At 59.7% G+C, this 57,671-nt stretch carries 37 protein-coding genes, 2 tRNA genes and 3 rRNA genes (2 of these 42 only partly in view); 24 read left to right on the forward strand and 18 right to left on the reverse strand.

Going from position 1 to position 57,671, the window contains the following annotated elements; genetic code table 11:
• On the forward strand, window positions 1-1,212 hold the 3' portion of the coding sequence (locus tag TERRO_RS03995; protein ID WP_014784719.1) for an NAD(P)/FAD-dependent oxidoreductase. The gene continues 141 nt to the left of window position 1, outside the view; the window shows 1,212 of its 1,353 coding nt (coding positions 142-1,353); the start codon falls outside the window, past its left edge; the stop codon is at window positions 1,210-1,212.
• A gap of 102 nt (window positions 1,213-1,314) precedes the next feature.
• Entirely contained in the window at window positions 1,315-2,436 is a 1,122-nt protein-coding gene (locus tag TERRO_RS04000) for a Gfo/Idh/MocA family protein (RefSeq protein ID WP_014784720.1), read from the forward strand.
• A gap of 74 nt (window positions 2,437-2,510) precedes the next feature.
• Here TERRO_RS04000 and TERRO_RS04005 read toward each other — a convergent pair whose 3' ends face one another.
• Window positions 2,511-4,073 (reverse strand): flavin monoamine oxidase family protein, encoded by a 1,563-nt coding sequence (locus tag TERRO_RS04005; RefSeq protein ID WP_014784721.1) that lies wholly within the window; start codon window positions 4,071-4,073, stop codon window positions 2,511-2,513.
• 221 nt (window positions 4,074-4,294) lie between these two features.
• Complete coding sequence (locus TERRO_RS04010; RefSeq protein ID WP_014784722.1) at window positions 4,295-5,242, reverse strand: branched-chain amino acid transaminase; 948 nt, start codon at window positions 5,240-5,242, stop codon at window positions 4,295-4,297.
• 1,105 nt (window positions 5,243-6,347) lie between these two features.
• Here TERRO_RS04010 and TERRO_RS04015 point away from each other — a divergent pair.
• The 5 genes from TERRO_RS04015 to rrf all read left to right on the forward strand — a co-directional run bounded on the left by TERRO_RS04015 (window position 6,348) and on the right by rrf (window position 11,933).
• Window positions 6,348-7,849, forward strand: a 16S ribosomal RNA gene (locus TERRO_RS04015).
• Window positions 7,850-8,143: 294 nt separating this feature from the next.
• Window positions 8,144-8,220, forward strand: a tRNA-Ile gene (locus TERRO_RS04020).
• A gap of 54 nt (window positions 8,221-8,274) precedes the next feature.
• Window positions 8,275-8,350 (forward strand) — tRNA-Ala (locus TERRO_RS04025).
• Window positions 8,351-8,687: 337 nt separating this feature from the next.
• Window positions 8,688-11,637, forward strand: a 23S ribosomal RNA gene (locus TERRO_RS04030).
• A 179-nt stretch (window positions 11,638-11,816) separates the two neighbouring features.
• Window positions 11,817-11,933 (forward strand): 5S ribosomal RNA (gene rrf, locus TERRO_RS04035).
• Together the 16S, 23S and 5S rRNA genes with 2 tRNA genes alongside form the textbook arrangement of a ribosomal RNA operon.
• An 82-nt stretch (window positions 11,934-12,015) precedes the next feature.
• On the opposite strand, the gene TERRO_RS04040 is transcribed toward rrf, so the two are convergent.
• A complete protein-coding gene (locus TERRO_RS04040; RefSeq protein ID WP_014784723.1) occupies window positions 12,016-14,265 on the reverse strand; it encodes an Ig-like domain-containing domain in 2,250 nt (749 codons plus the stop codon).
• 163 nt (window positions 14,266-14,428) lie between these two features.
• Between TERRO_RS04040 and TERRO_RS04045 the strand changes: the two genes are divergently transcribed.
• A complete protein-coding gene (locus TERRO_RS04045; RefSeq protein ID WP_014784724.1) occupies window positions 14,429-14,896 on the forward strand; it encodes a hypothetical protein in 468 nt (155 codons plus the stop codon).
• A gap of 28 nt (window positions 14,897-14,924) precedes the next feature.
• Here TERRO_RS04045 and TERRO_RS04050 read toward each other — a convergent pair whose 3' ends face one another.
• Window positions 14,925-16,256: an SGNH/GDSL hydrolase family protein gene (locus tag TERRO_RS04050; RefSeq protein WP_014784725.1), complete on the reverse strand. Its 1,332-nt coding sequence runs from the start codon at window positions 16,254-16,256 to the stop codon at window positions 14,925-14,927.
• 141 nt (window positions 16,257-16,397) lie between these two features.
• On the opposite strand from TERRO_RS04050, the gene TERRO_RS04055 reads away from it, so the two are divergent.
• The 4 genes from TERRO_RS04055 to TERRO_RS04070 are packed head-to-tail and all read left to right on the forward strand — an operon-like array spanning window position 16,398 to window position 21,450.
• Window positions 16,398-17,300, forward strand: coding sequence for an RNA polymerase sigma factor (locus TERRO_RS04055; RefSeq protein WP_014784726.1), 903 nt, complete (start codon window positions 16,398-16,400; stop codon window positions 17,298-17,300).
• A 42-nt stretch (window positions 17,301-17,342) separates the two neighbouring features.
• The gene (locus tag TERRO_RS04060) at window positions 17,343-18,194 is read left to right on the forward strand and encodes an anti-sigma factor family protein (protein ID WP_014784727.1); all 852 of its coding nucleotides are present in this window, start codon (window positions 17,343-17,345) and stop codon (window positions 18,192-18,194) included.
• Window positions 18,191-19,546, forward strand: a complete 1,356-nt coding sequence (locus TERRO_RS04065) for a hypothetical protein (protein ID WP_014784728.1) — start codon at window positions 18,191-18,193, stop codon at window positions 19,544-19,546. The genes TERRO_RS04060 and TERRO_RS04065 overlap by 4 nt, the downstream gene beginning before the upstream one ends.
• Window positions 19,547-19,548: 2 nt before the next feature.
• Window positions 19,549-21,450, forward strand: coding sequence for a DUF4097 family beta strand repeat-containing protein (locus TERRO_RS04070; RefSeq protein WP_014784729.1), 1,902 nt, complete (start codon window positions 19,549-19,551; stop codon window positions 21,448-21,450).
• An 81-nt stretch (window positions 21,451-21,531) separates the two neighbouring features.
• On the opposite strand, the gene ndk is transcribed toward TERRO_RS04070, so the two are convergent.
• The 3 genes from ndk to TERRO_RS04085 all read right to left on the reverse strand — a co-directional run bounded on the left by ndk (window position 21,532) and on the right by TERRO_RS04085 (window position 25,176).
• Complete coding sequence (gene ndk, locus TERRO_RS04075; RefSeq protein WP_014784730.1) at window positions 21,532-21,948, reverse strand: nucleoside-diphosphate kinase; 417 nt, start codon at window positions 21,946-21,948, stop codon at window positions 21,532-21,534.
• An 88-nt stretch (window positions 21,949-22,036) separates the two neighbouring features.
• Entirely contained in the window at window positions 22,037-23,374 is a 1,338-nt protein-coding gene (locus TERRO_RS21830; protein ID WP_169315277.1) for a two-component system sensor histidine kinase NtrB, read from the reverse strand.
• Between the two features lie 215 nt (window positions 23,375-23,589).
• On the reverse strand, window positions 23,590-25,176 hold the full coding sequence (locus TERRO_RS04085; RefSeq protein WP_014784732.1) for an amino acid permease: 1,587 nt from the start codon (window positions 25,174-25,176) through the stop codon (window positions 23,590-23,592).
• A 181-nt stretch (window positions 25,177-25,357) separates the two neighbouring features.
• Between TERRO_RS04085 and TERRO_RS04090 the strand changes: the two genes are divergently transcribed.
• A complete protein-coding gene (locus TERRO_RS04090) occupies window positions 25,358-26,371 on the forward strand; it encodes a glycoside hydrolase family 130 protein (protein WP_245536210.1) in 1,014 nt (337 codons plus the stop codon).
• 79 nt (window positions 26,372-26,450) lie between these two features.
• Window positions 26,451-27,101, forward strand: a complete 651-nt coding sequence (locus TERRO_RS04095) for a hypothetical protein (RefSeq protein ID WP_014784734.1) — start codon at window positions 26,451-26,453, stop codon at window positions 27,099-27,101.
• Window positions 27,102-27,177: 76 nt separating this feature from the next.
• Here TERRO_RS04095 and TERRO_RS04100 read toward each other — a convergent pair whose 3' ends face one another.
• The 4 genes from TERRO_RS04100 to TERRO_RS04110 all read right to left on the reverse strand — a co-directional run bounded on the left by TERRO_RS04100 (window position 27,178) and on the right by TERRO_RS04110 (window position 33,793).
• Entirely contained in the window at window positions 27,178-29,757 is a 2,580-nt protein-coding gene (locus TERRO_RS04100) for a TonB-dependent receptor (protein WP_245536211.1), read from the reverse strand.
• A gap of 173 nt (window positions 29,758-29,930) precedes the next feature.
• Window positions 29,931-30,083: a hypothetical protein gene (locus TERRO_RS23380; protein ID WP_014784736.1), complete on the reverse strand. Its 153-nt coding sequence runs from the start codon at window positions 30,081-30,083 to the stop codon at window positions 29,931-29,933.
• Between the two features lie 96 nt (window positions 30,084-30,179).
• A complete protein-coding gene (locus TERRO_RS04105; RefSeq protein ID WP_014784737.1) occupies window positions 30,180-33,038 on the reverse strand; it encodes an ATP-dependent helicase in 2,859 nt (952 codons plus the stop codon).
• 65 nt (window positions 33,039-33,103) lie between these two features.
• The gene (locus TERRO_RS04110) at window positions 33,104-33,793 is read right to left on the reverse strand and encodes a ribonuclease T2 family protein (protein ID WP_014784738.1); all 690 of its coding nucleotides are present in this window, start codon (window positions 33,791-33,793) and stop codon (window positions 33,104-33,106) included.
• Between the two features lie 233 nt (window positions 33,794-34,026).
• On the opposite strand from TERRO_RS04110, the gene TERRO_RS04115 reads away from it, so the two are divergent.
• The 5 genes from TERRO_RS04115 (at window position 34,027) to TERRO_RS04135 (ending at window position 37,593) form a co-directional block, all read left to right on the forward strand.
• Complete coding sequence (locus TERRO_RS04115; RefSeq protein WP_014784739.1) at window positions 34,027-34,335, forward strand: hypothetical protein; 309 nt, start codon at window positions 34,027-34,029, stop codon at window positions 34,333-34,335.
• Between the two features lie 529 nt (window positions 34,336-34,864).
• Window positions 34,865-35,170, forward strand: a complete 306-nt coding sequence (locus tag TERRO_RS04120) for a hypothetical protein (RefSeq protein ID WP_014784740.1) — start codon at window positions 34,865-34,867, stop codon at window positions 35,168-35,170.
• Window positions 35,171-35,354: 184 nt separating this feature from the next.
• Entirely contained in the window at window positions 35,355-35,918 is a 564-nt protein-coding gene (locus TERRO_RS04125; RefSeq protein ID WP_014784741.1) for an LOG family protein, read from the forward strand.
• A 70-nt stretch (window positions 35,919-35,988) separates the two neighbouring features.
• A complete protein-coding gene (locus TERRO_RS04130; RefSeq protein ID WP_014784742.1) occupies window positions 35,989-37,047 on the forward strand; it encodes an alkene reductase in 1,059 nt (352 codons plus the stop codon).
• Between the two features lie 48 nt (window positions 37,048-37,095).
• Window positions 37,096-37,593, forward strand: a complete 498-nt coding sequence (locus TERRO_RS04135; protein WP_014784743.1) for an HNH endonuclease — start codon at window positions 37,096-37,098, stop codon at window positions 37,591-37,593.
• Here the strand turns inward: TERRO_RS04135 and TERRO_RS04140 are convergent.
• The 7 genes from TERRO_RS04140 to TERRO_RS04170 form a co-directional block, all read right to left on the reverse strand.
• Entirely contained in the window at window positions 37,590-38,453 is an 864-nt protein-coding gene (locus TERRO_RS04140) for an FAD binding domain-containing protein (protein ID WP_014784744.1), read from the reverse strand. The genes TERRO_RS04135 and TERRO_RS04140 overlap by 4 nt on opposite strands.
• Window positions 38,450-38,932: a (2Fe-2S)-binding protein gene (locus TERRO_RS04145; protein ID WP_014784745.1), complete on the reverse strand. Its 483-nt coding sequence runs from the start codon at window positions 38,930-38,932 to the stop codon at window positions 38,450-38,452. Before TERRO_RS04145 ends, TERRO_RS04140 begins: the two co-directional genes overlap by 4 nt.
• Window positions 38,929-41,247, reverse strand: coding sequence for a xanthine dehydrogenase family protein molybdopterin-binding subunit (locus TERRO_RS04150; RefSeq protein WP_014784746.1), 2,319 nt, complete (start codon window positions 41,245-41,247; stop codon window positions 38,929-38,931). Before TERRO_RS04150 ends, TERRO_RS04145 begins: the two co-directional genes overlap by 4 nt.
• A gap of 87 nt (window positions 41,248-41,334) precedes the next feature.
• Window positions 41,335-42,063: a hypothetical protein gene (locus TERRO_RS04155; RefSeq protein WP_014784747.1), complete on the reverse strand. Its 729-nt coding sequence runs from the start codon at window positions 42,061-42,063 to the stop codon at window positions 41,335-41,337.
• A gap of 48 nt (window positions 42,064-42,111) precedes the next feature.
• On the reverse strand, window positions 42,112-43,365 hold the full coding sequence (locus TERRO_RS04160) for a hypothetical protein (RefSeq protein ID WP_014784748.1): 1,254 nt from the start codon (window positions 43,363-43,365) through the stop codon (window positions 42,112-42,114).
• Window positions 43,362-46,601 (reverse strand): maltose alpha-D-glucosyltransferase, encoded by a 3,240-nt coding sequence (gene treS / locus TERRO_RS04165; RefSeq protein WP_014784749.1) that lies wholly within the window; start codon window positions 46,599-46,601, stop codon window positions 43,362-43,364. The genes TERRO_RS04160 and treS overlap by 4 nt, the downstream gene beginning before the upstream one ends.
• The gene (locus TERRO_RS04170) at window positions 46,598-48,745 is read right to left on the reverse strand and encodes an alpha-1,4-glucan--maltose-1-phosphate maltosyltransferase (protein WP_014784750.1); all 2,148 of its coding nucleotides are present in this window, start codon (window positions 48,743-48,745) and stop codon (window positions 46,598-46,600) included. Before TERRO_RS04170 ends, treS begins: the two co-directional genes overlap by 4 nt.
• A 192-nt stretch (window positions 48,746-48,937) precedes the next feature.
• On the opposite strand from TERRO_RS04170, the gene TERRO_RS04175 reads away from it, so the two are divergent.
• The 5 genes from TERRO_RS04175 to TERRO_RS04195 form a co-directional block, all read left to right on the forward strand.
• Window positions 48,938-50,827, forward strand: coding sequence for a glycoside hydrolase family 15 protein (locus TERRO_RS04175; protein WP_014784751.1), 1,890 nt, complete (start codon window positions 48,938-48,940; stop codon window positions 50,825-50,827).
• A gap of 171 nt (window positions 50,828-50,998) precedes the next feature.
• Window positions 50,999-53,713: a malto-oligosyltrehalose synthase gene (gene treY, locus TERRO_RS04180; RefSeq protein WP_014784752.1), complete on the forward strand. Its 2,715-nt coding sequence runs from the start codon at window positions 50,999-51,001 to the stop codon at window positions 53,711-53,713.
• An 84-nt stretch (window positions 53,714-53,797) separates the two neighbouring features.
• Entirely contained in the window at window positions 53,798-55,561 is a 1,764-nt protein-coding gene (treZ, locus tag TERRO_RS04185; RefSeq protein ID WP_014784753.1) for a malto-oligosyltrehalose trehalohydrolase, read from the forward strand.
• A gap of 190 nt (window positions 55,562-55,751) precedes the next feature.
• The gene (locus TERRO_RS04190) at window positions 55,752-57,089 is read left to right on the forward strand and encodes a DUF5666 domain-containing protein (RefSeq protein ID WP_014784754.1); all 1,338 of its coding nucleotides are present in this window, start codon (window positions 55,752-55,754) and stop codon (window positions 57,087-57,089) included.
• Window positions 57,090-57,160: 71 nt separating this feature from the next.
• A protein-coding gene (locus tag TERRO_RS04195; protein WP_014784755.1) for a TonB-dependent receptor crosses the window boundary here: on the forward strand, window positions 57,161-57,671 show its 5' portion. The gene runs 2,387 nt beyond the window's last position; only the first 511 of its 2,898 coding nucleotides appear in the window; the start codon lies at window positions 57,161-57,163; its stop codon lies beyond the right edge, outside the window.

Genomic DNA, 57,671 nt, shown 5'->3' on the forward strand with positions numbered 1-57,671 from the left:
CAGCCATTGCTGTATCAGGTAGCACTGGCGGTGCTTTCGCCCGCGGACATTGCGCAGCCCATCCGGGCTATGTTGCGGTCGCCGAATACGCAGGTGCTGATGGACGAGGTCACGGGCTTCGATACTGCGGCGCGACGTGCCACGTTGAAGAGCGGCACCGTGCTGGAGTATGACTACCTGATTCTGGCGACCGGATCGACGCACTCGTATTTTGGCAAAGATGAGTGGGAGCACCTGGCACCTGGGCTGAAGACGATTGAGGATGCGGTTGAGATCCGCCGACGGGTGTTGCTAGCGTTCGAGCTGGCCGAAGGGCAGATGCAGGAGACGGGACGGCATCCTGCGCTGAACTTTGTCGTGATTGGTGGCGGGCCCACGGGTGTTGAGCTTGCGGGAGCTATCTCTGACATTGCGAAACTTTATATTCGCCGTGACTTTAAACACATCGATCCTGCAACAGCGAGAGTGTTGATCGTGGAGGGTTCGCCGACGATTCTGGGCGCATATCCCGAAGACTTGCAGCAGAGCGCTCTGAAGCAGTTAGCGGAGCTGGATGTACAGGTCCGGACAAATACGCGAGTCACCGACGTGCAGCCTGGCTATGTCGTTGTGGATGGCCATGAGCGCATTGACTCCGTGGTGACGCTTTGGGCTGCGGGTGTACAGGCTTCTCCACTGGGCAAGCTGCTGGGTGTCGAGGTGGATAAGCGTGGCGCTGTCCTTGTGGATGAGCAGTTACATCCTGTGGGGCATCCGGAGATCTTTGTGTGCGGGGATCTGGCGCATGCGATGAGTGAGGGCAAGCCTGTCCCGGGTGTGGCACAGCCAGCCATGCAGATGGGAGACTATGCCGGGAAGACGATCGCCCTGGAGGTGAAGGGCGAGAAGATGAAGAAGCCTTTCCACTATCACGACAAGGGTGACATGGCGACGATTGGTCGCAGTGCCGCAGTCGCCAATGTGAAATGGCCTTTCAAAGGACACCTGAGCGGGTTTCCTGCGTGGATCTCCTGGTTGGTGGTGCACATCTTCTTCCTGATCGGCTTCCGCAACCGGTTGAGCGTGTTTCGTAACTGGGCATGGACTTACCTGTTTTTCACGGATGGTTCACGGTTGATCACGGGCGACATGCAGCTGCCGGGCTGGGATGTGGAAGATAACCCCCAAGGGGCGCTGACGACCAAACCCATTGAGGCTGTTTCGCAGCCTTAGAGGTTCGTCGTCGCACTCCAATGATGCCCACGCTGCTTCACGCCGCGTGGGCATCTTCGTCTGTGTCCGTCGCCGTCCGATGAGTTTCAGAGGATAGAAGAGATGACGACAGCGAAGAAGGTTGACGGCGGTAAGGTGCGGTACGCAGTGGTTGGCGCGGGTTGGATCTCGCAGACCGCACTGCTGCCTGGCGTGGAACACACGGGTAACTCTGTGGTGACGACGATTGTTACCGGTCACGAATACAAGACGGAGAAGCTGGCCGAGAAGTATCCGACGATTGAGCATGGCTATAGCTATGAGGAGTACGACGACTTCTTGAAGGCCGATGTGGCGGATGCTGTGTACCTGGCGACGCCTAACTTCGACCATGTTGAGCTTGCCGTGAAGACGCTGGAAGCGGGGCTGCATCTGCTGCTGGAAAAGCCCATGGCTGTGAGCGTGGATGAGTGTCAACGCATCATTGCCGCGTCGCAGAAGACAGGTGCGAAGTTGATGGTTGCGTACCGGCTGCATTTTGAGCCGGGGACGCTGAAGGCGCTGGAGCGTGTGCGGTCGGGCGAGCTTGGGACGATTCGGTACTTTAATTCGAGCTTCTCGCAGCTGGTGAGCGGGCAGAACCATCGCGCGAAGAATGGTTACTGGGCGGGACCGCTGCCGGATATGGGCCCGTATCCGATTAACATGGTGCGGACTCTCTTCGGTGCGGAACCGATCGAGGTATTTGCGACCGGCGTGAACACCGATGAGAAATACAACTTCGATGACACGGTTGCCGTGACGATGAAGTTCGATGCAAACCGCATTGCGGCGTTCGTAGTGAGTTATAGCGGACAGGATCTAGATGACTTCCGTATCGTGGGCGAGCTTGGCAGCCTGTACAGCGATCCCGCTTACGGTATGCCGGGCGGTGTGGCGCATGTGGTCAAGATCGATATGAAGGAAAGCAAAGAGAGCTTTAACAAGACAGACCAGTTTGGCGGGGAGTTGAAGTACTTCTCAGAGTGCGTGATCAACGGTACGGATCCGGAGCCGGATGGCGAGGAAGGCATGCTGGATGTGCGCATCCTGGTGGCAGCGGAGCAGTCGTTGAAGACTGGCATGCCGGTGAAGTTGCAGCCATATAAGCGGACCCGTCGTGCGGTAAGTGAGCAAGTGCAGAAGCTTAGCCCGGTGAAATTGCCGGAGTTGATCGGTGCGCATAAACCCAGCGACGGGCAATAAGACCTGATTCTCTAGATGCATAAAAAGAACCGGCCACCCTTAGATGGTGGCCGGTCTTTTATGTGTGGTGATGTCTAACTTTTCGTCATAGAAACGATGTGAGCCACGGCCTTGTGTGCAGAGAGTGCCGCCCCCTCTTGCCAGCCGACGATGCGGCTGACATAGTCGCCTGCCAGCATTAGCGCACCTTCCGGTTGAATCAACTGGCTATAAGCAGCCTGCGATTCGTCCAAGTGATTGTTCGCATAACAGCCAATGCTGTACGGGACCTTCGTCCACTCGATGTAGATGGGTTTCGTAAGATGTTGGCCGCAGCCCGGGTGCAGAAGGTTGACGCTGTTCCGGGATGATTCGAGGCGACCCTGCATCGTGGGGATCTTGCCGAGCGCGGTGAGATGACCTTTCTCATCGCCGATGGCGTTGAAGCCTGAGAGGATGACGCCGGTCTTCGAGAACATCTTGTCGCTGGGGTACCAGACGAGATCGACGGGCTGATCGAGGAAGGAGATGCCGCCGTAGATGTTGTGCTCCTTCTCCCAGAAGCGCGGTGCTTCCCATGCCATTTTGTAGAGCGCCGCCATGGGCATGCCGTGAAAGGCCTTTTGCATCGCCGGGCTAAAGTCGTTCGGAATGCCCTGCAATACGCTGATGGGTAGCGTACAGATGCAGAAGTCAGCTTTCACTTCCCTGGACTCGTTGCCGGATTTGTAGGCGATGCGCACGCCGCTGGCAGTCTTGCGAATCTCGCTGACGGGGCAGTCGTACTGGATGAGGCCTTTGAGCGATTCTGCAAAGGCGTACGGGATGCGGTCCATGCCGCCGACGGGCTGGAACATGGTGGCCTGCCAGTCGATCTGGTCTTCGTAGAACTCGGCCTTGGAGAAGTTTGCGACGAGCAGGTCATGGAGCGGTATCGTGTCGTGCAGCTTGCTCTGATCAGCACCGGCACCGCGCGGTGTAACGAAGCCTGCGCGTGTGGTGCCGTGATACTTTGCCTTCTTATCGAGATCTCCATAGCCAGCAAGGAAGTCCAGCAAGAGCTTCGAGTCCTCGCCGCTGAGTTCTTCATCGAGCGCGCGTTTGTTGATGGATTTGGTGAGTAGTTCTGCGATGTAGCCACGGGTGTCGTAGACGGCCTGGCGCTGTTCGACGGGTTTGCCGCTGTTCAGTTTGTCGGACTGAAGCAGCGCAGAGCGCGAGACGTTGACTTCCACTTCCAGCGGGACGCCGAGCTCTGAGCAGTAACCGAGGATTGTCTTGTGGATGGACGGGAGCCGCGCGGGACCGGCGTTGAGGTAGTGTCCGTCTTCCCAGGTGCAGCTTTGCTTCGTACCGTCCGTGAAGACGACGTCGGTTCCTTTGCCTACGCTCCAGTTGCGGCCGCCGGGACGGTTGCGGGCTTCGAGGATGGAGACGGTGTAGCCGGCCTTTCGCAACTCGTACGCCGAGACGAGTCCAGCGATTCCCGCGCCGAGGACGACGACCGACTTGCCTTGCCCAAGTGTGGATGAGAGTGGCGGCAGTGCTGAGGCTTCGGCATTGCCGAGCAGGCCGAGTGCATTCATGGTGGAGAATGCGGCGGAGTAGCCACCGAGATGCGCAACGCGATTGAGGAAGCTGCGACGAGTCAGGCTCATGAGCGATATCCCTTCGTGGGGTGCGGCTGCGCCTGCGCGCGGGTATGCCGCGGCACTGCGTTGAATTGGTTAGGGGAACTAACTACGAAGGTATCGGAGGGGAGCGGTCGACGCAAGGTGATTGCGCGCGTGGCTTTTCTGGAGCTGGATCGGGGGAACGCGGGGCAAACAAAACGGGCCTGCTTTGGCGGCAGGCCCGTTGGCGATGCGACTGTGAGGGTTTAGGCGGTGACTGCTTCTGCTTCTTCGACCTTCACGTTGACCGGCGTGAGCCAGCCGAAGCGGTCTGCCGTGGTGCCGTTGACCAGGGCGAAGAACTCATCATGCAGTTGCTTCGTGACAGGACCCATGGTGCCGTCGCCGATGACGATGCGATCGACCGAGCGCAGGTGCGAGACCTCTGCAGCGGTACCGGTGAAGAAGGCCTCGTCGCAGAGGTACAGCATCTCGCGGGGCATGGCCTGCTCGATCACTTCGATACCAAGTTCGCGCGCGATCTGGATGACGGAGGCGCGGGTGATGCCGTTGAGGACGGAGTTCGCGAGGGGCGACGTGAGCAGCTTGCCTTCGCGGACAAGGAAGAGGTTCTCGCCGGAGCCTTCACTAAGGTAGCCGTTGCGATCGAGTGCGATGCCTTCCGCGTAGCCATTGATCTCCGCTTCCATACGGATCAACTGCGAGTTCATGTAGTTGGCGCCGGCCTTTGCGAGTGAAGGCATGGTATTGGGTGCGAGGCGGTTCCAGCTGGAGACACAGACGTCTGCGCCCTGGTGGCCTGGCATGTACTTGCCCCATGGGAAGTTCGCGATGTAGATCTCAACCGGCGACTTGAGCGGGTTGACGCCGATTTCGCCATAGCCGCGGAAGGCGACGGGGCGGATATAGCAGGGGGCGACGCCGTTGGTCTCGACGACGCTGACGACTGCCTCCATCAGTTGATCCAACGTATAGGGGAGGGGCATGCGGTAGATGCGCGCGGAGTCGATGAAGCGCTGCATGTGTTCACGCAGACGGAATACGCCGGCCTTCTCTCCCTGTGTATAGGCGCGAATGCCCTCAAAAACCGACGAGCCGTAGTGGACCACGTGCGACATCACGTGGATGTTTGCGTCGGCCCAGGGGATCAGTGAACCGTTGTGCCAGATCTTGTCGGTGGTTTGGATGGGCATAGTGGAGCCTCAATAGTCGCAGTCGCGAGAAAATAAGGGTATCAAAAGGGCATTGTCGAGTGCCTCATTGTTAGGGCGCCTCCTCGCGAGCAAAATCTTTAAGACGTGTTCACCCAATGTTTACGGGGTGATTATCGCGATGTAGCGGAGGTTTTCCTCAGTTGCCTGGAGAGACGGGGTTGCAGAGCACGGCTGGCTCCGGTAATGTCAATCAAGTCGAGCGCAGTTGTGAGGCGCGAAACAAAGCGGAGAACATTACCGCTTGACGCAAGCAGAAGTCGCTTGTATAAAAGAAAAGTCGATCAGGCGGGCGGTATGTCGCGGATCGAGTGGGTAGCCGGAAGGCAGCCTGCGGCGTAAGACTCGCGAGAGCGGCACAGCAGTCCAAGCGTTTGTCACGCATGATTGGTATCGGGGGCCTTCGGGTCCTGGTCAATCCAAAGACAAGCCCAAGACACTGCAGTAAAGATTAGGGGCCTACGCTCCGGGACAGACGTTCGCGTTTGCTCCTTTGGATGGTTTGAGATTTCTGGTGCTGTAAAGCTGTGCGCCAAGCGTGAAGCCTTTGTGGTTTGAGGGTGGAGCGGCTGGAGCGCGAATTCGCGAGAGTCATCGCTGCTTTTAGCTATTTCCAATTCGTGGCCGCGGGCCTACGTCGACCATGAGGATCGAGAAGCGAACGAAATAGTATAGAAGCGAGCGAGTTGACAGGCAAGCGAAATCGCGATACTCTAGAAAAGTTGGTGAACGGCAGTCGAGAGCGAAAGCGACGCGGTCCTGGTAGGAGCTACGAAGTAGCAACCGGGAAGCAGCGAGCGAGTAGAAAGTGACTTACTTGTTAAGTCCCAAATCAAGACCATTGCAGCCCATACAAGTTCGAGGACACAACCGTTGAGTCTATGACTTACGGCGTCCTTGATCCAAAGCAGACGGCTTAGGCCTGATCTGACAAGGATCTTTGACAACATAGTTGAACGTGCCAGTCGTGAGATGCATTGGACCTTACGGTTTAGTCATTCTCACTTGTTTTAAACCGGCTAGCTTTCGAGGCTAGACCGGGCACCTATGCTAACCACCTCCGTGAGTTAGTAAGTGCAACCAGCATTCAAACGAGAGTTTGATCCTGGCTCAGAATCAACGCTGGCGGCGTGCCTAACACATGCAAGTCGCACGAGAAAGGGACTTCGGTCCTGAGTAAAGTGGCGCACGGGTGAGTAACACGTGACTAATCTACCTCCGAGTGGGGAATAACTGAGGGAAACCTTAGCTAATACCGCATAACACTTACGAGTCAAAGCAGCAATGCGCTTGGAGAGGAGGTCGCGGCAGATTAGCTAGTTGGCGGGGTAATGGCCCACCAAGGCAATGATCTGTATCCGGCCTGAGAGGGCGCACGGACACACTGGAACTGAAACACGGTCCAGACTCCTACGGGAGGCAGCAGTGGGGAATTTTGCGCAATGGGGGAAACCCTGACGCAGCAACGCCGCGTGGAGGATGAAGTCTCTTGGGACGTAAACTCCTTTCGATAGGGAAGATAATGACGGTACCTATAGAAGAAGCCCCGGCTAACTTCGTGCCAGCAGCCGCGGTAATACGAGGGGGGCAAGCGTTGTTCGGAATTATTGGGCGTAAAGGGCGCGTAGGCGGTTTGGCAAGTTTCGTGTGAAATCTTCGGGCTCAACTCGAAGTCTGCACGGAAAACTGCCGGGCTTGAGTATGGGAGAGGTGAGTGGAATTTCCGGTGTAGCGGTGAAATGCGTAGATATCGGAAGGAACACCTGTGGCGAAAGCGGCTCACTGGACCATTACTGACGCTGAGGCGCGAAAGCTAGGGGAGCAAACAGGATTAGATACCCTGGTAGTCCTAGCCCTAAACGATGATTGTTTGATGTGGCAGGTACCCAATCCTGCCGTGTCGAAGCTAACGCGATAAACAATCCGCCTGGGGAGTACGGTCGCAAGGCTGAAACTCAAAGGAATTGACGGGGGCCCGCACAAGCGGTGGAGCATGTGGTTTAATTCGACGCAACGCGAAGAACCTTACCTGGGCTCGAAATGTACCGGAATCCGGCAGAAACGTCGGCGTCTAGCAATAGACCGGTATATAGGTGCTGCATGGCTGTCGTCAGCTCGTGTCGTGAGATGTTGGGTTAAGTCCCGCAACGAGCGCAACCCTTATCTCTAGTTGCTACCATTTAGTTGAGCACTCTAGCGAAACCGCCTCGGATAACGGGGAGGAAGGTGGGGATGACGTCAAGTCCTCATGGCCTTTATGTCCAGGGCTACACACGTGCTACAATGGCCGGTACAAACCGCTGCGAACCCGCGAGGGGGAGCCAATCGGAAAAAGCCGGCCTCAGTTCGGATTGGAGTCTGCAACTCGACTCCATGAAGCTGGAATCGCTAGTAATCGCAGATCAGAACGCTGCGGTGAATACGTTCCCGGGCCTTGTACACACCGCCCGTCACATCACGAAAGTGGGTCGTACTAGAAGTCGGTGCGCTAACTCGCAAGAGGAGCAGCCGCCCAAGGTATAATTCATGATTGGGGTGAAGTCGTAACAAGGTAGCCGTAGGAGAACCTGCGGCTGGATCACCTCCTTTCTAAAGAGAACCAGTCTGACAAAGTCAAAACGCTCTGCGTATCGCAGACGGCCATTGTGCCGAGTTCGACTGAGGTCAGACAACCTCCAGGATTTATCCTGGAGAGCTTGAACTAAGCCTCTCTTTGGTCTAATACCCATCTATGCGATGGTCATCACTGGCGTAGCCGGTGAGCACGTTCAACTGTGTCCTCGAAAATCTTTCGAGAGCCAACTGCGTTTGCAGTGAGCTCAAGGTAAATCAGAGGGTTGCCGGCAGGTGTCCGCAAGGGCTCTGCCGGTATCGCCCTGATCTGGGCCTGTAGCTCAGTTGGTTAGAGCGCACCCCTGATAAGGGTGAGGTCGGTAGTTCGAATCTACCCAGGCCCACCACAACCTCTTGATTGGAAGCCGCGCGAGCGGTACTCTGATTAAGTTGTTCTGAATGGGGCTGTAGCTCAGTTGGGAGAGCGCCTGCTTTGCAAGCAGGATGTCATCGGTTCGATCCCGGTCAGCTCCACCATTTACTCGAAAGATAGAGTCTGTATGAGGTTGAGGAAGCTACTTTGGTAGTGATCCTGAGCCTTGGACAGAACGCGTGTGGCGTCTGGGAAACCGGAGCAGCACGAGGAAAAGTCCCACACCCCAGGGTGTGCTGGTGAGCGGTATCGCTTGCTTGTGATGTTTGACAACTGAATAGATTGGGTAAATATAACTACAAGGCTGAGCCTTCAGTTTCCCGGGTTTTCTCTGGGAGTAAAGCTGAAGATTTAGTGTTGAGTGTCTTTAGGATAATAAAACGGCGAAGTAAAGGACTAAAGCATTAGCAGAGTATGTTTCTGCGTGCGAGTAAATTCTATGAACAAGCTACTAAGGGCGCACGGTGGATGCCTTGGCAGAATCAGGCGATGAAGGACGTGGCAAGCTGCGATAAGCTTCGGGGAGCCGCACACAGGCGTTGATCCGGAGATTTCCGAATGGGGAAACCCACCTAGGCAAAACCTAGGTATGACCCGCTGAATACATAGGCGGGATCAAGCGAACGGGGGGAAGTGAACCATCTCAGTACCCCCAGGAGAAGAAAGAAACCTCGATTCCGAGAGTAGTGGCGAGCGAAATCGGATGAGCCCAAACCCGTTCCATTTCGGTGGCACGGGGGTTGTAGGGCCTGCAACAAGTAGAGTTACCAATCCAGTAGATAGTCAAAGCCCTTGGAAAGGGGCCCCATAGAGCGTGACAGGCGCGTAGACGAAATTTATCTGGACTCGAAGCAGGTACCTGAGTAAGGCGGGGCACGAGAAACCCTGCTTGAATCCACGGGGACCATCCCGTAAGGCTAAATACTCGATTCTGACCGATAGTGAACCAGTACCGTGAGGGAAAGGCGAAAAGCACCCCATTGAGGGGAGTGAAAAGTACCTGAAACCGTGTGCCTACAAGCAGTGGGAGGACTATGCCCGTAAGGGAATGTCTGACCGCGTGCCTATTGCATAATGAGCCGGCTAGTTATTCTTGTCAGCAAGGTTAAGCGTGAGCGAGCCGCAGCGAAAGCGAGTCTGAATAGGGCGATAAGTTGGCAGGAATAGACGCGAAGCGGGATGATCTACCCTTGGCCAGGTTGAAGACGGGGTAACACCCATTGGAGGACCGAACCGGTGTTTGTTGAAAAAAGCTCGGATGAGCTGAGGGTAGGGGTGAAAGGCTAATCAAATTCCGTGATAGCTCGTTCTCTCCGAAATAGCTTTAGGGCTAGCCTCGGGTGATTTGGATTGGTGGTAGAGACATGATTGGACTAGGGGGCTTTCCGGCTTACTGAATCCAGCCAAACTTCGAATGCCAATCACAACCAGCCCGGGAGTCAGACTGTGGGGGCTAAGCTTCACAGTCGAGAGGAAAACAGTCCAGACCGCCTGCTAAGGTCCCCAAATTATCGTTAAGTGGGAAAGGAAGTCGGAACGCTCAGACAGCCAGGAGGTTGGCTTAGAAGCAGCCATCCTTTAAAGAAAGCGTAATAGCTCACTGGTCAAGCGGTCCGGTGCCGACAATACAACGGGGCTAAAACGATATACCGAAGCAGCGGATGCACACCTTAGGGTGTGCGTGGTAGGAGAGCATTCTCGCGACAATGAAGGTAGACTGAGAAGACTACTGGAGTTTCGAGAAGAGACCCTGCCGGCATAAGTAGCGATAATCAGTGTGAGAACCACTGACGCCGAAAGTCTAAGGTTTCCTGAGGAAGGTTAATCCGCTCAGGGTTAGGCGGTCCCTAAGCTGAGGCCGAAAGGCGTAAGCGATGGATATCCGGTTAATATTCCGGACCTCCCAATACCTCGTTATTACGATGGGGTGACACAGAAGGATAATCAGGCCCTCCTATGGCTATGGGGGTTGATACACGTAAGCTGGATCTGATAGGCAAATCCGTCGGGTCTTAACAGTGAGGTGTAAAACAGTAAGGCGTATGCCTGAAAGCTGATGAGTTCACGCTGTCAAGAAAAACCTCTAAGGAGAGGAATTGGGAACCGTACCACAAACCGACACAGGTAGACGAGGAGAATATCCAAAGGCGCTCGAGTGAAGGCTTGTTAAGGAACTCGGCAAATTAGACCCGTAACTTCGGGAGAAGGGTCGCCACGGTAGGGTTCATAGCCCGAAGTGGCCGCAGTGAAACGCGTACGGCGACTGTTTAACAAAAACACAGGTCTCTGCAAAGTCTAAAACGACGTATAGGGGCTGACTCCTGCCCGGTGCTGGAAGGTTAAAAGGAGGGGTTAGCGCAAGCGAAGCTCTGAATTGAAGCCCCAGTGAACGGCGGCCGTAACTATAACGGTCCTAAGGTAGCGAAATTCCTTGTCGGGTAAGTTCCGACCTGCACGAATGGAGTAACGATCGTACGACTGTCTTAACGAGTTGCTCGGCGAACTTGTAGTACCGGTGAAGATGCCGGTTACCCGCAGCTAGACGAAAAGACCCCGTGCACCTTTACTATACTTTTACTATGGGTTACGGCAATTGCTGCGCAGGATAGGTGGGAGGCTTTGATACCGGGATCTCGGTTTCGGTGGAGCCAACGGTGAGATACCACCCTGCGATTGTTGTGACTCTAACCTCCTTCCCTTATCGGGAAGAGGGACATAGTAAGACGGGTAGTTTGACTGGGGCGGTCGCCTCCTAAATTGTAACGGAGGCGCGCGAAGCTACACTCAGGCTGTTTGGAAATCAGCCGTCGAGTGCAAAGGCATAAGTGTGGTTAACTGCGAGACCTACAAGTCGAGCAGATGCGAAAGCAGGCCTTAGTGATCCGGTGGTTCTGTATGGAAGGGCCATCGCTCAACGGATAAAAGGTACGCCGGGGATAACAGGCTGATCATTGCCAAGAGTTCATATCGACGCAATGGTTTGGCACCTCGATGTCGGCTCATCGCATCCTGGAGCTGTAGAAGGTTCCAAGGGTTAGGCTGTTCGCCTATTAAAGCGGTACGTGAGCTGGGTTCAGAACGTCGCGAGACAGTTCGGTCTCTATCTGCTGTGGGCGTAGGAGATTTGAAGGGGGCTGTCCTTAGTACGAGAGGACCGGGATGGACGAACCTCTTGTGTTCCAGTTGTCTTGCCAAAGGCACGGCTGGGTAGCGAAGTTCGGTTATGATAACCGCTGAATGCATATAAGCGGGAAGCATGCCCTAAGATGAGATCTCCCAACCCAAAAGGGAAATGAAGGGCCCTAGAAGACCACTAGGTTGATAGGCTGGATGTGGAAGCGCAGTAATGCGTGTAGCTTACCAGTACTAATCGCCCGTTCGGCTTGATCATAGAATTTACTCTGCGCAGAAACATTCGTTTTTTGTCCTGAGACATTCGACACAAGCTAAGTAGTTATGTTCGGAGCGCAAGCTCTGCGACGAAACTAAGTACGAAAATTACGAAGTATATGTCTACTCAATCTATTCAGTCGTGAAACTTCGCAGCGTGAGCGCGAGTTTTGACAATTTGCCGGTGAGAATATCACGAGGGCTACACCCGTTCCCATCCCGAACACGGAAGTTAAGTCTCGTTGAGCCGATGGTACTGCACGGGCGACTGTGTGGGAGATTAGGTTATCGCCGGCATAAACATAAAGGCCCACTCTTCGGAGTGGGCCTTTTGATTTTGCTGGTAACAGGAATGCCTGGTGTGATGCGGGTTCAGGCTCTAACGGGTACCGTAAGTCGCGCAGTATCGGCCGTGGGCGGCTGGAAATACGACGTAATGCACGCCCGCAAAACTCATCCCGCGAATGGTGACGGGCTGACCGTTGCGGCGGAGGGAGGCCACCTCCTCCGCTGCCACAGTCGACGGGAGCAGCACCTCAAGGCCGTGCGCTCCGATGCCTGACTCGATCATGAAACAGACTTGCTGGCCGGACCATTGAATATCGCGGAACTTCGATGCGTTACGTCCGTCAAGCCATTTCAATAGCTGTGCAGCCGTGATGATCGGTACCTGCCGCTTCTTCGCGGAGGCGATGATCTCCTCGGCGCTTGCGGATTTGGCCTCGTCGTTGTGCATGTTTGCGGTGAAGACACCGAGATACTCGGATTCGCCTAGCGCGTTGTCCAACAGAGTGTTGACAGTGAAGGGATAGGACTGGCCGGATTCGTCCGTCATCTGCGTTGGTGCCTGGTAGACGTCGATGAGTTCTCCCTGGCGCGTAGCGAAGCGCATTGGCAGCGCGGATCCGGTAAAGAGGCCAGGCTTGTCCTGCACCCATATCGCCGGCCAGTAATAGTAGTTGGTGTCCAGGCGTATGTTGTGAGCCAGTTCAACCTGCGGCTGCGTGTCGTAGTCGCCCCAGGTGATGCAGTCCGTGCGATTGCTGACTGGAGGGGGGAGCCCGGGGTACTTGGCCTCGAAGCCCTTGAGTTGCTGCGTGTAAAGACTGTCTACAAAGCCACGGTCCATTTGTCGGAGCTCGACGCCTGCGTTGTTCTTTTCAAGCTTGGTCGGCCAGTCAGTGCAGGCTGTGTAGACGTGGAGATCGACCTCAAAGCCTTTGCTGACGAAGTAGTACGCCTGTTCCGCTGTGATGGAGCCTTCGAAGATATTGGAGGTGGAGCGTATGCACTCCCAGTGATCGACGGAGCAGTTCGGTGCGCTGTCGCGCTCATACCTAGCGAACCTGCGCGTGGTGCCGCCATGTCCATGGTCGTCGCCTGTGAGGACGATGACTGCCTTCAGGCCTCTCGGCAGATACCAGAAGCGGGGCAGCGGCTTGTTCGCTGCACTGGCGAGCAGGATGAGATTGGCAAGGAGCCTCTGCTGTATGTCAGCCTGCGGGACGGCGATGAGGCTGGGGTCGACCCAGTCTAGCTGGGGATCGCTCGCGCTTGCACCGTAGAAGAGGTCGTCGGACCTGATGGGTCGCATTCCATCACGCTCGATGCCGGACCAATCGGGATTCCCCTGGCGTGTGTAGACGACAGACCTGGCCAGGTCGTAGCTGAAGACGGTGGCGCTGCCTTTGCCAATCTGCAGTGTGCTTACGGCGGGGTACTGCGTTGCCGTCTTGTCGTCGCGGTAGAGGGAGGCGATGGTCGTGGCGTTGCTGTCGTATCGATACGCGTCCCCGTGCCACTGCATCGGGCGCTGAAGAAGCCCGGCTGCGGCAGGCACCTTTGGGTTCAATTTAAGGTATCCGTTGTGCTGAATGGGGCCACCGGATGCGGTCACCGCAAGGTACCAGCCAAGACTCGCGGCGAGCGGCGGCGAAGGGCGCATTGCGATGAGATTGCCGCCCGCCTTGACCCAATCAGTGAAGAGACGAATGTGACTGGCGTCCACCGGTATCTCGCCGATCAACGCTATGTTGTATTTTGAAAGCTCTGAGGCCGAGACGTTTTCGATGTCTGCAACAGTGAAGAAATTCAGGCCTTCGCTTCGGAGAACTTCTGCGTAGTACTGGCTGAAACCGATTGTTTTACTCGTAACGAGCAGGAGCGGTCCACCAGGGCCTTCCTGCACGGATGCGGGTGGGCTAATCCCGACGGTGAAGTTCCATGTCTTAGGAGCGGACAGGCCGTGGTTGTACCGGTCTCGAAGGCCTTGCCTGCCTGCTGCCAGTGTCACCGTGTAAGTCACTCCTTCGCGAAGTTTTGCCGCGGATTGCATGGTGGCGGCTTGAGACGCAACGTCGTAGATGACTTTTGTTGAGATCACTCGTCCTTGTTCGTCGCGAAGCACCATGTTTCCGGAGACAGATTCGGGCGAGAGGGCTTTGCTGAAATGAATGGTGACGGCTGTGTTCGGCTCGACGCCCACTTCGTCCGCGTAGGGGTAGACACGCTCTGCGTCGGGCGGGATGGTGTAGTCGCGCGCAAACAAGACGAGGCCGATCATTGCCAGGACTGCCAAGGAGGCCGCAACGAGGAATCGGACGTGCCAAAGCGCTAGAGCAGGACTCACAGGGGAGGGGCCTCCGTGGCAGCCATCCTACGCCCAATGTCCTCGTATTTTTCTATGCAAACCTCGGCGCACTTATCGCAAATTTTTCTATTTCTTTGGGATGTGCTGGTTGGCGTCCGAAGGATCAGCGCGTCTTAGATACACTGGTTGGGGAGAGGCTGTTATGCGCGCAATCTGGATTTGTGGAATCGGCGGATTGATCCTGGCGGCTGGCGCGGCGACAAGCCGGGCTTCGAAGCCTTCTGCGTTTAGCAACCAGTCCAAGCCCATGACGGCAACTGTCACGGTGTTGGCCTTGAGCAGCTCGTCGCGCCAGAGCTTCGCCGGCAACCAGGAAGTCTATCTGGCGACGGTTGATGTGAAGGGCACGCGTGAGTTCGCGCGGGTGATCGACCAGTACCCGGGTTTCGGCCTGCCGATCCGTCCGTCTTTACTGCGGGAGCGCACGCCCCTAAAGATGAAGGTGACCCGCGAGCCTGAGTGTGATCTGCCGGGTTCGCAGATCTTCCTGACGCAAGGGGACGCTGCAATTTTTGATGGCAGCGTGAGAGACAGTCTCCGGACGCACGCGTCGGATGCAATCCCCTGCTACAAGACACTGCACCAGACAATCGAGATCGCAAAAAAGTAGTGGAGGCCTGAGCTGGTGCTGTGGAGGCTTACTTCTTATGCTTCCTGGTGAATAGCTTCAGATCCACGGCTGCTGCCATGGCTGCGTAACCTGCGTCGTTGGGATGCAAGTGGTCGCCGCACTCGTACTTCGGCAGCAGGCGATCGGGATGCTGCGGATCCTGCATGGTCTTTTCAAAATCGATTACGCCGTCGAAGAGCGGGCTGGTGCGCAGGAAAGTGTTCACGTGCTGGCGGATGAGTTCTCCGTCAGCACTATCGTACTTAGCGCCGCCGTATGGCAGGATCGTCGCGACGAAGAACTGTAGACCCTTTGCATGAGCGCGGTTCGCCATGGTGGTGAACGCGTCGGTGAGCTCCTGCTCGGTTATGGCGTCCGCGGGCGCACGGTGCATGTTTCCGATGTCGTTGATGCCTTCCAGCACGATGACGTAGCGGGCGCCGGGCTGTTGCAGGACGTCACGATCAAAACGGTCGAGAGCGCTGGGGCCTGCGTTCCCGTGCAAAACGCGATTGCCGCTGATGCCTGCGTTGAGGACGGACAGCGCCTTGGTCTTCTTGTTCGACGCGATCAGCGGCGCCAGCATGTCCGGATAGCGCCGGTTCGTCTCGGTGGTGGACTGGGCACCGTCGGTGATGGAGTCCCCGAGGAGGACGACTGCGGCTGACTTCTTTGTTGCGTCGACCTCTACGTTTTTCAGGAAATACCAGGATGTCGTGCGGGCGAGCAGAGCCGGCGAGTCCCCCGCTGCAGTTGCGGGGCGGCCTTCGCTCTGGACGATCGGCTTTGCGCCCGTGGGGGGCTGGATGGGGGCGGTCAGGTCCGGCGGGCCGACGCCTGGCGGCACCGCCGCAGCAGGGTCGAATTGCAAAGCCGTCGTCTGATCGCCGGCTGCGATGAACGTGGTCTGCAGTGCGAGCGCATGGCCGGTGAGCACCGGAAGATCCTGCTGCGGAATTGCCGTGGAGATGACCAGGTCCGAAAAGATGGGAACGGTCTCCACGACGGCATCACTGGCGGCGAACTGGCCGGGTGCGATGGTGATGTCAGGCTTGCCGGCAAAGGTGAGCGTACGGTCCGTCTGGGGCAGGATTTTCGATCCGGCGGAGAGGAAGGCGACGTGTGCCGCGGCGATGTGAAGCGGTGTGGTGCCGAACTCATTGGTGAAGGTAACGCGCATGCGCTTGCCGCCCTGGCTGATGTGGACGAGCTGCCGGAGCGTGACGTCCTGCTTGCCGATCGGCATCTTCTGCGAGGCGGAGGGCGATACCGGCATGGCAGCGGATGTCCATGTGCCGAGCCACTTGTCTTGAGCCATGGCAGGGAGCGAGAGAGCGAGCAGAAGGGCAGCGAGACGCATGGGCGAATTGTAGCTTTTTCAGCGCACCGGCGGCTGGGCGAGTGGACGTTATAGCGGGGGGACACGTCGCGATCTTCGAATGTTTTCTTGGGGAACCGATTCCTGTTCGGTTGCGTACAGAGGGTTATGGGAACGGTGACCATGCCGATATCAATCACGATGGGCCTGCCGGGCAGCGGCTGGGGTACTCGCCCGCGGGATGCGAAGCTTTTGCAGCGAACCCGCAAGAACTCTCTGCCGGAGATTCTGCTGAGTTCTAATGCTGCCGATGAGTTGTTGCCGGTGAGCCTGCGCGGTAAGGAGCTACCGGTCGTCCGCGATAATCGCGGTACACTGCTGCCACTGCACGAGGATGTAATTTTGCTGCGAACCGCCGAAGAATCCGCAGATCGCGAGCCTTGGCGTGCCGAATCCACGCTGGCACCTGCGATCGATGCTGCGAAGGCTGCTGAGATCGACGCGCTGCATCGGCTGGTCTACGCGTGCATGCGCGGCGACGGCGCCGCATGGCAGCAACTGGTGGTCTCGCAGCACCGGCGCGTGTATGGCATCTGCTATCGCTTTACCGGATCGCCCACGGACGCTGAGGACCTGACGCAGGATGTGTTCCTGAAGGTCTATCGGAATCTGACTGGCTTCGATCCTGCCAAGGGCGCCTTCACGACCTGGCTGACGACCCTGACTCGCAATTTGCTGGTGGATCACTTTCGGCGGACGCGGCAGGATCGTGCGACCGATTCACTGGACGAGAGTTCACGCGAAGGCGAGGATGGGCCGACGATGGCCGATCGCCTGGCGGATACCCGTCCCAACCAGATGCAGCAGGTGGCCCAGGCTGAACTACGCGTGCGGATCCAGCATGCGTTGAAGCAGTTGTCGCCGGAGCTGCGCGAAGCAGTGATCCTGCGCGATCTGCAGGATATGGACTACAAGGAAATCGCTGCGGTGCTGAAGGTGCCGGAGGGCACTGTGAAGAGCCGTATCAGCCGGGGCCGCGCAGAGATGGCGCGCATGCTGGGACGCACAGAAGGGAAGGTGATGTAGGTGGCCGATGAGAGTTCCAATTCGAAGGAAGGGAAGAAGCGCATGAGCCGGCTAACCTGCACCCAATGCGAAAGCATGATGCTGGACGCGGCCGACGGCTTGCTGTTGCCGGACGACGACGCGCACTTCCAGCTTCACCTTGCCGACTGCGCCTCATGCACGACGGCGTACGCCGATATCAAGCGTGGCGGGGCGTGGATGGAGATGTTGAAGGACGATCCACCAGAGCCGCCAGCCGGGCTGGTGGACCGCATCCTGGCGCAGACCAGCGGCAATCCCCAAGTGATGCTGGCCCTCATGGCAGAAACAGCGCATGCCGGGTCGATCTTCGGTCACAGCCAGGGAGCGAAGGTGCTGCCGTTCCGCGTGCCAGAGCCGCGCACGCCGTGGGCACGCATGGTGCATACGGCCATCCAGCCGCGCTTTGCGATGACGGCGGCCATGGCGTTCTTCTCCATCGCGTTGACGATGAATCTCGCCGGTGTGCGGCTCAGTGCGTTACGTGCCAGCGATCTCAAGCCCGCTAACGTCCGCAAGAGCTTCTGGGCGGTCAACAGTCAGGTCGTGCGCTACTACGACAACCTGCGCGTCGTCTACGAGCTGGAATCACGCGTCCGGGAGATGCAGCGGGACAGCGACAACGATGCTGCGCCGCGCAGCGGCATTATGTCTACGCCCTCCAACACAACGCAGCCTGGCGAAGAGACGCAGCCGCAAGGTCAGCCGAAGCAGCAGCCGAATGGGCAGCCGCGCAGCAGCTCACCGCGCCTGCATCGAGAAGGTCCTCTGAACCTTTCGATCCCGGACGGGAACCGCACACGACTGGAACACGTACATAGCAATCAGAACAAGATGATCGCGGCACAGATCCGCGGAGAAGGAGCCCAGGCATGAGCACACAGAATCCGAACACGGATCCATACGAGCAGCAGCCCTATACTGCGCCGGGTGCCTCGGCGGCTTATGACCCGTCAACAGGTGCACCCTACGACCCTGCGGATGTACCACCTCCGCCGCCCTACCCGCCATACGGCCCGGGAACGCCACACGTGCCCAACCCGCTGCTCGCCGGTCTGCTGGGTTTCATCCCTGGCGTCGGCGCGATGTACAACGGTCAGCTGGCAAAGGGCATTGCGCACATCGTGATCTTCGCCGTCCTGTCGTCCCTTGCAGACCACGTCAACGGTATCTTCGGTCTGTTAGTGGCGGGATGGATCTTCTACATGGCCTTCGAGGCGTATCAGACCGCGCTTGCACGGCGTGATGGTCGCCCACTGCCTGATCCTTTCAGCCTGAACAACATTGGCGACCGCTTTGGCTTCAACGGCAATCAGCACCCTGATCTGAATCAAGCATGGTGGAGCACCATGGGCAAGATGCCCGGTGCTGCTCCGCTGACGGGCGATCCGCGCGTGGACCCGGCTGGTGCTCCCTATTCCGGACGCACCGACGCAAGCGGTAGCCAGGCCACTTACCAGGTGGATCCGGATGGCGGCGTGTATGCCTCGACAGGATCGGTGCCGCCTGCTTCCGGTTATGTGCCCCCTGCGGGTTATGCTCCGCCATCTGGATACGGTTATGGCGCAGCGTATGGAGTGCCCCCGGTGCCTCCTCCTCCGCCCAGCTATGGAATGCCTCCGGTACCACCGCCCCCGGGCTTTGGTAGCGTGCCACCGGTCGCTCCGGTCCGTGGTGGTCTGCCGACGGGTGCCATCTGGCTCATCGGCCTTGGATTCTTCGCGCTGCTCGGATCGCTGCATCCCTTTGCGTTCCTGGAAGGTGAGGCTACGGGAGGTCTGTTCCTTATCGCTCTCGCTGGCTTCATCTTCTGGCGGCAGAGTATGCGGAACCAGCTTTACCCGGCTGGATCGCCTGCCGCGCAGTGGAACCTGATGCGCGCCGCCAAGGGAGCGGGTGTGGTCTTCATCGTGGGACTGCTGACGCTGCTGCAGGGACTGCACGTGGTGGCCTGGCACGAGTCCTGGCCGTTCCTGCTGATCTTCCTCGGCGTCGTCATGGTGCTGGAGCGGATGTCGTTGAACCGGATGAACGCTGCCGGAGAGTTCTCCGCCCCTGCAGCTTACCCAGGCTACCCGGGGGCTCCTGTGGGAACACCGGTTCCGCCCGAGAGCAAAGCAGAGCCGTCGACCCAGTCGGACTCCACCTCCATCCTGCCGCGTTACAACCGGCCCAGCAACGATCTGTCGATCAATCCGAACGCGGATGACCGCGGGGAAGGACGCTAGCCATGAGCACGACACCCCCGAACCAGCCGCCCTTCGATCCGTCGAATGTGAACGATCCTCGTTATGACCCGAGCCGCGATCCGCGTCTGGACCCGCGCTGGCAGAAGGCGCAACAGCGTTTCTACCGGGACCAGCAGCGCGCTGCCTCCAACCAGGAACGTGCCGCTGCTCGGGCACAAGCCTCAGCGTGGAAGGCACAGAGCAAGGCGAATCGGGATCAGTGGAAGATGTACTGGCGCGGACAGCGACGGTCATCCATCGTAGGACCGCTGCTGCTGATCGCGCTGGGTGTCATCTTTTTCCTGGTCCACAGTGGCCGGATCTCCATGGTGAATTTCTTCAGCTGGTACGCGCGCTGGTGGCCGCTGCTGCTGATCCTGATCGGCGTCCTGCGGCTGGTGGAGTGGGCGATCGACCGGGCGCGTGCACCGCAGGACGCTCCGCCGATGCGTTACTCCGTGGGTGGTGGTGTGGTCTTCGCGGTCATCGTACTTGCCTTCATCGGTATCGCGACACACAGCATGCAGTGGCGTGCTGACCACAACGGCTTCGGCTTCGTGGGGCCGTTTGGTGGAAACGACATGGGGCATTTCTTCGGGCAGAAGCACGAGGAAGATTCTCCTGCGGTAGAGCATGCCCTGACGTCCGGTGCGTCATTGACGATCGACAATCCACGCGGCGATGTCTCTGTCTCGGGAACCAGTGACGATGGCAAGGTCCACCTGTCGGTGCACAAAGAGGTCTACACCAGCTCCGATAACATCGCGACGGATCGACTGCGTGCGATGTCCCCGGTCTTTGAGGGGGCTGACGATAACCTGCGGGTGCGCGTGCCTGCAACAGAGGGTTCCAGCGCTGACCTGACGCTGCTGGTGCCCGCAGGTACACGCGTGCAGTTGAACAGTGACCGCGGCGACGTGCATGTGACCAATCTGAAGTCGCCACTGGTGGTTACGGCGAATAACGGTGACGTGGAGATTGCCGCGATTACGGGCAGCGTACAGGTGCACGTGAACAACCGGCGTCGCAGTACAAATGTGCGCAGCGTCACCGGAGACGTCAACGTGAACGGCAATGGTGACAGTGTTTCGCTGTCCGACGTTAATGGCACCGCAACCGTAAAGGGTGACTTCCTGAGTGGCGGCCAGTTGGAACGAGTCACCGGTGCTGTCAGTTATCACAGCAGCCGCACGGACCTGACACTGGCTCGCCTGGACGGGCAGATGTCTCTCGATAAAGAAGATCTGAACCTGTCGCAGGTAGTCGGTCCTGTTCGAGTTGAGACGCGTAGTCGCAACATCACGCTGGACAAGGTGACCGGCGAGGTCAAGGTCGTCAACAGCAATGGCACCGTGGATGTGCACGCGGCACCACCGACGGGCGCTATCACCATCGATAACCAGAAGGGTGATGTGAACGTAACACTGCCCAACGCGAGTAAGTTCAATCTGAACGCGGAGACCAGTGACGGCGATACGCACAGCGACTTTGCGGGTGTGAACTCGGACGGCCGCGGAACTCTGTCGGGCGCGGTGAATGGTGGCGGGATCGCTGTCCGCATCAACACATCGCACGGGGATGTGAATGTGACCCGCAACTCGGCGGCTCCGTTGCCGCCGCATCCTCCGACGCCGACGATCACTGGCTTCGGGTCGGTTCCGCAGCCGCCGACGCCGCCGAGCATGCCCTCTACCTCTGGCATGCCGCCAGAGGCAGCAGCAGCGGTCGAAGATGCAAAGCGGCAGGCTGCCGAGGCCAGGTCGCAGGCTGCGCAGTCCGTCGCCGATGCCCGCCAGCAAGCGAAAGAAGCAATGGACCAGGCGAAGCAGGCAATGAAAGATGCGCAGGAAAAGCAGAAGGAAGCGATGCGGATGGCACGAGAGGCTGCGAAGCAGAAAGACTAAGTTGCACAATTTCCAGACATGCATAGAGAAAGGCCGCTCAGATGAGCGGCCTTTCTTTGTAACTGGAGCGATTCGACTTACTTACTTGAGCTCGTAGCCCGCGAAGAAGTAACCAATCTCGAAGGCCGCCGTGTCTTCTGCGTCCGAACCGTGGATGGCGTTCTCTTCGATGGACGAAGCGAACTGCTTACGGATGGTGCCTTCTTCGGCGTTCGCCGGGTTGGTTGCGCCCATCAGCTTGCGAAGATCGAGGATTGCATTGTCCTTCTCGAGAACCATGGGAAAGATGGGGCCGGACGACATGAAGCGGGTCAGGTCCTTGAAGAAGGGACGAGCGCTATGCACGTGGTAGAAACCCTGTGCCTGCTCGTCCGTAAGCGACATCTTCTTGATGGCGACAATCTTGAATCCGGCCTTCTCGATTTCTGCGAGAATGGCTCCGGTGTAACCCTTGCGGACGGCGTCCGGCTTAACGATAGAAAAGGTACGCTGCGACATGATGCTCCCCGACTGAAGTTTCTTCGTAACCAATCTATTGTACCGTTTTGCAAATTTCGATGACCGTCAACGCCACTTGGCGTTTCGACTACGAATTCTGTTGCGACGAACCAGCTATAGCGTCCTGCATGGCCTCCGGCACGAAGAGCGAGAACGTCGTGCCCCCCCGTGGACCGCCGCCTGTCCTGGAACGCACGTTTAGCCGGCCGCCGTGGCGCCGAGCCAGCGTGCTCGAGATCCACAAGCCAAGGCCGGAGCCGCCGTCACCCTTGGTCGTGTAGAACGGCTCGAAGATCTGCGACGCAGTTGTCTGAGTCATGCCGTGGCCGGAGTCGGAGACGCTGATGCGCAAACCTGAGGCACGCGTGTGCGGATCTCGCGATGCGCGTGTGCGGATGGTCATGGTGCCACCCTTCTCCGCCATCGCGTCAATGGCGTTCCCGACGAGATTGTTCAGGATCTGGCGTATATCGCCTTCCGGGCAGAGGAAGGGCCGCGAGTTTTTATGGCGGCGATCAATCTGAATGCGACGGTGATGAAGTCGTCCCTGATGCAGTGCAAGCACGGATTCGATCAGCGACTCTGGCGAGCACATGGTCGCAGAGGCGCCGCCGCGCTGGAAGCGAAGTGTCTGCGCCACGATCTCGGAGACGCGAGCAAGTTCCTTCTCCGCCATCTCGAGGTAGGAGCCGGATTCGTCGGAGAGCGAAGGATCGTTGCGCACGAGATACAGGAGGTTTGTTACGGCTTCGAGCGGATTGTTGATCTCGTGCGAGATGGAAGCGGCGAGTCTGCCGACTGCCGCGAGCTTTTCGCTCTGCACCAAGCGGTCTTCCGCCATCTGCTGCTGGCGTCGTAGTTGGTCGGCGGCGGCTCGCTCGACGGATACAGAGGTTGCGCGATGGCGCGTAGCCTGCTCCTGTGCAAGCTCCTGCTCGGCGCGGGCTGCGGCGTCGCGCTGGCGCAGGACTTCACGCTGCTCAGCTTCAGCACGCTCCAGGCGCTGCTTCATCTGGTGACGGGTGCTTACATCGGTAAGAGTTACCACGGTGCCTTGGACCTGGTCGCCGAACTCAACTGGAGCGGAGGAGCAAGTTACGTAAACGGGCTCGCCGGACTTGGTCCAGAGGACTTCATCTACGTTCCTTGCGGGCTGGCCGGTGGCGCGCGCTTGCAACAAAGGGCAGTCGGCTGGCAGGTATGGAGAGCCGTTGGGATGTTTGAAGTGGACGAGTTCGTGCATGTCCTGGCCGAGGCACTCTGCCTCGGTGAATCCGAGTAACTCCAGTGCGGCTTCGTTGATCTGCGCGCACTTTCCGTGGGGATCGACCGTGTAGATTCCTACTGGGACGTGCTGTAGAACCGCGAGGACAGATGGCACCACAGGACCTGCGGGACCACTCTTTCCCGGTTCCTGGCTGTGCATCTCCATCACGTCTCCCCTGCGTGCGGTCAAAACGCCACGCATACAGATGGATGCACAAAGCCTTTGTTACATAGCCTACTTAGGGCAGTCAGCTTGCGCCGCAGCTCAGAAATATGTTCGGTGGATGAAGAAAATGGCGAAGGCTTGAAAAGTCTGAATCGTCTCAGTGCGCAGTTGGGTCTTAGCCGACCTGTCTGGCTATGAGCCTGCAGACTTTAACGGCTGAGGTTCGCGAACTCACTGCGCTTCCGGCTGTAGAAGAAGTAGACGCAGAGCCCGATGACGAGCCATACGAAGAACCTCATCCAGGTGATGGCGGGCAGGCCGGCCATGAGGAGGATGCAGAAGAGCGTGCTGAGGATGGGGATGACTGGTCCGCCGGGTACGCGGAAGCCGCGGTGGCGGGTCGGGTCTTTGTAGCGCAGGACGATGACGCCGATGGATACGAGGACGAAGGCGAAGAGGGTGCCGATGTTTGACATCTCGGCGAAGGTGCCTACGTCGAAGAGGCCGGAGGGGATTGCGACGAGGATGCCTGCGACCCAGGTGGCGAACGCCGGTGTGCGGTACCGGGAGTGGACGGTTGAGAAGACGTCCGGGAGCAGTCGGTCGCGGCTCATGGCGAACCAGACGCGGGCCTGGCCGAGCTGAAAGACGAGGATAGACGAGACCATGCCGACCAACGCTCCGAGAAGAACTGCGAGCCGGACGAAGTGAAGGCGGTGCGCTCCGGGCAGAAGGCTTACGCGTTTGAGCGCATTCACGACCGGCGCGCCGTCTCCCGCGATGGTCTGCCAGGGCACGAGGCCGGTCAGTGTTGCTGCTACGCCGATGTAGAGGATGGTGCAGACGACGAGCGTTGCGATGATGCCGATGGGCACGTCTCGCCGCGGGTTCTTGCACTCTTCGCTGGCGGTTGAGACTGAGTCGAAGCCGATGTAGGTGAAGAAGATGATCGATCCACCGGCGAGCACGCCGGAGAAGCCGTTGGGCGAGAACGGGTGGTAGTTCGAGCTATGGATGAAGCTGGCGCCGAAGCCGATGAAGAGCAGAATGGCTGCGATCTTCACGAGAACCATGATGTTGTTGGTGCGGGCGGACTCGGAGATGCCTCGTACGAGCAGGACGGTCAGCAGTAAAACGACGACGAAGGCGGGAAAGTCAAAGCCGAAGTGCCAGCCCGGGCTGAAGATTTCTTTCCCGCCGAGGTCCGTCAAGCCTAGGGGCAGGTAGGCGGGTGAGAGCCATTTGGGATCGACGCGGATGTTCATCCAGTCGAGGAGATCGACGATGTGGGCGGCGAAGCCTACCGAGACACTCATATTGCTGAAGGCGTACTCCAGGATGAGGTCCCAGCCGATGATCCAGGCGACGAGTTCTCCGAGTGTGGCGTAGGTATAGGTGTAGGCTGAGCCCGCGATCGGGATCATGCTGGAGAGTTCTGCGTAACAAAGGCCCGTCAGTGCGCAGACGATAGCGACGAGCACCAGCGAGATGGCGAGTGCCGGACCTGCTCCCGGCCGGCCCGCGACGGCGCCGTGGTGCAGGATGAGGTCGATGATGGGCGAACCCTTCCAGTCCGCCAGCTTTTCCGGATTGCCGCCGATCGCCGTTCCAATAACGGTGAAGATGCCGCTGCCGATGACTGCGCCGATGCCCAGGGCCGTCAGTGAGACGGGACCGAGGGTCTTCTTCAGTGCGTGTTCTGGTCGCTCCGAGTCGGCGATCAGTTTATCGATGGACTTTGTGGCAAAGATCTGTCGGGGCAGCGGGATGTCCTCAGAGTTTTTACGGATGAACAGAGGTAGTTTAGCGTGTTGTTCACGGGCCGTTGCATAGGAATCCGTGCCGGGAAGGTGGTTGAAGGTGCCATTGCGTCGATTAGCGTTGGGTGCGGTTATGTGGGGATGTCTGGTGGGGGGCGCGGCTGCTCAAGCGGGGGCCGGACCAACTGGAACTTTGGCAGGGCCGTGGACCCGCGCGTTGAATGCCCCGGTCATCTCGCCGCAGCCCGCGAGTACGTTTGACGATCCGATCAGCGGCACGCCGACCCATTGGGAGGCACTGCATACGTTTAACCCCGCGGCCGTGGTGCGGGAGGGCAAGGTGTACGTAATCTACCGGGCCGAGGATGACTCCGGATCGATGAAGATTGGCGGTCATGTTTCGCGGCTGGGGCTGGCAGTGAGTGACGATGGAATCCATTTCCGCCGTATGCCGCAGCCGGTGATCTATCCCGCCAAGGATGCCCAGGAGGAGCGGGAGTCGCCGGGCGGCGTGGAAGACCCACGCATCGTGGAGTCGCCGGCGGGCGGTTATGTGCTGACGTATACGCAGTGGTCGCGCAAGCTGGGACGGTACTCGGTGGGCATCGCGACTTCGAACGACCTGACGCACTGGCAGAAGCATGGGCCTGCGTTTGCGGGAGCTCTCGAAGGGCGTTACGACGCCTACAAGTACAAGTCCGCCGCGATCCTGACGGAAGTGAAGGGTGGGCGTGTCGTTGCGGCACGTGTGCAGGGGAAGTACTGGATGTTCTGGGGTGATCTCGGTATTCGCGCTGCTACTTCTGCTGACCTGATCCACTGGGTTCCGGTGGAGGCATCTGCCGGTACACCGAGGGTGATGCTTGAGCCGCGAGCCGGCAAGCCGGATAGTGATTTTCCCGAGGCCGGACCGCCGCCTGTGCTGACCCGTGAGGGCATCGTGATGCTCTACAACGCGAAGAACAAGGATGGCGCGGGAGCCGATCCGTCGTTGAAGGCGGGGACTTACTCGGTGTTGCGTGCGGTGCTATCGGCGAAGGATCCGATGAAGGTCATCGCACGGACGGAGACGCCGGTCTTCAAGCCGGAGCTGCCGTTCGAGCAGAGCGGCCAGTATGCCGCCGGGACGACGTTTGGTGAGGGGCTGGTGCTGTTCCAAGGTAAGTGGTGGTTGTACTACGGCTGCGCCGATTCCTTCGTGGGCGTGGCCTCGACACCTGCCGCTAAGTGAAATATTCACACTTCTTTGCCTCCGCGCGTGAGGGTAGGATCGGAGGCAAAGAAGCGGGCGTCGGAAGAGAGGTCATACGATGAAGATCTTCACGGGAGCGCTTTCCTTGCTCTGTATCGTTGTGCCGCTGACGGCTCAGGCGCCGGGGCCGCTGGAGCTCCACAATGTGAAGTCCGAGGTCGTTACGTATAGCGGTCGGCAATCGGTCCAGATCACAGATGACGGACCGGAGACTCTCGGCGATGCCGGGCGGCTGGCTGTCCTGCACCGCGCTCCCTTTCTGGATGGCGTCATCGAGATGGACATTGCAGGCGATACGGTCCCGAATGCCGCTCCCAGTGCTCGTGGATTCGTCGGCGTTGCGTTTCGCGTGTCAGCCGATCGCACCCGGTTTGAGTGCTTGTATCTCCGCCCCAAAAACGGCCGTGCTGAGGACCAACTGCAGCGCAACCATTCCATGCAGTACATCTCGCATCCCGGCTATCCATGGGAGAAGCTTCGTTCCGAGACCCCCGGCAAGTACGAAGCCTATGCGGACATGGTCGCTGGGAAGTGGATCCACGTGAAGATTGAGGTGAACGGTCAACGCGCGCGGCTTTATCTGAACGGAGCCGAGCAGCCCTCCCTGCTGGTGAATGATCTGAAGCAGACACCGGCGTCGGGCGACATCGCCCTGTGGGTGGGTCCGCAGACTGTCGCGCACTTCGCGAATCTGAACGTTCACCCTTGAGTTCCGCAAGACCCGTTCTAACGGACAAGGCCCGCTCCGATTGCTCGGTGCGGGCGCCTGCAGAGAAGTGACCCGCTCAGAACGCGTAGGTCAGTTGGACGGTGACGGCTCGCGGTGTCAGGAAGTGCGTTCCGGAAAACGTCGAGAGGAAGTTGTAGAGGCCGTCCTTGTTGGTGAGGTTGACGATGTCGGCGTGGATGCCGATCTGCTGCCGCTCGTGGTGGTAAAGATCGTCTTCTCCGAGTGAGATGTCGAAGACGCTTCGGGGCGCGATGCGCGAGGGGTTCCTGTCATCGTCTTCGGTGCCGGCGGGTGGGATGCGGATGCGCGTTGTCTGCAGACTGCCTGCGGCGCAGGAGCGGACGGGCTGGCCAACGGCTGCGAAGACCGATCCGCAGTGCAGGCCGATCTGCGCCTGTTCATCCCCGGTCAGGCGCAGGACGGAGGCGGCGTCTGGCGTGGCGACGGAGACGAGGCCGCCGTCGTAGCGCCATGAGAAGCCGGCCCACGGGCCTCGACGCCCGAGTTGGTAACGGACGTAGGTGTTGGTGGCAAGGCCCTGGTCGTGATCGGGCCGCGTGACGTTGCTGTACGGTGCGTTGAAGCTGACGCCACCGGTCTCCGGGCCAAACAGTCGCGAACGAACGTGGCTCGCGGTGAAGTAGCCGGCGAAGCCGTGAGTGGGTGCAACGCTGAGCCGGAGAAGACCGCCGTCGATCTTTGACTTGCGGAATTGTGTGGGGAAGGTCAGTGGGCTGTTGAGCAGCACATCAAAGTCATAGGCGCCGTAGGTGAACTTCCAGAAGTACTCGCTGCTGAGGGTGAGGTGCTTGCTGAGCTGCGACTCGCTACCGATGTTGAATTGATTGCGATGGCCGGTCGCGAGCGGTGCCGAGTTCGCAGCGCCGAGTGCCGCCGAGGTTGATCCCGGGCCTGCGGAGCTGGCGACGATGAGGTTCTCGTTATACGGCGTGATGAAGACGCGCGAATAGCCCATGCGAAGGACTGTGCGGAGTGGCGTTGCGTTGTAGGCCACGCCCACCCTGGGCTGGAGACCGGTGGACCGTGCGAGGCCGTTGTACTTGTCGAAGCGGAGGCCGAGGTTCGCGGTGAAGTTGCCGAGCTGGATACTGTCCTGGCCAAAGACCGCCTCCTGCTTGATGTCGGTCTGTCCGGCGAAGGCGAAGAGGGTGCCGCCGCGGGTCAGGTCGATCGCGAGAAGGTTTGGGAGGAAGTCAGGATTGACGGCGAGGCCGACGCCCGCGCACTGTGTCGTTGCTGTGAGCGATGTCGCGGGAGAAGAGGCGCCATCCGCTGCGAGACATGGACTGTTGTACATGGGGTCTGTGAGGCCGGTTGCGAAACGTTCCGCGAGGAAGGTGTGTTTCCACTCCGCGCCGACGGTGACGTTGTGCCTGCCCTTTGCGTAGCTGTACTCCGAGCGGATGCCGGCGTTGGTGAGACGGCGCGATTGTGCGAGGTAAGCCGGCGTGTCTGCGAAGGTATCGGTCGAAGGCCTGTAGCGTACTTTGTCCTGGCGCACCCACAGGTTTGTACGCAGGTACGACGCGGCGTTGAAGGTATGCATGAGCGACGGCGCGATATTGAAGCTCTGGATTGTCTGTCGCTGGTTCTGGCGCAGGGCGTGTTGATCGTAGGTGTTGGGCGTCTGAAACCACGAGTGACTGAGTATGGCGTTGAGTTGCAGTGATGTTCGCGGGGTGAGGCGATAGTCGAGCCGCTGGAAGATGTTTTCCAGATTGCCGTTGGCATGCAATGGGACGAGTTCCGGTGTGTCGAGGAAGCGTCCGCTGTTGAGTGCGTCGATGGCCGTAAAGGTTCCGAAACGTTCGGTACCGTAGCCCACGCGCGCGCTTGCCTGACTTGAATTAAAGCTGCCGCGGCTGATGGAGAACTCACCGGTGGGGTGGTTCTGATCGAGGCCCGATTTGGTATGCGCCACGATGACCATGCTGGTCTTGTCGCCGACATCGGCCTGCGGAGCGCCGACGCGGACCTCGAGTGACTGCAACGCGTCGAGCGAGATCTGCGAGGAGAAGGTGCGGCTCTGCTGATCGGTGACGGGCTGGCCGTCGATGACGAAGGAGGCCTCCGCGTGATCGCCCAAGGGATGAAAGGAGCCATTGGAGTTTGCCGCGACACCGGGTGTGGTGTTGGTGATGAGCGAGCTCAGCGGGGAACTGACGCTCTGGCTGGGGATGCGTTCCATCTCTTCGAGCGTGATGGAGACGCGGGCAGGCGCGGTGGGATCGAGAGCGTTCGCGTCTGCTGTGACATCCACGCTGCTGGCAGTACTTACCGGAGCGAGGTGGAAGTTGACCTGCAGTGGTGTGCCTGAGTAAGTGAGGCTCTCAGAGGCTGCGGCGAAGTCCCCGCCCTGGGCACTTATGCGGTAGTTACCCGCGGTAAGTTCTGCAAAGGAGAATCTCCCCTCAGCGTCCGAGACGACGATGCGTGTTGCCTGCGTCGATTGCTGGAGCAGCGTCACGTTCGTCCGTGGAAGCGCTGCTCCAGTCTTGTCGGTCACGAGTCCGGATAGCTCCGCAGCGTTGCTGCTCCGCGCGGCAAGCGAAGTCGGATCGAGACCGACGGGTCCAAGAGCAAGGAGGAATGCAAAGAACATCTGCGTGCGCAATTTAGCTTCACCTAAAACAAATTTAGGCTAGCCTAAATCGCGGGGCGGGTCAATGACTTGTTGGGTCGTTGACTTAGTAGCGGGTGACCAGAGGTTGCCACTATCTGCGGACGCTGAAAAGCCCGCATGCGGCAGATGCCGTGCGGGCCGTTTCAGCTAAGTTCGGTTTGGGACTAGCGCTTGCTGGTGCCCTTAACGGCGGAGCGCATCTTCTGCTTGTTGCTGCCGCGCGGCGTGGTGCGGGGAGCCTTGGGTGCTGCGTTCTTGCGTGCCGTGCGCTTTGCTACCTTGCGCTCGTCGTGTGCCAGTGCCTTGGTGTTTGCCATGATTGCTTGAACCTTTTTCCTGAAAATTTCGCCGGCGGTGCGCCTGCGAGGGCGCTAGAGTTTGAAGCTCTCTTCCATGCAGCCTTCCGGCTTCCGTCAGAGCTTTTCAAGCTGGGCGAACTTCTCTACCAGCTTCTTCACGCCGTGCTTTGTAAATTGTACTGTAAGCTTGGCGTCCGGACCGTCCCCTTCGCGCTGTGCGACGACTCCATCGCCATATTTCGGGTGGCGAACGCGACTGCCGCGGGCGAGCTGGGTGGCTCCGTTGGCCTCTGGAATGTCCATCTTTGGCCGCGAAAACTTGCCACCACCGCCGAAGAAGCTGGCGATATTGTCGATACTGTCCGGTTTTGCCCCTGTAGCCACAGCCTTCTTGGATGCGCCAAACTGCAAGCCAAAGTTGCTTTTGGGCTTGGGTGGCGGCGCGGCGCCGCTCTGATCTTCGTCCTCGTAGCTGTAGTGACGCTCGCCGCCGAAGTCGTCACCGCCCTTCCTGGGCCATTTTTTGCCGTAGGCGCCGCCGTAGCCACCGTAGCCGGTGTCTGCGCGGAAGCTGGGCCGGTCAGCGGGGGAGCCGAGGTCTTCCACGAGGCGGGAGGGAACCTCTTCGAGGAAGCGTGATGCGACGGTGGCGTCGGGCATGTCGGATCCGTAGCGGCGGCGATAGCGGGCCCGCGTCATCACGAGGGTGTCCATGGCGCGCGTCATGCCGACGTAGCAGAGGCGGCGTTCTTCTTCGAGGCCGGCGGGGTCCTGCATGGTGCGCGAGCTGGGGAAGAGGCCTTCCTCCATGCCGCAGAGGAAGACCAGCGGGAACTCGAGGCCCTTGGCGGCGTGTAGCGTCATGAGGGTCACGCGGGCGTCCATGTTGATGCCGTCGGCGTCGCTGACGAGGGCAGCGTGATCGAGGAAGTCCGAGAGTGTCTCGCCACGCTCCTGCGCATCCTGCGCGGCGTTGGCGAGTTCTTTGAGGTTTTCCATGCGGCTGAAGGCTTCGGGCGTGCCCTCGGCCTCGAGGATCTTGAGGTAGCCGCTGCGATCGTTCAGGAACTTGATCAGCTCCGGCAGGGTAGCGGGATCGCCCGGGGCGCGGAAGCCGTCGATGCGGGCGCTGGTCGCGAGCGGTGCGGTGCTGTCGACGACCGGCGCGGCCATCGCCCGAAGCTCGGCGAACTTGTCCGAGGACGATCGCTTCTGCGCGGCGTTGTTGCTGGCTTCGAAGGGATTGAAGGCGACCGAGGGCTGCGGGGCTTCCTCGGGTGCGGCTGGAGTGGTCGGCTCAAAGCTGAAGTCGAAGCTGGTGTCCGCGTCTTCGATCTGCGAGTTTTCGGGCGCGATGGTGCTGCGTTCTTCGCTGGGGCCGAAGTCGAAGCCGAAGTTGAAGCTGGTGTCGAAGGAAGTGTCCTCGTTCGCATCGCTGGCGGAGGCGTTTTCTTCTTCACCGACGAACTCAGCGGTGGGCTCCTCTGTGGTGAGTCCGGCGTCTGCTGCCAGGGCGTCGCCGAAGCCGGGGCCGAGCATGGCGCGTGCGTCGAGGATGAGGCGGCGGAAGCCGGTGAGCGCCGTGATGGCGCGGGCGGGCAGCAGCTGCTCTGCTGCGACGCGTTCGATGGCGTCCCAGGAACTCATGCCGGTGGTCAGCGCGATGCGTTCGAGGGTTTCCATCGTCGTTTTGCCGATGCCGCGTGGTGGCGAGTTGACGACGCGGTTGAGCGCGATGGAGTCATGCGGGTTCTGCACCAGCTTGAGGTAGCTGAGCATGTCCTTGACTTCAGCGCGGTCATAGAAGCTGAAGCCACCGACCATGTGGTACTGGATGTTGTAGCGGCGCAGCGACTCTTCTACGAGTCGTGACTGCGCGTTGGTGCGGTAGAGGACTGCGCACTTTGGCGTCTCGCCGGCGGAGGTGACTTCGCGGATGTAGGTCTGGATACGGTCTGCGACGAAGAGCGCTTCGTTCTCGCCGTCGGGCGCTTCGTAGAAGCCGATGAGCGATCCGCCTTCGCGCGTGGTGAAAAGCTCTTTGCCCTTGCGCTGCGTATTGTTGCGGACGACCGAGCCTGCGCCTTCGAGGATGACCTGGGTTGAGCGGTAGTTTTGCTCGAGGCGGATGATCTTTGTGTCGCTGAAGTCTTTCTCGAAGTCGAGGATGTTCTTGATGTCCGCGCCGCGCCAGCTGTAGATGGACTGGTCTTCATCACCGACGACGCAGACGTTGCCGTGCTCGCCGCTGAGGAGACGCATGAGTTCGTACTGTGGGCGATTGGTGTCCTGGTACTCGTCGATGAGCAGGTAGCGATAGCGCTTCTGATACTTTTCGCGCGTCTCCTTGCTGGTCTTGAGCAGGCGGACTGTTTCGAGCAGGAGGTCGTCGAAGTCCATGGCGTTGTTCTTCGCCAGTTCGTCGCGATAGATCTTGAAGATGTGGGCGATTCGCTCTTCGAGCGGATTGGTCGATGCGAGGAAATACTCCTGCGGATCGATCATGTGATTCTTTGCCCAGGAGATGCGGCCCAAGGCGACGCGGGGCTTGAGCTGTTTGTCATCGAAGCCGAGGCGTTTGAGCGCGGTTTTTACGATGGCCTGCTGATCGGTCTCGTCGTAGATGGCGAAGCTTTTGGTGAGGCCGACGCCGTTGACGCGCAGAGCTTCGATGTCGCGACGGAGGACGCGCACGCAGAGCGAGTGGAAGGTGCTGATGAGCGGGCGGGCGAGCGAGCTGTGACCGATGAGGTGATCGACGCGCTCGCCCATCTCCTTCGCTGCCTTGTTGGTAAAGGTGACGGCGAGGATGCTGTCGGGGGCGACGCCGCGCTCTTCGATGAGGTACGCGATGCGGTGGGTGATGACGCGCGTTTTGCCGCTGCCGGCACCGGCAAGCAACAGCACGGGGCCGTCAACACTCAGCACGCCTTCGCGCTGCTGCGGATTCATATTGTCAAGCAGGCGGGACACGTTGCGAAGCGACTCCAGACACCATCCAGTTTATCGCGACAGCCTGTGTGTTATACCGCGTGGCCCTATTGCACGATGGTGCCGGATCGTTCCGAAACGACCTTGATCGCATCAGCCGCGCAGCCTTTAAGGTTCACGCACGCGATGGGCTGCATGTCTTTGTTGAAGCAGGCTTCGACGGCGGACAACTGGTTCTGGCTGCAGGAGAGGACGAAGCTGCCCTGTGGAAAGGCGGGGTTCGCTCGATGGAAGAGAGTCAGGATCTCAGACGGCCGCATGGTTGCGTCTTTGCCGAGGCTGGTGAACATCGGGGGGATCGTGATGGACTTGTAGGCCTGGCGGGCTGTTGCGAAGAAGCCTTCCGGTGACAGTGTGGTGCAGGTGCCGTGCTTGGCCCACTCATGCCGCAGCAGTGCAAGGTTCGGGGTCATGTCGAGGCTGCGCTCGGGATGTGCGGGGCCGGGCCGCTGCGAGCAGTAGCCGGGATAGGTGCCATCGTTGTTTTGCGTCCACAGGCCATGCAGCACGAAGTCGCGTGGTGTCTCGCAGGCGAGGTCTTCGCTGGAGTTTGAAGCGCGCTCTGCCGGTGTGAGTGTCTTCATTGCATCGCAGAACGCGGGCGCCCATGACATGTTCAGCACGTAGTAGTCGAACCGGCCTGGAGTCGACTTGATCTCCTGCGCGTGGGAGTCGATGCAGTGTCCAACTGTGGACAGCGTCAGTGCGAGAACGGACAGGGGACGTGCGAGTGGCATAGCGGTGCTCCTGGCACTCACTGTATACGCGACGTTGCTGCTGTGGATTCCAAGCGGCGATACCCGCGTAAACACAGGGGATTCGTCGCATGGGATCGGCCGAGTGACGGGCAGCAAAAGAAAGTTGAAAAAACTATGGAACGGAAGTGAACGTGCCGCGTATCTGTCAGTGCGCGACGATGTTCAACCTGCAGGGAACTTCGCCAGCTACTAAACCTTTAGGAGAAGTCACCATGATCCGTCGTTCCGTTATTGCCCTTGCACTCGCCGCCGCCACCTTTGCACCCGTTGCTTCGCAGGCCTTCCCCTTCTTCGGCAAGGGCGAGACCTCGCAGGTGAAGGTGAAGATGGTGAAGATGACCCTGAAGAACCAGACCAACGCGCCGATGGATGTTTTGATCGAGGACAAGCCCGTGACCATCGCCGCAAACGGTGAGTATGCCCTGAGCGCACCAGAAGGCACGCATATCTATGGAACGGACAAGGTCGTGAAGGTGCTTGTCACACGTGACCTGAACGGTTCGACCGCTTCCTTCCGCTAGAAACAATCTCGCTCCAGCGAAGTCTTACTGAGAGCAGCAGGAGTGGAGGGCCGGCAGCGGCGCTGCCCTTCGTCATCAGAGAGCCGTGGTCGTGAGCTGGACGTGGGTGCCTGGAAGAGGTGCCCATGTCCGCTTTTTTTTGTTCGACCGTACCTAGTGCCTGCGCAGCGACCGCGTCGTTCCCTGGGGAAGTGCGTCTTTGGCTTCAGAAGCGAACAACGGTTGTCAAGATTTGCAGAAACAAAAACGGGTGAAACTCATAGGTCGTTTGCGCAGAGTTTCGTAACTGTTGTCAATCGTCAGAAGCCATCTGGGTACATCTTTTGGCATGTGGATTCCCATAATTGCCTGCAAAAGGCCTTTCGTGAGAACTGACGGAGCTATTGGAATAAAAGTCGGAAAAAGTTAGAAGAATCGACGAGATTCAGATAACTTTTCTTACTCGGGAAGCGTATAACTCAATGCGCGACGTAAGTTTCAATTGCAGTGGGACTTCGCCAGCTACACAAGCATTACCGGAGAAGTCATCATGAACCGTAATTTCACTGCTCTCGTCCTTGCCGCCTGCACCCTCGCACCGCTCGCATCGTACGCCGCTACCATGGACAACAACTCAAACATCTCTCAGGGTAAGGGACCGATGGTCCGCGTAACCCTGAAGAACCGCAGCAACCTGACCCAGAACCTGGTTATCCAGGGCCGTCCGGTTTCGCTTGCGGCGAATGAGGAGTACAAGCTGGAAGCGCCCGCGGGCACCATGGTGTATGGCGCGGACAATGAGGTCAAGCTGACCATCGTCAAGGAGTACAACGGCGCGGTCGCTTCGTTCCGCTAAAGAGCATGCAGGTCGAGGGCCGCTAGTCGGCTCTTACGCTCGTACTTTCCGCCCGCCGAGAGCCTCTTAGACTCTTCCCGGGATCACCTTCAACACGAGATGGACGTGGCTCGCGCTGCAATCGCGTGCCACGTCCTTTTGTTTTGGTGATTCGGTTCAGGCGGCGCCCGCTTATTCTTGTTGCATGTCACTTCGTACTCTCTGCGTCTTCTGTTCCTCGGCTGATGGTGCACGTCCTGCGTATCGCGAGGCTGCGCTGGAACTTGGCGCGCAACTGGCTTCCCGCGGTATCGGTCTCGTCTACGGCGGCGCCAACGTCGGCCTGATGGGGGCGGTGGCAAACGCGACGCTGAGCGGCGGAGGCCAGGTCATCGGTGTGATCCCGCATGTGCTGGTCGACAAGGAAGTCTCAAATAACGGCTGCACCGAGCTGCACGTGGTGGACACGATGCACACACGCAAGGCGTTGATGGGCCAGCGGGCGGATGCATTCCTGATCCTGCCGGGTGGCTACGGCACCTTTGAAGAACTGTTTGAGGTGCTGGCGTGGGAGACGCTGCGGCTGCACAGCAAGCCCATGTGCCTGCTGAACACAGCCGGTTTCTACGACGGCATGCTCACGTTCCTGGATCATTGTGTGGCGGAGGGCGTGCTCAAGCCCAAAGCTCGGGGGATTCTGCTGGTGGCGGACACGGTGGATGAAGCCCTGGCGAAGATCGATGCTGCGCTGCAAGCCGCCAGTGTCTAGCTTTGCGGAATCTTCGACGGCAATCGAACCATCCAACTTCTCGACATAAGTAAAAGGGGAGTTCCGTACCATGCCGAACCTGTTCGATCCTATTCGCGTTGGCGATCTCGACCTGCCGAACCGTATTTTTATGGCGCCGCTGACGCGCCTGCGTGGCACCACAGAGAATGTGCACCGGCCTGAACTGGCCGCCGAGTACTACTCCCAGCGCGCTGCCGCCGGCCTGATCATCACCGAGGGCACGCCCGTGGACCCGAAGGGCGTCGGCTATCCCCAGGTGCCGGGCATCTGGTCGGAGCAGCAGACCGAGGCATGGAAGCCGATTGTTGATGCCGTACATAAGGCCGATGGCCGCATTTTTGCGCAGATCTGGCATGTGGGCCGTGTTTCGCACTCGACCTACCTGGATGGCGAGCCACCGGTTGCACCGAGCGCCATTCCACCGAGCAGCGGACATGTGAGCCTGATCCGGCCGGTGACGCCGTTTGAGACGCCGCGTGCGTTGTCAGTGGGCGAGATCCATGAGGTTGTGGAGCAGTTCGGACGCGCTGCTGAGAACGCGAAGGCTGCGGGCTTTGACGGTGTGGAACTGCATGGAGCGAATGGATATCTGCTGGACCAGTTCCTGCAGAGCGGCAGCAACAGCCGTGACGACGAGTATGGTGGATCGGTTGAGAACCGCGCGCGGCTGATGTTGCAGGCTGCCGACGCAGCGATTGCGGTGTATGGAGCCGGTCGAGTCGGCATGCACCTGGCGCCGCGCAGCGATGCGCATGGCATCAGCGACGAGAACCGCGCGGAAACCTTCGGCTATGTGGCAACGGAGTTGGGCAAGCGCAAGATCGCCTTCCTGATGGCACGTGAGCACGAGGCGCCGGACAGCCTGGGACCGACATTGAAGAAGCAGTTCGGCGGCGTGTACGTGGCGAACGAGGGCTTCACGCTGCAGAGTGCGAATGCCATCATCGAGCGCGGTGACGCGGATGGTGTGGCGTTTGGCAAGGCATTCATTGCGAATCCTGATCTGGTTCGGCGCCTGCGTGAGAACGCGTCGCTGAATGAGCCCAATCCGGAGACGTTCTATGCCCATGAGGCTGCGGGTTACACGGATTATCCCGCGCTGGCGTAGCTAGCTGGTCACTTCTGGCGCGCAGTGCTTGCAAGGCAGAATAGCCCTGTGAGTACTGCGCGCACGATCGTTGGGGGATGGGTTGATCGCAAGGATCATCCGCGCGGCCCCAATGGGCGTGGACTGTGCCGCTGGTGCAATCTTGAGGTGCCGAAGCGGCGCTTCACGTTCTGTAGCGATTTCTGCGTTCACGAGTGGAAGCTGCGGTCGCAGCCCGCTTATCTGAGGGATCATGTCTACAAGCGAGACAAGGGCCGATGCTGCGGCTGTGGGATCGACACCATGGCTGCGTTGCGCGCGTTGAAGCGTTCGCGTGGGGCCAAGCGGGAAGAGTTGATGCTGCACTGGGGCTTCAAGACCCGCATGCGCAAGAGCCTGTGGGATGCCGATCACATCGTGCCGGTGGTGGAAGGTGGCGGTGAGTGCGATCTGGCCAACATTCGAACGCTGTGTGTGCGTTGCCACCGTACGGTTACGGCTGCTCTCCGCGAGCGCATTCGTAAGGCGAAGGTTGCGGCGATGCTGGTAGCTGAGCGCGCGGCCTAAGCGTTGAGCGATCCTAAAAACTCTTCCAGAAGATTGCCAGCTACTGCTGCGCGATAGCGTGCGGTGGAGCGGATGTCATCGATGGGGGCGACTTCGCCTGCCAGTGCCTGTCTTGCTGCACGGAGTGCTGCGGGATCGTGTGGATTGCGGCCGAGCAGGGCAGCCTCTGTGGCGGGCAGACGGGATGGCCGGTCCCGCAGGCTTGCAGCGCCGAGTGCGATCTCTGTGAAGACTCCGTCTTCAATCTTCGCAACGGCGGCGAGCGCGATCTTCGCGATGGCCTGCGCGTTGCGTGTGCCGACCTTGCGGACCCAGTGCTTGTGCGTAGAGAAGCGGCGCGGCAGGCGGACGGCGAGAATCAACTCGTCGGGTGCGAGTGCGGTGCGCTTATAGCCAAGATGAAATGCAGCGTAAGGTATGGTGCGCGTGCCGCGGATGGAGATGAGTTCGAGTTCTGCATCGTAGGCGAGTAGTGCGGGCGGCGTATCAGCGGCGGGCGATGCGTTGGCGATATTGCCGCCGAGGGTGCCGCGGTTCTGGTTTGCGATCGAGCCCGTCCAGCTTGCGGTCTGTGACAGGAGAGGGAAGTCTGTTGCGATGATGTCGCTGCTTCGTATGTCGGTGAAGGTCGTGCCGGAACCGATGCGTAGCGTTGTCTCCTCGGCATCGTCGAGGAAGCGTAGTTCGGATAGCTTGTGCAGGCTGACGAAATTCTTCTGTGCGAGCCGGCCCGCGCCGAGCGCGACCATGAGTTCTGTGCCGCCTGCAATCGGCGCCCGCTGATCCGATGCGAGGACCGCCAGGACTTCTTCAAGGGAATCCGGCGCGATGATGTCGTACTCAGCGGCGTTCGATCTCATGTGGTCAGGCTCGTTGCAGGTACAAAATTGGCGGCTTCGCGCACGGCTTCGAAGATGCGCATGTAGCCTGTGCAGCGGCATAGATTGCCTGCGAGTCCTTCACGGATCTGCTCTTCGGTTGGGTGCGGATGTTTCTGAAGCAGGTGGTGCGTGGCGAGCATCATGCCTGGTGTGCAGATGCCGCACTGTGCGCCGCCCTGTTCCAGGAAGCACTGCTGGATGGGGCTGAGGCGACCGTCTGTGGCCATGCCTTCGACTGTGATCAATGTTGCACCGTCGGTCTGGATCACGGGTACGAGACAGCTGTTCACAAGCTCGCCATTCATAAGGACGGAGCATGAGCCGCATTCGCCTTCGCCGCAGCCTTCTTTCGCGCCAGTGAGCTTCAAATCTTCGCGTAGAACATCGAGCAGTCGCCGCATGGGTGGGACATCGAGGGGGTGGGTTTCGCCGTTGATCGTAAGAGTGATGGTGCTCATGCGGTCGCCTCGCTGAAGTACGGGCCGGCGATTGCGGGCTGAAGATCTTCGCTGCCACCATCGTGCGTACGTGTCATGCGCTCGAAGACGTCTTCGGGCAGGAGAGGGCATTGATTGAAGGCGATGCCGAGTGCGTCTTCGATGGCGTTGAGGATTGCGGGTGCGGGGCCGTCCATGGGGAGTTCGCCGATGCCTTTGGCCCCGAAGGCCCCGTGGATGCTGGGGATTTCTTCAAAGAGCACGTGGATGTTCGGCAGGTCCGCGCTGGTGGGCATGATGTAGTTCGTCATCTGATTGTTCTTGAGAGCGCCGTCGCGCCACTCACATTTTTCGTAGATGGCATAGCCGATGCCCTGCGCGACGCCACCCTCGATCTGACCTGCGGCGAGCACCGGATGCAGCACCTTGCCGACCTCCTGCATGGCCCAGAAGTTCGTGCAGGTGGCTTGATAGGTGCGGGTATCGACGGCTACTTCGGCTACGTAGATCGCCCATCCGAATGCTGGGTAGGCTTCGCCTTTGTACTTGTCGTCGTCCCAGAAGATGTCGCCGGGTGACTGGTAACGCGCTTCTGCTTCGAGCGTTCCATGCTCGTTGCGGTGATGCAGAGCAGCCGCGCAAAACTCCTGCGGTGTGTAGTGCTCACGCAAGTTGTTCGGAGCGGTACGGAGGGTTGCGAGGAGATTGGCGCAGGCATTCTCGACGAGCTTGCCGACGATCATCGCCGTGCGTGAGGCGACGGTGGGGCCGCTGTTGGGAACGCGATGCGTGTCCGGTTGGGCGATCAGCACCTGCTCATACGGGATGTTGAGCGATTGCGCCGCGACCTGGCAGAGGATGGTGTTGGTGCCCTGACCGAATTCTGTGGAAGAGACGAGCAGGACGACGCGGCCCTCGTGATCAACTTCGAGTTTTACCAGTGAGTTCAAGCGGCGTTCGCCACTGCCGGTGAAGCCTGCACCGTGGAAGAAGCTGGCGAAGCCCATGCCGCGCTTGATCGGCGAGGTCTTGTTCTCGGTGGCGAAGCGTGCCTGCTTTGCGTGGAAGTCTGCGGCGGTCAGCGTCTTCGTCAGCATTGCGTCGAGATCGATAGGATCCTTCACTACCTGGCAGGTTGCGGTCTGGTCGCCGGTGTGCAGGAAGTTACGGCGGCGCAGCTCTTCCGGGGTGATGCCGACGACCTTTGCGATCTTGTCCATGTGGCGTTCGAGTGCGAAGAGCGACTGCGGTGCGCCGAAGCCGCGGAAGGCGCCGTGTGGCGGGACGTTGGTCGCCATGGCCTTAGCGCGAACGCGCACGGCAGGCCAGTGGTAACAGCCTGCGGCGTGGATGGTGCCGCGTGAGAGAACGACGGGCGACAGCGTCATGTAGGCGCCACCATCGATGGCGAAGTCGATCTCGCAGCCGAGGAGTCTGCCGTCTTTGCTGACTGCGGTGCGGTGACGAGTGCGCGATGGATGGCGCTTAGTGGTTGCGGCCATGTCTTCGCCGCGGTCGTAGACGATCTTCACTGGCCGACCGGCTTTCTTTGCCAGTAGAGCGGCGTGTGTCCCGATGACGGATGGGAAGTCTTCCTTACCGCCGAAGGCACCGCCGGTCTCGGTCTGGATGACGCGGCACTTGTCTGCGGGCAGGTCGAAGGCGAGCATCAAGGCGTGGTGCAGGTAGTACGGGCACTGCATGCTGCCGTGGACGGTGATGCCGTCGGTGTCGCTCCACTCGGCGATGCAGCCGTTGTTTTCGATGTAGAGCTGTTCCTGCGCGCCGGTGCGGTACTCGGCTTCGACGATGTAGTCTGCGGCGGCGAAGGCAGCATCGACGTCGCCCTTCTCCATGAGGTAGCTCTTGAAGGTGTTGTCGTCGCCCCAGATGATTGTCTTCTGCGCTTCGCTCTCTTCAATGGTGAAGACCGCGGGCATCGCCTCGTAGTCGATCTGGATGGAGGCGATGGCGTGATGGAGCACGGCTTTGTTTGCGTGCGCGATCAGGAGGATGGGCTCTTCGGGGTGGTTGACGAAGCCGTCGGCGAGGCAGGGGTGATCTTCGGCGAGATGCACGATGGTGTTCTTGCCGGGGATGTCTCTTGCGGTGACGATGACGAACTCACTCCAGTCGATGGTGGGGCTGAAGATGATGTTCGTGATGCGGCCGCGTGCGATGGTGCTGCGGACGGTGGCGCCGTGCAGCATGTCGGGCAGCACGAGGTCGTCGATGTACTGCGCGCGGCCCAGCACCTTGCCCATGCCCTCTTTGCGCACCACGTTCCTGCCGACGGGGGTGGTGGAGTTGGCGGAGAGTTCTGGTGCAGGGAACATGGCGCTTGCCCTTGGGTGAAAAGTTGTCCAAGCATAGCAAAGCGCGCGTGACTATGCAGTCACGCGCGCTTTGATGTTTGCAACGAGTTAGAAGTGGCGCAGGGTGCGCGGGGTGTCTGTGGGACGCTCTGCGGCACGATCGATCGGGACGGCACGGTCGGCTGTGCGTTCGATGGAGCGGGCTACCAGGTCGCGCGAGCCGAGGCCGATCGCCAGCGCAAGTGCGAGCACGATGCCGCCGAAGAGGATGCCGAAGCCGAGTTCGACGATGAGGCCGCCGATCTGCAGGTGGTCCAGCATCATGGCGCCCGTGAAGACGAGCACCAGCCACTTGACGCCGAGGGAGAGCGGCCGTGCGTAGGTAAGCTTTGCATTCACTGCGCTGATGAGCACCGAGCGCGAGAGGTAACGGGCCAGGATGGTGCCAGCGATCAGAATGATGAGTGCGCCGACCGAGTGTGCGAGGTATGGCAGCAGGAAGGGGGCGAGATCGCTGGTGCCTGCGGCGTCATAGGCAGAGATGCCGATGGCGAGGCCGAGCAGGACGCAGCCCCAGAAGACGATACGGCTGACGAGCAGCGTTGGGCTGTGCGCGGGTGCCCAGTCGGTGACACCGGCCGAGTTGTCGCGCGCAACACGTTCGTCGAACTTCATGCGGACCAGCACAGCGCGGATACCCCACGACAGGCCGGCACCGAGAAGGGTGAGCAGAGCGACCGCGACGACGAGTGCAAGCAGGCCGGGAAGGAACACGGCGAGCTTGGTCAGCACGCGGCTGAACGAATCTGAAAGAGCGTAATGAACTTGCGAAAACATGATGCGGGTCTCCTGTCCGGTGCGGTCGTGCCCAATAGGACGAAAGCTCTACGGGTTGAAACGGTCTGGCCAACGCCAGCGTGAAACCAGGTAAGGTTTATCCGCCTCAAAGGCTCGCGCGAGCGTGTCGAGAGACGATCCGTTCGCACCAGCGATGATATGTGACGCGACCCACGCCAGGTACAACGGCGTCAGCGAGCCCATCAGGTGGCCGCGATTGATTGTCCGCAGGCGATGCGCCAGGACGAAGTCATAGACGATGCGAACCCAAAGGGCGTCGGGCATTGCAAACTCTTCTGCAGATGCGCGTGAGAGCCGCTTCAGTCCCAAAAGGGTCTGCGGCGGCAGTACGAGCGACCAGATCTCATGCAGGTTGCCATAGGCGATACGGAAGCCTTCGACGAGTTCTGTGATCTCTTCCGGTCCGACGGGATCGGCGGTGCGAGTCTGAGACGGCACCGCTTCGATTTCCAGCAGTGGTAGCGACGGACGCGTGCGTTGCCAGAACGATGCCTTCGCTTCGATATCGGAAAACACCGAGGAAGCGACAGTGTTCAGCAGCGAGGACAGATCTCCGCCGGTGGGATGTGGGAGGTCACGTACGCCTGCGCTTACCTCCGCCACAGTGAAGCCGGCGGTCGCGGCTTCGGCTGCCGGCCAGACCAGTGCTTCAGGCTGTCCGGCGGCTGTGCACTTCTGTGCCGCTGCGGCCATGCGTTCCGCCATGCGGCTCGACATTGCCAGATCGAGCGCAAGCGGGAAGGTCGCCTTTACCTGGAAGATTGCCCGCGTCAAGGGGTAGAGCATCGAGGCGTTGACCAGGCCCTCGTATGGCGTGATGTCATAGCAGGCAAGTCCGAGGTCAGCGCCGCGGTCACAGACGGCCTCCACCATGCCGCGGATGGCAGGTGCCTGCAGTGATTGTGCTTCCGCTCCGAGCAGAATGCCGCACGCACTTTCGTGCGCACGCATGATCTCGTAAAGGCTTAGATAGCTGGTCGCGGTCTGCACCGCGAGCTGATGCATCTTCGACGAGGGAAGATAAGGCTGTAGCAGCAAGCCATCGTGCTGCCAGGATTGTGCTTGAGGATCGGAGGCCGGGTACGCGATCAGCGTGCGCGATGCCCGGTCACCCAGAGCTTGTTGAAGAGTTAGCAGCAGAGGAGATAAAACGTTCTCTGGCGCGTCCTCGTACCAAGGACCGAGACATACAACGATATCCATCGCCGCGGCCGTATTGGCCGAGCGCTCTTCGTTGCGCGTCTCCATCTCTGCGGTTACGCCTGTGCCGGCTGTGCTCATGCTTCGTCTCCAACCGTACGGAGCAGGTCCAGGATGCCGGTAAGCGGGATCGCAATCCAGTCTGGACGGTTGTTCACTTCGTACACGATCTCATAGAGTGCCTTCTCCAACAGGAAGGCACGTAGCAATTGCTTTGCGACTGTCTGCTCACCCGACGGTATACCTTCCGATCCCTGATGGTAGCCCTGGAGGAAGGCGTCAGTCGCTGCGCGTTCCCAGGCGGTGCGTTCTTCGGAGCTTGTTGTTCCAAAGCCTGCTGCACCCGCGTACGAGAACGATCGCATCATGCCGGCGACGTCGCGCCAGGGTGATTGTTTTGCTCGCCGCTCCTCCAGCGAACGCGCCGGTTCGCCTTCAAAGTCCAGCAGAACGAAATCATCCTTGGTGCGCAAGACCTGACCCAGGTGGTAGTCGCCGTGGATACGGATGCGGATGCCAGCCTGTGCTCCGGCAATGCGCCGCAGCGCATCGGCTACCGCGAGCATCTCCGTACGTTTGCTGAGGAGGGTCGCTGCCGGTCCCAGCAGATCGTCCGGCAGTGCTGCGAACCGGTTCTTGATGGCGTTCACGGCAACCGCAATCTGCGCTTCCAGGCGTACAGCGTCGCGGTCCAGGGAAGATGCGTCCGTGCCGTCGCAAGCGAAGGCAGGGTTGGTTGTTGCGGTCGCCAAGGCGACGTGCATTTCACCGGTGCGTTTGCCCAGGAGATTCGCTGCTTCGGCGTAGTTGGTCGGTTCGCCCGTCTTGGTCGATTGAATCTGAGCGAGCGTCCACTCCCATCCATCGCCGTCGTTCGGCACCAGGCCCTGGAGGAGGCCGATGGTCGTCGCCTCCGTGCTGTCCTTTGCGGTGTAGACCAATTGGCCAGCGAAGGGGGCGATGTGTTCGAAGTTGGCGACCTCGGTCAGGAAGCGACCGATCTCCGCATCGGGGTTCTCACCCGTTTGCAGGCGGCGGAAGATCTTGAGGATCAGCTTGCCGTCGTAGAGCAAAGAGGTGTTGCTCTGTTCTGCAGAGCTGCGGCGCGAAGGGATCTCGCCTTCTCCGCGCAGTTCGGCAAAGGCAGAGCTTGCCTCGCCGCGCAGAATGCCATCGCAACGGGTGGTCTTCTGGTGACCGCGTTCGATCATCTCCAGCAGTGCGTCGCGTATCTCTGGAATGACCAGTGCGTCGACCAGTGCACCCGCAGATTGTGCGCCCATCTGCATGCCCGCGATGATGCTATGCGGAGCTTCCAGAAGCAGGTCTTCGGCGTGCTCGCCCGTAATCGCGGCAACCGGGACGGAGTAAACGTCGCTCTCGCCTTCGGTATAGTCAATGCGCAGCAGTAGTATGGCTGCGTCCATGTCGTCGATGGGAACCACGTCAGTGATGCAGACGTTTTTCACCGTGCGCGACTTCGCACCGAACCAGCGCTGCGCCTGGAGGTACTTCGGAAGAAAGGTCTCCTGCAGCAGTTCTGCGCCTGCACCTGTAACGGCACCGATGAGATCGCCCGCAGGCAGGACGAGAGCCGCGTCCTTGATCTCAGGCGGTGCAGCCTCCATGTCGATCTCAGGGGCTGGTTGCATTTCGAGCCAGAGGAAGCCGTATGGAGCGAGAGTGAGCGCGTAGGGGCTTGCATCCACCTTCGGAAATGGAACGTAGCCCAGCATTTCTACCGGCACCATGCCGGCGAAGCGGCTCAGGTCCAGAGTGACCGGCTGGGCAAAGCGTGACAAATTGGCGACGCAGACGACACGCTCGGATTCGTACTCGCGGACGTACGCGAGGATCTTGCGATTCTCCGGCTTGAGGAACTCCTGCGTGCCGCGGCCGAAGACCTGGAAGAGCTTACGCAAAGCGATCATGTTGCGTGTCCAGTGCAGCAGCGACGAGGTGTCGCTCTCCTGCGCTTCGACGTTGATCGCTTCGTAACCCCAGATGGGATCCATGATGACCGGCGAGTACAACATCGCGGGCACCGCACGGCTGAAGCCGGCGTTGCGATCGCTGTTCCACTGCATGGGCGTGCGTACACCGTTGCGATCGCCCAGGTAGATGTTGTCGCCCATGCCGATCTCATCGCCGTAGTAGAGAATCGGCGTGCCCGGGAAAGAGAGCAGCAGAGAGTTCAGCAGTTCGATACGACGACGGTTGTTATCAACGAGTGGCGCGAGTCTGCGGCGGATGCCCACGTTGATGCGCATACGCGGATCGGCCGAATAGGCGAGATACATGTAGTCGCGCTCTTCGTCGTTCACCATTTCGAGGGTTAGCTCGTCATGATTGCGCAGGAAGAGACCCCACTGGCAGCCTTCCGGGACGGGTGGCGTGCGCGCCATGATTTCCGTGATGGGCAGACGGTCTTCCTGCCGCAACGCCATGTAAATTCGCGGCATGAGCGGGAAGTGGAAGGCCATGTGGCACTCGTCACCGTCGCCGAAGTATGGAAGCACGTCTTCCGGCCACATGTTGGCTTCTGCCAAAACCAGACGGTTTTCGTATTCCGCATCGATGGCGGCGCGGATCTGCTTGATCTTGACGTGCGTTTCGGGCACGTTTTCGCAACTGGTGCCGTCACGCTCGATGAGGTATGGGATGGCGTCCAGGCGGAGTCCATCGACGCCCATATCCATCCAGAAGCGCATGGCGTTCAGCACTTCTTCCATGACGCGCGGATTGTCGAAGTTTAGATCCGGCTGGTGCGAGAAGAAGCGGTGCCAGTAGTACTGCTGCGCAACCGGGTCCCAAGTCCAATTGGACTTTTCCGTATCGGTGAAGATGATGCGGACCCCGTCATACAGCTTGTCGGTGTCGCTCCAAACGTACATCTCGCGCTCGGGCGAGCCCTTCGGCGAATTGCGCGCCGCCTGGAACCAGGGATGCTGGTCGCTGGTGTGATTGATGACCAGCTCTATCAGCACCTGCATGCCGCGCTGGTGCGCAGCGGCCAGGAACGCTTTGAAGTCGTCAATGTCGCCGTAGGCTGGATTGACGCTCAGGTAGTCGCTGATGTCATAGCCGTCATCACGCTGCGGCGACGGGAAGAATGGCAAAAGCCAGATGCAGGTGACGCCTAACTCCTGCAGGTAGTCGAGCTTCCCCAACAGACCGGGGAAGTCACCGATGCCGTCGTTATTGCCGTCAGCAAATGCCTTGACGTGCAACTCATAGATAACCGCGTCTTTGTACCACAAGGGATCTGTGGCGCTACCTGGCTTCTTCCGTTTCGGACGTGTAATGGCTGCGCTCAATCTTCCGTGCTCTCCCCGGCGGTCATTTCGGAGAGATGCTTCGGATGCAGTACGAGGATGTGTGCAGGTGCCTTTTCAGGGTCGAGCGCGACGTAATTATTTGACCCGTGCCACTGGTAGACTTCGCCCGAGAGCAGATCGACCGCCTCGTATGCTCCGGCGATCGGCAGATCCAGCGAGACAAGATCCAGATCCGTCCAACCTGTTTGCAGATTGTGCGGGTCGAGGTTGACGACCATCAGGACCACATCGTCGCCCAGGCGCTTACTGTACGCGATCAGGTGGTCGTTCGAGATGTTGTGGAAGCGAAGCGTGTTGTCGCGCTGAAGAGCCGGATGTGTCTTTCGAATCTGGTTCAACTGTGTCAGCAGCGGCGCCAGGCTCTGCGGATCGTCGCGATTCCAAGAGCGGAGCTCGTACTTTTCGCTGTTCAGATATTCTTCGCTGCCGGGCTTCGCGGGCTCGTGCTCGCAGAGTTCGAAGGCTGGGCCGTAGACGCCCCAGCTTGCTCCCAGCGTTGCCGCGAGGATAGCGCGTTGCGCGAAGCCAGGGCGACCGCCGGTCTGCAGGAACTCCGGCAGAATGTCCGGGGTGTTGGGCCACAGGTTGCCGCGGAAGAACTCGTTAACCGGAGCGGTGGTGATCTCCGTCATGTACTCCGTGAGTTCTCGCTTCTCGGTGCGCCAGCTGAAATAGGTGTAGCTCTGCGTGTAGCCCATCTTCGCCAGGCCGTACATGACGTGGGGGCGGGTAAAGGCTTCGGCGAGGAAGATGACCTCGGGGTGTTCCTTGCGGACCTCCGCAATGCACCACTCCCAGAAGGGCAGTGCCTTGGTGTGCGGGTTGTCGACGCGAAAGACCTTGACGCCGCGGTCGATCCAGAAGGCGAAGACGGAATACAGTTCCTGCCAGAGTGCTCGCCAGTCGGACGACTCGAAGTTGATCGGGTAGATGTCCTGATACTTCTTTGGCGGATTTTCTGCGTACTGGATCGATCCGTCGGGCCGAATGCGGAACCAGTCGGGGTGTTCCTTAACCCAGGGATGCTCCGGCGCGCATTGGAAGGCGATGTCGAGCGCGATCTCGAGACCGTTGGCGCTTGCGGTTTCCAGGAGTGCGGCGAAATCAGTGAACGTGCCCAGTTCCCGGAGGATCGCTTTGTGCCCACCATCGGATCCACCGATGGCCCACGGGCTGCCTACATCGCCCGGTTCCGCCTTGACGGAGTTGTTCTTGCCCTTTCGGTACGCGGTGCCGATGGGATGGATGGGCGGCAGGTAGACGATGTCAAAGCCCATCGCTGCGACTTCCGGCAAGCGGTTTGCGACGTCGCGCAGTGTGCCGTGAACTCCGGGCTGGCCTGCCGAGCGCGGGAAGAATTCGTACCAGGCCGAGAAGCGCGCGCGTTCCCGATCGACCCATAGCGGCAGCTCACGGTCGTAGGTCGCGGCGAAACTCAGGTCGGGGTACTCGAGGCACAGACGAATGCAATCGTCGCTGAGTGGGAAGTCGTAGTACGGCGAGTTCTTTTCAGCCATGTACCGCAGCGTGCTGGCTGTGCCCTTTAATGTGCGTGCTTCCGCGTCGCGAGCGCGTGCCGAGGCCTGGTCAAGCAGGATGGCACCTGAGCGCAGGGCGAGGGCGACGTCGCCTTGTGGGCGGGCGTTCGTGCCGTAGTTGCTGCCGGGCTGCTTGCCGGGAAGTTGCTGCGCGGCGACGGTGTTCTGATCGACCGCGTTGACGCCTTCGTTTTGTTCGGGGCCGCCGGGCTGCGAGGCGTCCACGGCGTCCACGATGCCAGGAACCTCCTGCGCGTCGATGCGCTTGTGGAGGTCATGCACCCATGTTCCGAAGTGGTCGACCCAGGCCTGCACGGTGTAGACCCATGCGCCGAGGGCGTCGGCGGTGAACTCCGCTTCCCACATGTCGTTTCCGAGTTCGCGGAAGGGAGCGTAGCGCCACGTGCGTTCTTCAGCGCGCTTGTACATCAAGCGACCGGCAACGTGGTCATGGCCATCGGAGTACATCGCCGCCGTCACCCGAACGCGATCTCCAAGGATGCGTTTGGCTGCGTGGCGACCGCAATCGATCTCCGGTTTCACATCTTCGATTACTACGCGGCTACGACCGTCGCTCGGCTTCAAACGAATCTCCTTCGCGCTTGTCCATCACGTCCGCGTGACTTTGGCGCGCATCCAAGCCGGTATGAACCTGAGCGACACAACGCACAATAGCAGGACTGTAAAACGACTACGGACGAACGCAGTCCTACAGATGCGCGATAGACCGGCGGCGTTTGCCCAGCGGGCGATGGGCCTGTCGGGCCGGTGCATTCAGTGAATCAGCGTCCCGATGAAGCACCCGCGATTGACTCTGCTGTGACACCTCCGTTACACGGCGCACGTATTGAAGACTATGCCCTGATCGGCGATTGCGAAACTGCGGCACTGGTGTGTAAGGACGGTTCCGTAGATTGGCTGTGCTGGCCCAACTTCTCCTCTGGCGCGTGTTTCGCTGCGCTGCTGGGCACGGCGGACAATGGCTATTTCAAGATTAAGCCTGCTGCTGATGAGACGATTACCGGCGAGGACTGGCGCTACAAGCCGCATACGCTCATCGTTGAAAAGCAGTGGGTTACGCAGAATGGTGAGGTTCTGGTCTCAGACTTCATGCCTCCTCGCGGTAATCACTCCGACGTGGTGCGGATTGTGCGTGGCATCCGTGGCACTGTGAAGATGCGCATGGATCTTGTGTTGCGCTTCGATTACGGCCGGACGATTCCCTGGGTGCAACGCGTCGACCATCACATGCGTGCGATTGCGGGGCCGGAACTGGTCGTGTTGCGCACGGAGGTTCCGCTGCGGGGCGAGGACCTTAGTACTGTCAGCGACTTTGACGTGCGAGAGGGTGAGAGCGTCTGCTTTGTGCTTTCGTATGGGTTGTCGACTGAGGATGATCCTGCCAACTTCGACGCATACGATGCCTACGCGGAGACGGAGAAGTTCTGGCTCGATTGGACTGACCAGCGCGAGTACCGCGGTGAATATGACGAGTGCGTTGAGCGTTCGCTGATCACGTTGAAGGCGTTGACTTATCGGCCCACCGGCGGCCTGGTTGCGGCACCGACTACGTCGCTGCCCGAGCTGATTGGCGGCGAGCGCAACTGGGACTACCGGTTCTGCTGGCTGCGCGATACGGCGTTTACGCTGCTGGTGCTGCTTCACGAAGGATTTACAGAAGAGGCTCTCGCGTGGCGTGGCTGGTTGTTGCGTGCGATCGCAGGATCTGCGCAGCAGATCCAGTCGCTGTACGGTATCAGCGGTGAGCGGCAGCTGACTGAGTGGACTGCGGACTGGTTACGTGGGTACGAAGACTCCAAGCCTGTGAACATCGGTAACAAGGCCGCAAATCAGGTGCAACTCGACGTCTATGGCGAGGTGATCGCTGCGCTGTCGCGTGTGCCTGTGGGCGACGACGATATGTGGACGCCGGCGATCCGTTCGATGGTGACGAACATGCTGGATCATCTCGCCGACATATGGGAGCGGCCAGACTCCGGTATCTGGGAGACTCGTGGACCGGAGCAGCACTTTGTTCACTCGAAGATGATGGCGTGGGTTGCGTTTCAAAGCGCCATCAAGGCATATGAGGCCAAGGACCATGGTGATGAAGATGCCGAAACCCGCCAGCGTTTCGACGCCTGGCGGAAGGTGCGCGATCAGATCCATGGGGATGTGTGTGACAAGGGATTCGATAAGGAACTTAACAGTTTCGTGCAGGCTTATGGTTCGAAGTCGGTGGATGCGGCGCTGCTGCGTATTCCTCTTGTCGGATTTCTTCCTGCGAGCGATCCTCGCGTGCAGGGAACCGTGGCTGCGATTGAACAACGTTTGATGAAGAACGGCCTGCTGCTGCGCTACGATACCGCTGACGGATCGGATGGTCTTCCGCCGGGCGAGGGCGCATTCCTGGCGTGTTCGTTCTGGCTGGTGGGAGTTCAGTACCTCAGTGGTCGCGTTGAGGAAGCGCATGCACTCTACAAGAGGTTGATCGCGCTGCGAAACCCTCTGGGTCTGATCGCAGAGGAGTACGACACGGTGGGCAAACGTCAGGTGGGTAATTTCCCGCAGGCTTTTACCCACCTGACGATGGCACACGCAGCGGTCATTTTAAGCGGTGGAACGGGCCCGTGGAGCGAGGTCGCGAGCACAAATCAGAACAGCTAAACGTGCGGCGCAGAGTGGCACGTAACGAGAGAATGCAAGGGCGCAGATGCCGGCGGGCGAACAACCCACCCGTAGGGCCTCGCACCTAAGCGAGAGATACCGCAGTTTCCCGTGACACACTTCGCTGCTGTTGCAGCGCCATGTGTTGCGGGTTTGCGCATGAGAGAGATTATGCAACGGACTCCGCTTTCCACATATCGACTTCAGCTGCACGCAGGGTTCACCTTCGCGCAGGCCGGTGCCATAGCGGATTACATCCGTGACCTTGGCGTGTCGCATGTCTACAGTTCGCCTTATCTGCAGGCGGGCAAAGGTTCCATGCATGGCTATGACGTGGTGGATCACCACCGCGTGAATACTGAATTGGGTGGCGAGGCTGGCCATTCCGAGTTCTCCAAGCGACTGGGCGAGTTGCGCATGGGGCAGGTGCTGGATATTGTGCCGAACCACATGTCGGTCGATCGCCAGAACCGCATGTGGTGGGACGTGCTGGAGAATGGGCCGTCCAGCCGCTTCGCGACCTTCTTTGACATCGACTGGAATTCTGCGGAAGAGAAGCTGAGGGACAAGGTACTGATGCCGGTGCTCGGCGATCAGTACGGTCGCATCCTTTCGAATGGCGACATCAAGATCGTCCGCGAGGGCACAGGCTTCCTGGTGCAGTACGGCGAGCAGGCGTTCCCTGTCGCTCCTCGTTCCTTGTCCACGCTGCTGTCGCGTGCTGCGGAGATGGCGCCGTCGGATACGTTGAACTTCCTCGCGGTGTCGTTTGCGAGACTGCCTGCGCCTGACTCTACCGAGCGCAGTGTGCAGCTTGGGCGGCATCGTGACAAGCAGGTGTTGCTTGGCCTGCTGACACGTCTTTGTGGGGAAGAAGAGGCTGTTTGCCGGTCGATCGATGCGGCACTCGACGAACTGAACGGCAACATCGACGCGTTGGACGAATTTCTGAATGCGCAGAACTTCCGGCTTGCGTTCTGGCGAACGTCGGACCAGGAACTGGGCTATCGCCGCTTCTTCGATGTGAATTCCCTGATCGGCCTGAGGATGGAGCGCGAGTACGTCTTTGAAGAGACGCATGAGTTGATTCTGTACTGGCTGGATAAGGGCGTGCTCGACGGCGTGCGTATCGATCACCCGGACGGCTTGCGCGATCCTAAGCAGTACCTGGATCGTCTGCGCGCACGCGCGCCGCATGCATGGATCGTGGCGGAGAAGATCCTGGAGCCCGGTGAGTGGCTGCGGTCTGACTGGCCTGTTCAAGGCACCAGCGGCTATGACTACATGAACCAGTGCAATGCGCTGCTGGTTCATCCGGATGGCATGCGTAAGTTGACCGCGATCTACAGCGAGTTTGCGCGTGACAGTGACAGCTTCCACGACATCGCGTTTGAGAAGAAGACGAAGATCAGCAAGGAGACGCTGGCCAGCGATGTGAACCGGCTGGCGAGCCTGTTTGTGGCGATCTGCGAGTCGAATCGCAACAGCCGCGATTACACGCGCGCACAGATCCGCCGTGCCATTCGTAATGTTGCGGCCTGTTTCGGGATCTACCGTACCTACGTTGTTCCAGCGACGCCGGTCAACGAAGAAGATGTCACCCATATCAACGAAGCGGTTGAAGAAGCGAAGCGTCGCAAGCCGGATATCGATGGTGGCCTGTTCGACTTTATGCAGGATGTGCTGACGCTGAAGGTAACCGGCGACAAGGAGTCTGAGTTCGTTGCGCGCTTCCAGCAGTTCACCTCGCCGGTGATGGCGAAGGGCGTAGAGGACACGGCCTTTTACTGCTTCAACCGTCTGACTTCGCTGAACGAAGTGGGTGGTGATCCGAGCCTGAACGGTATCGCCATCAGCGACTTCCATAGCTATAACGCTCACATTCAGGCCACGTTCCCGACGACGATGATTACGCTGTCGACGCATGACACGAAGCGCGGTGACGATGTGCGCGCTCGCCTTGCGGTGTTGAGCGAAGTGCCTGCTCGCTGGGCTGCTGTGTTGAAGCGTTGGTCGCGCATGAATGCGAAGTACCGCAGCGGTAAGTACCCGGATGCGAATACGGAGTACTTCCTGTATCAGACCTTGATTGGCGCATGGCCGATCGATCTGGAGCGGTTGCAGGCCTACATGCAGAAGGCGATGCGTGAATCGAAGCGCATCACGTCATGGCTCGACAATGACAAGGAATACGAAGACGCGTTGAACAGTTTCATGGAACGCATTCTGCAAGATGCCGCATTTACAGGGGAACTGCAGAGCTTCGTCGACCGCATCAATCGGGATGGACGGATCAACTCGTTGACGCAGACGCTGTTGAAGTGCACTTCGCCTGGCGTGCCAGATCTGTACCAGGGCGGCGAGCTGTGGGATCACTCGCTGGTGGATCCGGACAATCGCCGGCCAGTGGATTATGACCACCGCCGGTCCATGCTTGCGGAGTTGAGCAGCCGTAACTGGGCAGACGCTGCGAAGTATGCGGTTGAGCACTTCGAGGAGGGCTCGCCGAAGCTTTGGGTCATCACGCAGGCATTGAAGCTGCGTTTGGAACGGCCGACCTCCTTCGATGCGAGCGGCACTTACACGCCCATCGAAGTACAGGGACCGAAGGCTGATCACGTGATCGCCTATCAGCGGTCGGGCGATGTGATTGCGATTGCACCGCGATTCCCGCACCTGTTGACCGACAACTGGAGTGGTACATCAGTGCAGTTGCCCGCAGGCCGGTGGACGGATCGCCTGAGCGGTCAAGTGCATGAAGGCGGAGCATCGATTCGCATCAGCACGCTGCTGGATGAGTTTCCAGTGGCGCTGCTTGTGAAGGACAGCGATAAGACAGTGGGACAGGATACGCGCCGGACAGAACCGCAGCAGGTAGTCGCCTAACAGCGACCAATCTGCGGGGCGTAAAACGAAACGGCAGTGATCGGAAAGCGGCCAATAGAGCTGCGATGGAAAGGATGGGAACGGATGCATCATTTTTCGGTGTGGGCACCACAGCGCAAGAAGGTTTCGGTACAGGTTGATGGCACGGAGTATCCGATGGCCGGGCCATCCGAACGTGGTTTCTGGAAGGCCGATGTCGAAGCTGCAGTGCATGGTAGCGACTACGGATTTCTACTGGATGACGACCCAAAGCCCTACCCGGATCCGCGGTCGTTCTGGCAGCCGAAGGACGTCCATTCCCATTCACGCGTGCTGGATCACGGTAAGTTCGCGTGGACAGATGAGAAGTTCCGGCCTAGCCCTCTGCCCTCAGCGATCATCTACGAGATGCACCTGGGAACGTTTACAGAGGGTGGCACATTCGACAGCGCCATCGAGAAGCTGGACTACCTGTATGACCTGGGCATTACCCATATTGAGTTGCTGCCCGTTGCATCGTACGAGGGCAGTTTCTCATGGGGTTACGACGGTGTTTCGCCTTATGCGCCGGACGAGTCTTATGGCGGCCCGGAGGCCGTCAAGCGCTTTGTGAACGCCTGCCATGAAAAGGGCCTGGGCGTGATTCTGGATGTGGTTTATAACCACTTCGGACCTGCGGGTAATTACACGCAAATGTTTGGACCGTACTTCACGGAGCGGCACCATACGCCGTGGGGCGCGGCCATTAATTTTGAAGAGGGCGGCAGCGACCAGGTACGCCGCTACTTCATCGACAACGCGCTGATGTGGCTGCGCGAGTACCACTTCGACGGTCTGCGCCTTGATGCAGTGCATGAGCTTATCGATCGCAGCGCCATGCATTTTCTGGAGCAACTTTCGCTGGAGGTTGAAGACCTGTCTGCGGCGCTTGGACGGGAGCTCTTCCTGATCGGCGAGACAGATCTGAATGATCCGAAGTTTGTCACGCCGCGCGAGGCAAATGGATTTGGCCTGGATGCACAGTGGAGTGATGACTTCCACCACGCATTGTTCACGCTGATTCATCACGAACAGAGCGGCTACTACCAGGACTTCGGCACAGTTGATCAGCTGGCAACCACGTTGAAACAGGTGTTCCTGTATGACGGTCGGTACTCGCGTTTCCGCCAGCATAATCATGGGCGGCAGGTGCAGAAGATCAGCTATCACCGCTTTCTGGGGTACATCCAGAACCACGATCAGATTGGCAATCGCGCCAAGGGTGAACGACTGGAGCACCTGGTTGGTATGCAGAAGGCGAAGCTGGCTGCGGCGGTCGTGATGACGGCGCCGTTCCTGCCCATGATCTTTATGGGAGAGGAGTGGGCGGCAGCGACACCGTGGATGTACTTCGCGGACTTCCAGGATGAGGACTTGCGCAAGAACGTTCGCGACGGTCGCAAGCGCGACTTCCAGCACTTTGGTTGGAGCGAGGACGTGCCCAATCCTGAGGATCCCGCGACAGTGGAGGCTTCGAAGCTGAAGTGGAGCGAGCTTGAGGATCCCAAGCATGATGAGATGTTCCGGTGGTACCGGGATCTGATTCACCTACGTCGCCGGACGCTGGCGCTGAACCTTGGCGATTTCAGTCGCATGGTGGTGCACCACAGTGAAGAGGACCGTTGGATCTACACGGATCGCGGCAACATCCGGACGATGATCAATCTTTCGGAGAACGAGACGCCATTTGCCGTGGAACCGGGTTCGGAATTGCTGTTGAGCAGTGACGTTGCGCCCTCGCGGGAAGGCGATTGCGTGATGGTGCCGCCGCTCAGCGTTGCCATCTACCACTGGCCGCCGCAGCCACTGGATCAGGATCCTCCTGCATAGACGTGATCGGCCGCGCGGCGCTGCAACTGGCGCCGCGCGGTTTGAGGCCGTCGTAACGGTTACATCTGGAGAAATTGCCTGCCCGGAGAAACTTTCCGGGCATTTGTTCGTACCCTTGTGTAGGTTGATCTGCCGCCAGGCGGCAGCAATCCTCTGCGTGGTATTGGGCGCACACCTTGGGAGCATCGTGATGAATGGAATCGCAGGCGTTTGGATGATTTCGCAGCGGGTAGTCTTGGCCGGCCTGCTGGGTGGCGCAGCGTTCGCGCCTGTTGCATACACCGGTGCAGCGTTTGCGCAGGCCGCGGCGACGCCGCGGGTGCTTGGCACGGTGAAGACCATCTCCGGTAACACGCTGACGGTTGCCGCGGACGGCACGGGAACAATGAGCACCGTAACGGTGGCCGATGGCGCACGCGTGCAACAGAGTGCGGATCTGAAGACCGTTTCGGCAGCTACGCTGGACCAGCTTGCCGTTGGCGACCGCGTTCTGGCGACTGGAACAGGCGACGCGACGACTCTGAGTGCGACCCGCATCATCATGATCAAGTCCACGGCGATCGCGCAACGGAATGCAACCGTGCAGGCGGATTGGAATCGTCGCGGATCGGGCGGCATCGTGAAGTCGGTCACGCCGGCAAACAACACGATCGCGATCAGCTCTGGCAAGAAGGACGTCACCGTGACCACGACCGGATCGACGATCTATCGGCGCTATGCTCCTGGCTCCATCAAGTTTGAGGATGCGAAGCCGGGAACGATGGCGGAGTTGCAGCCAGGCGACCAGTTGCGTGTCCGCGGTGACAAGTCGCCCGACGGTACGAGCATCACGGCGGACGAGATCGTCTCCGGTTCTTTCAAGAATCTGTCGGGCACGATCGTTTCTGTGAATGCGGCAGCGAACTCGCTGGTGATCAAGGATCTTGCGACGAAGAAGAACGAGACGGTCACCATCGGCGACGCCTCGGATCTGCATAATCTGCCACCTGAGCTGGCGGCGCGCTTTGCACCGCCCAGCGCACGTCCTGGCGGTGCCGGTGGCGCAGGCGGATTTGCCGGTCGCCCGGGTGGCGCGGCGGGTGCCGGTGCTCCGGCTGGTGCTCCTTCTGCAGCGGGCGGACCGCCTGCTGGCGCACCGCCTGCGGGTGCTGGTGATGCCGCAGCAGCTGGCGGTGGACGTCCTGGCGGCTATGGCGGCGGGGCTCCCGGTGGTGGTCCCGGCGGGCCAGGTGGGCCCGGTGGATTCGGTGGGCGTCCCGGTGGTCCGGGCGGTCGCGGTGCAGCCGATCTTGCCACGATGATTCCGCGTCTTCCTAAGACGACCCTTGCTGACCTGAAGCCTGGTCAGGCGCTCATGATCGTTGCGTCGGGCAGCGGCGGTGCGGGGCCGTATACGGCGATCACCGTTTTGAGCGGTGTGGAGCCACTGTTGACTGGACCAGCCGGCAGCGAGATGAGCATCTCGCCGTGGAGCATGGGCGCCGGTGGTGGTGGCGCCGAAGGTGGTGGCGGCGGCGCTGCGGAATAAGCAGCGCCTCAGTCCTCTTGCAGCAAAACAGAACGCGCCATTCACCGAAGCCACCTTCCCGTGAGGGTCTGATGAACTTTTGCTTTTCGCTGACTCGACGTAGCCTGTCGGTCGCACTTCTGTCGCTTGGATCTATTGCAACCGTAAACCTGGCAGCGACGCGCGCCTACGCACAGACTGCTGGTGCGGGCGTGGTGACCGGTTATGTCCTTGATCCGGACCAGGCCGCCATTCCCGGTGCGACCGTCACGCTGACGCCGGCAAAGGGCGGCGCTATGACGACGACCTCCGGTGCCGATGGTGCGTATAGCTTCCGTAGCGTTCCCATGGGAACGTATTCGCTCACGGTCAGCATGTCGGGCTTTGCGTCGTTTGTCAGGCAGGGTGTTCGCGTCACGGGTGCAACGCTCACGATCAACACGGCGATGGCGGTGCAGTCGGCGAATACGGAGATCGATGTGACGACGCAGAGCAATGCCGTCTCGGTCGATCCCGATTCCAACGGCAGCGCTGTCGTCATCAAGGATAAGGATCTTGAGGCGCTCTCGGACGATCCGGACGAGCTGTCGGATGAACTCTCCG

It is taken from the genome of Terriglobus roseus DSM 18391 (assembly GCF_000265425.1).
Taxonomy (GTDB): domain Bacteria; phylum Acidobacteriota; class Terriglobia; order Terriglobales; family Acidobacteriaceae; genus Terriglobus; species Terriglobus roseus.

What these genes read in the sequence shown, in the direction of transcription:
- treZ (WP_014784753.1), top strand. Translation starts at nt 53,798, where the DNA reads ATGCATCATTTTTCGGTGTGGGCACCACAGCGCAAGAAGGTTTCGGTA.
- TERRO_RS04000 (WP_014784720.1), top strand. Translation starts at nt 1,315, where the DNA reads ATGACGACAGCGAAGAAGGTTGACGGCGGTAAGGTGCGGTACGCAGTG.
- TERRO_RS04050 (WP_014784725.1), bottom strand. Translation starts at nt 16,256, where the DNA reads ATGCGTCTCGCTGCCCTTCTGCTCGCTCTCTCGCTCCCTGCCATGGCT.
- TERRO_RS04115 (WP_014784739.1), top strand. Translation starts at nt 34,027, where the DNA reads ATGATCCGTCGTTCCGTTATTGCCCTTGCACTCGCCGCCGCCACCTTT.
- TERRO_RS04055 (WP_014784726.1), top strand. Translation starts at nt 16,398, where the DNA reads ATGCCGATATCAATCACGATGGGCCTGCCGGGCAGCGGCTGGGGTACT.
- TERRO_RS04060 (WP_014784727.1), top strand. Translation starts at nt 17,343, where the DNA reads ATGAGCCGGCTAACCTGCACCCAATGCGAAAGCATGATGCTGGACGCG.
- TERRO_RS04145 (WP_014784745.1), bottom strand. Translation starts at nt 38,932, where the DNA reads ATGAGCACCATCACTCTTACGATCAACGGCGAAACCCACCCCCTCGAT.
- TERRO_RS04045 (WP_014784724.1), top strand. Translation starts at nt 14,429, where the DNA reads ATGCGCGCAATCTGGATTTGTGGAATCGGCGGATTGATCCTGGCGGCT.
- TERRO_RS04110 (WP_014784738.1), bottom strand. Translation starts at nt 33,793, where the DNA reads ATGCCACTCGCACGTCCCCTGTCCGTTCTCGCACTGACGCTGTCCACA.
- TERRO_RS04120 (WP_014784740.1), top strand. Translation starts at nt 34,865, where the DNA reads ATGAACCGTAATTTCACTGCTCTCGTCCTTGCCGCCTGCACCCTCGCA.
- TERRO_RS04005 (WP_014784721.1), bottom strand. Translation starts at nt 4,073, where the DNA reads ATGAGCCTGACTCGTCGCAGCTTCCTCAATCGCGTTGCGCATCTCGGT.
- TERRO_RS04010 (WP_014784722.1), bottom strand. Translation starts at nt 5,242, where the DNA reads ATGCCCATCCAAACCACCGACAAGATCTGGCACAACGGTTCACTGATC.
- TERRO_RS04155 (WP_014784747.1), bottom strand. Translation starts at nt 42,063, where the DNA reads ATGTTTTCGCAAGTTCATTACGCTCTTTCAGATTCGTTCAGCCGCGTG.
- TERRO_RS21830 (WP_169315277.1), bottom strand. Translation starts at nt 23,374, where the DNA reads ATGCACAGCCAGGAACCGGGAAAGAGTGGTCCCGCAGGTCCTGTGGTG.
- TERRO_RS04140 (WP_014784744.1), bottom strand. Translation starts at nt 38,453, where the DNA reads ATGAGATCGAACGCCGCTGAGTACGACATCATCGCGCCGGATTCCCTT.
- ndk (WP_014784730.1), bottom strand. Translation starts at nt 21,948, where the DNA reads ATGTCGCAGCGTACCTTTTCTATCGTTAAGCCGGACGCCGTCCGCAAG.
- TERRO_RS04160 (WP_014784748.1), bottom strand. Translation starts at nt 43,365, where the DNA reads ATGAGCACAGCCGGCACAGGCGTAACCGCAGAGATGGAGACGCGCAAC.
- treY (WP_014784752.1), top strand. Translation starts at nt 50,999, where the DNA reads ATGCAACGGACTCCGCTTTCCACATATCGACTTCAGCTGCACGCAGGG.
- TERRO_RS23380 (WP_014784736.1), bottom strand. Translation starts at nt 30,083, where the DNA reads ATGGCAAACACCAAGGCACTGGCACACGACGAGCGCAAGGTAGCAAAG.
- TERRO_RS04130 (WP_014784742.1), top strand. Translation starts at nt 35,989, where the DNA reads ATGCCGAACCTGTTCGATCCTATTCGCGTTGGCGATCTCGACCTGCCG.
- TERRO_RS04190 (WP_014784754.1), top strand. Translation starts at nt 55,752, where the DNA reads ATGAATGGAATCGCAGGCGTTTGGATGATTTCGCAGCGGGTAGTCTTG.
- TERRO_RS04095 (WP_014784734.1), top strand. Translation starts at nt 26,451, where the DNA reads ATGAAGATCTTCACGGGAGCGCTTTCCTTGCTCTGTATCGTTGTGCCG.
- TERRO_RS04065 (WP_014784728.1), top strand. Translation starts at nt 18,191, where the DNA reads ATGAGCACACAGAATCCGAACACGGATCCATACGAGCAGCAGCCCTAT.
- TERRO_RS04070 (WP_014784729.1), top strand. Translation starts at nt 19,549, where the DNA reads ATGAGCACGACACCCCCGAACCAGCCGCCCTTCGATCCGTCGAATGTG.
- TERRO_RS04125 (WP_014784741.1), top strand. Translation starts at nt 35,355, where the DNA reads ATGTCACTTCGTACTCTCTGCGTCTTCTGTTCCTCGGCTGATGGTGCA.
- TERRO_RS04150 (WP_014784746.1), bottom strand. Translation starts at nt 41,247, where the DNA reads ATGTTCCCTGCACCAGAACTCTCCGCCAACTCCACCACCCCCGTCGGC.